This window comes from Cupriavidus plantarum (genome assembly GCF_905397285.1).
Lineage (GTDB): Bacteria > Pseudomonadota > Gammaproteobacteria > Burkholderiales > Burkholderiaceae > Cupriavidus > Cupriavidus plantarum.
Genome location: NZ_CAJPUX010000001.1, coordinates 1,717,628 through 1,773,292, shown reverse-complemented (window position 1 = coordinate 1,773,292; position 55,665 = coordinate 1,717,628). Strand labels below are relative to the sequence as shown.

The following is a 55,665-nucleotide window of genomic DNA, read 5'->3' as shown; positions in this document are numbered from 1 at the left end:
GGCGCGCTTCGAACGCGGCACGGGCCTCCGGGGAAATGTCGGGAGCGGTCACAGGGCAATCTCCATGCCGTCGTAGGCGACCTCGATGCCATGCGCGGCAAGCTCGCGCCGCTCGGGCGAGTCTTCCACGAGGATCGGGTTCGTGTTGTTGATATGAATGAGGATCTTGCGCGCCGCGCGCGAGGCGTCGAGCGCCGCGATCATGCCGTCGGGGCCCGATTGCGCAAGGTGCCCCATGTCGCGCGCGCGCTTCGTCGAGAGCCCAAGCCGGGGCATCTCGTCATCGGTCCAGAATGTGCCATCGACAAGCACCACGTCCGCTCGATCGAGTTCCTCGCGGACCTCCGGCGAGATCGCACCGAGGCCCGGCGCATAGAACGCGCGACGGCCGGTGGCGCGATCGACGATGCGCAGGCCGATATTGTCGCCGGGCTGCGGCGTTGACCGGTTCGGGGAATAGGGCGGTGGCTTGCTGTCGAGCGGCACCGCGTGCAGATCGATGCCCGGGAGTGGCGGCACCTGAAAGGGCGGCGAGGTAGCGCTGCCTTCCAGCGCGAGCTCATGCGTGTCCACGCCGCAATAGTGCGACAGGATGCCGCGCAGCGGAAAGCCGCGGTCAAGGTCGCGCAATACAGACGGTGTGGCATAGAGCGGCAGCGGCTGGCGATGCTCGCGCAACATCAGCAGCCCCGTCACATGATCGATCTGCGCGTCCATCAGCAGCACGGCCGCGATGCCCGTGTCGCGCGCCGCGCGCGCGGGTTGCAGCGCCGGTGTCGCCCGAATCTGCGCGAGCACGTCGGGCGAGGCATTGACCAGCAGCCAGTCCCGGCCATTCTGCGTCAGCGCGATCGACGATTGCGTACGCGGTTTCGCCTCGATCGTGCCGCGCCGCACGCCGTCGCAGTTGGCGCAATTGCAGTTCCATTGCGGGAAGCCGCCGCCGGCGGCCGACCCGAGTACGCGAATGGTCGTCATGAGTCCCCAACAAAAAGCCCGCCGAAAAGGCGGGCTCATGCCAGACCGATGGCGATGGCCCAAGGGCGCATCGGCATCAGCGGTTGGCGATATACATCGTGATTTCGAAGCCGAAACGCAGATCGGTATAAGCAGGGGTGGTCCAGGTCATCCTTCAACTCCTTCTGTAAAAGAGATAGCAGGAACGTTAAGCATAGAACACGCCGCGGGCAGTTGCATTGTTGCGTTGCAACAATGCGTGGCCTGTCATTCCCGATGAAAGATGCTGTGGAAGTCGGGTGACCCGGTCTCTCGCACGCTGAGGTCCAGCGAGCCCTCGATATGGCGGAGGTGATCGGCCATGAGCGCCTCCGCGCGGGCCGTGTCGCGCGCTTCGATGGCATCGACCAGGTCGCGGTGCTCGTGCTCCGGGCAGGCGGGCGCGCCCGGCCGATCGTAAAGCGTGATGATCAGGCAGGTCAGGGACACCATTTCCCGCACGAGTTTTTCCAGAATTGCATTGCCGGCCAGTTCGGCCAGCACGATATGAAACCCGCCGGACAGGCGGATAACCGCCGCGCGATCGCCGCGCGCGCGGGCCGCGTCTTCCTCGGCGATATGGCGCCGCATCGCGCGAATCTGCGCGGGTTTGGCCTCCGCGGCCAGCAGCGCGGCCAGTTCTCGCTCCACCATGCGCCGCGCCTGGAACACCTGCCGCGCTTCCTCGATGGTCGGGCTGGAGATGAATGCGCCGCGGTTCGGGATCAGCGTGACGAGCTTCTCATGGGCGAGCCGGGCGAAGACTTGCCGGATGCGCGCGCGGCTGGCGCCCGTGACCTCGCATAAGCGTTCCTCGACGAGCTTGGTGCCGGCGAGCAGCCGGTGCTCCATGATCGCGGTGTGGAGGTCGCGATAGATCGACTCGTTGATCGACTGCTCAGCATCCGCGGCGCTGTCCGCGGGGGGGCGTTCTGTGGTTGCCCTTTCTGTGGTTGCCATGAGGAGGAGGGGGGCGATAGGCCCGGTGCGGGCACCGGAATGGGGACAATTTACCCGCGTATCGTACACAACTATGTTCCTCCGTGACTACGCCCGAGGCATCCGCTGCCTCATTTCAGTGCGTAATCGGACAGCAGTCCCGAATACGCCTTGGGCAGCGGCCGCGCGAAATCCCCGCGCTTGCTCGTCGCCAGCCGCAGCGACACCAGCGCCTCCGCCATCTTGACAGCGCTCGCGACGCCGTCGATCACGGGCACGCCGAGCGCATCACCGATCTCCTCGCACAGATCCGTCATGCCCGCGCAACCGAGCACGATGCAGTCGCTGCGATCCTCCGCCAGCGCGCGACGGCACTCGTCGGTGATGATGCGGCGCGCGTCCGAACCCGGTTTCTCGAGGTCGAGCACGGGCAGGTCGCTCGCGCGCACGTTGCGGCAGAAGCGTTCCATGCCATAGCGCTCCGCGAGGTGCCACGCCATGTTGCAGGTACGCGCGAGCGTGGTCACTACGCTGAAGCCGGTGCCGAGCATGCTGGCCGCGTGCATCGCGGCCTCGGCGATGCCGATCACCGGACCGCGCGCCAGTTCGCGCGCCGCGTAGAGGCCAGGGTCCCCGAAGCACGCGATGACGTAGCCATCGACATGGTCCTGCTCCCCCAGCCGGATCTCCTCGAGCAGGCCCGGCACACTGAGCGCCTCGTCATAATGGCTTTCGATCGAGGCGGGGCCCATACGCGGGCTTACGGCCACGATGCGGGTGTCGGCGCCCGCCACCGCGCGGGCGCACTCGCCGATCTTGTCGGTCATGCTCTGCGTGGTGTTGGGGTTGATGATCTTGAGCTTCATGGTGTGTTCACGGAGGAGAGAATCAGGCGAGGTGGGCACGCATCATGCGCGGCGCGAGCGCGCGGTACAGCACCAGTGCAATACCCATGCCGACGAACCAGCTGTAGTTGGCGAGACCCTGCCAGGCCGGCACGATCACGCAGAGAATCGGGATGATCGCGGCGGGAATCATCGTGGCCACGGCGGCCGGGTTGTAGCCCTTGCTGTACCAGTACGTGCCCGTGGGGCGCAGCGTGTACAGGTCGTCCACCTTTACATGCTGCCGGCGGACGAGGTAGTAGTCGGCGATGAGGATGCCGAACAGCGGCCCGATAAAGGCACCGAGCACGTCCAGCGTGTAGTGGATCATCGTCGGGTGGTTGTACAGGTTCCACGGCGTGATGAAGATCGAGGCCACCGCGGCGATCATGCCGCCCGTGCGCCAGCTGATGTGTTTGGGGGAGACGTTCGAGAAGTCGAAGGCCGGCGACACGAAGTTGGCGACGATATTGATGCCGATGGTGGCCGTCATGAACGTGAACGCGCCGAGCAGCATCGCGAACGTGCTGTCGATATGGCTCACGGTTTCCACCGGGTCGGTAATCAGCTTGCCGAAGACGGGCAGCGTGGCCGAGGTCGTGATCACGGTCAGCAGCGAGAACCCGAGGAAGTTGATCGGCAGGCCCCAGAAGTTGCCGCGGCGCACGGAGCGGAAATCCTTTGCATAGCGCGAGAAGTCGCCGAAGTTCAGCATCGGGCCGGAGAAGTACGAGACCACGAGCGCGATCGCGGAAAGCATCACGGGCACCGCATCCCAGCCCTGATACTTGAGGAAGCTCAGCGTGAAGTTGACGTTTTCCCATCCCGCCTTGGACACCAGCCAGATGGCGAGCGCGATCATCACGACGTACAGGGCGGGGCCGGCCCAGTCGATGAACTTGCGGATGGTCTCCATGCCCGTCCAGAACACCAGCGCCTGCAGCACCCACAGCGTCATGAACGCGCACCAGCCCAGCGTCGAGAGGCCCGCGAAGCCGTGCTGCTTCACATCGGCATACGGCGCCAGCGACGGCATGAAATGCAGCGCGAGAATAAGGAACGCGCTGGAGGCGAGATAGGTCTGGATGCCGTACCACGCCACGGCGATCAGGCCGCGGATGATGGCGGGGATATTGGCGCCGAGCACGCCGAACGACGCGCGGCAGATGACGGGGTAGGGCACACCCGTGACCTGGCTCGGCTTGGCCACGAGGTTGCAGAAGAACTGCACGATCAGGATGCCGACCAGCAGCGACACGAGCACCTGCCAGCTCGACAGGCCCAGCGCGAAAAGACTGCCCGCGGTGATGTAGCCACCGACGCTATGCACGTCCGACATCCAGAACGCGAAGATGTTGTAGGTGCCCCAGGTCTGCTTGCGCAGCGGCGCCAGATCCTCGTTGGTGAGCCGCTCGTCGTAACCCGGCTTGATCAGCGCATGGCTCTCGGGATGCTGCCCGGCGAGGGGCTCGACGCTCGTTGGCGCGGTCGCTTGCATGGTGTTGTCTCCAAAATTGTCTACAAAATTGTTCTTATGTGTGAACGAAGTTGTAGGTCACGGGATTTGGATTGTCAACAACAAGGCAGCCGCATCAGGGCAATCCCTGAGCGGCAATGAGGGGGCGGGGGAATGTCAGACCGTCTCGGCGACAGCGGCGGGTGCGTATGAGGGGGATGCCGACACCTGGAACTGTGCGCTCCACGGCAGGAACTTCGAGTACAGCAGACGCATGCGATCGGACTCGACAGGCACCTTGATCTCGCCCCGGATCTCCATGAAGGCGATGGTGGTCTGCAGCATTTTGGTCTGCGCGTAGCGGTCTCGGACGGGCAGGTACGATTGCAGATCGCGCCAGCGCATGCCGGTGCATTCGACGTTGGGCATGCCCAGCGCGCAGTAGATCACGCCGCGCGAGTAGAGATGCCACATGTGCCAGTAGTCGCTTGCCGCCGCCATCTTGTCAGATCCCGGTCGTCTAAGGTGCGAGACGATCTTACCGTTGCAGCGCGGCATTCGTCACCGCGCTATGTGCGCTACCCCTCATGGCGCGCAAAATAAAAAAGGCACCCGAAGGTGCCTTGTTTTCGCATTGCGCCGGGGCGCATCGGCCTTACTGAATCTTCGCCTTGTCCTTCAGCGATTTCATCATGGCCTGGAACTGCTCGCGCTGCCATGCCTGGTCGCCCATCAGCATTTGCTGCAGCTGCGGCTTCACTTCCTCGAACGACGGAATCTTCTGGTCCCGCACATCGACCAGTTCGATGATGTGCCAGCCGAATTGCGTCTTCACCGGCGTGTCGGTCATCTGGCCCTTCTTCAGACCCGTCATGGCCGCCGAGAACTCGGGCACGTAGCTACCGCTGTTGGCCCAGTCCAGATCGCCGCCATTGGCCGCGGAGCCGGTGTCCTTCGACGAGGCCTTGGCCATGTCCTCGAACTTGGCGCCGCCCTTGATCTTGGCGATGATCGCCTTGGCGTCGGCTTCCTTCTCCACGAGGATGTGGCGGGCATGGTATTCCTTGCCGTTGCCGAACTGCGCCTTGATCTTGTCGTACTGCTTGCGCAGTTCGTCGTCATTGGCGCCGTGGGTCTTGACGTAGTCCTCGAACACCGCGCCGGCCAGCACGTTCAGACGCGCCTGTTCCAGCTGTTCCTGCACATCGTCGCGCTGAGTGATGCCACGCTTGTTGGCTTCCTGCAGCAGCAGTTCGCGGTCGATCAGCATCGTGCGGGCGCGGTCCCGCAGCTCGGGGCTCGCGGGCTGGCCGGTACCGGCGATCAGCTTGTCCAGCTTGGCCGAAGGGATGGGCTTGCCATTCACGACGGCGGCATTCTGGGCAAAAGCGGGCAGGCAGCCAGCCGCGAGCACAGCGGCCAGGCTGAACGAAAGGACGGTGATCTTCATGGAAATCTAGCGGGATTGATATTCTTCGTCGGTGTATGCACTGACCGCCAGAGCGTGAATCTGGGCGGGGAACAAGCTGCGCAGCGCATCATACACCATGCGGTGACGGGTCACGCGCGTCTTGCCGGCGAATTGATCGCTGACAATCGTCACGTCGTAGTGACCGCCGCCGGAGGCCGCGCCGGCATGGCCGGCATGGGCCGCGCTGTCGTCCCGGACGGTCAGGTGTGTGGGCGCGAGCGCCTCGCGCAGCAGCGCGTCGATGTGGGCGGGATCGGCGGCCATCAGTCGATCCTCTTTTCCGCCGCGCCGTCACCGGCCGGGGCGTCGTGCATATGGCGCGACAGCCAGATGCTCTGTCCGACGATGAACACGACCATCAGCCCCATGCTGCCGAACAGCTTGAAGTTCACCCACGTGTCGGTATCGAACGAATAGGCCACGTACAGGTTGAGCACGCCCATCGCCGCGAAGAAACCGGCCCAGGCGAGGTTCAGGCGGCCCCACACCGGGTCCGGCAGCGTGACCTGCTTTTCCATCATGGCGCGCACGAGGTTCTTGCGCCAGCCGACGACCGACGCCACGAGCGTGACCGCAAACAGCCAGTACAGCACGGTCGGCTTCCACTTGATGAACGTCTCGTTGTGCAGCAGGATCGTGGCGCCGCCGAACACGACGATGATCAGCAGGCTGATCCACTGCATCGGCTCCACCTTGCCGTGCCGGAAGCGCACCCACGCGATCTGCGCGACCGTCGCGGCAATCGCCACGCCGGTCGCCGGATAGATGCCGAACAGCTTGAAGGCAACGAAGAAGAGGATGACCGGAAACAGGTCGAAGAGAAATTTCATGCTTCAGGAGGCCGGTCGGCCGGATCGCGATCGTCGAATTTTAGCGCAGCCGAGTTGATGCAATAGCGCAGGCCGGTCGGGGCGGGGCCATCCTCGAATACGTGACCCAGATGGCTGCCGCATTCCTTGCACCGCACCTCCACCCGCGTCATGCCGTGGCTGTGGTCGGTATGTTCCTCGATGACCTCGCCGTTGATGGGTTTGAAATAGCTCGGCCAGCCGCAGCCCGCGTCGAATTTCGTGCCCGACTCGAACAGCGGGGTGCCGCAGCCGACGCAGTGATAGATGCCCTGGTCCCAGTGGTCCCAGTAGCGGCCCGTGAACGGGCGCTCGGTGGCCGATTCGCGCGCCACGCGGTATTCGATGTCGGAGAGTTGCTCGCGCCACTCGGCGTCGGTTTTCTTGGTGGTCATTCTGGTTTCCCTTTCAGGTCGTGCACGAAAGCCGGTGCACGATCGTTGGTCGTGCCCAAGGTTTTTACCTTACATGTTGCCGCCTTGCATGTTGCCGCCTTGCATCATGACGAGCAGCTGACTTCCAGCCCGGACGCCCAGTCGGGCGGGAGCGCGGCATAGTGCTCCGCCTCCGGCTGTTCGTCGAACGGATGGGACAGCACGGCGAGCAGACGGTTCACTTCGCTGAAGTCCTTGTCACGCGCGGCGCGGATGGCGGTTTCCGCCAGATGGTTGCGCAGCACGTACTTCGGGTTCACCGCGTTCATGGCCACAGCCCGCGCCACATCGTCCGACTGCTCCTTCTGCAGCCGCGCGCGGTACTCGGCGCCCCAGGCATCCCAGGCCGCGCGATCGAGGAACAGGTCCCGCACCGGCGCGTCCGCGGCGGCATCCTTCGCCGATATGCGGGCGAGGTTGCGCCAGAACAAGGTGTAGTCCACGCGCTGGGCATGGAGCAGGCGGAACAGCCCGGTCAGCAGCGCCTCGTCGCCATCGTCCGCCGACCGCAAGCCGAGCTTGGCGCGATAGTGCCTGAAAAACGCCGAGGCGTAGCGGTCGCGGTACGGGTCGAGCGCCTCGCGCGCGAACTCGGCCGCCGCATCGTTGGCCGCGCTCCGTTCGTCCTCGCTGTCGCCGGCCGCCTCGCGCCACAACGGCAGCAGCGCCTGCGCCAGGCAATGCAGGTTCCAGAAGCCGATCTGCGGCTGCTGGCTGTACGCATAGCGGCCCTGCTGATCGGAGTGGTTGCAGATATGGTTCGCGTTGAACGCATCGAGGAAGCCGAACGGACCGTAGTCGATGGTCAGGCCGAGAATCGACATGTTGTCGGTATTCATCACGCCGTGACAGAAGCCGACGGCCTGCCAATGCGCCATCAGGTCGGCCGTGCGCAGCGAGACCTCGCGCAGCAGCGCGTGATACGGATTGCCGCCGGCATCGCGGCATTCGGGATAGAAGCGATCGATCACGAAGTCCGCGAGGCGGCGCAGCGCGTCGTGATCCTCGCGCGCGGCAAAGTGTTCGAAATGCCCGAAGCGGATGAAGCTCGGCGCGATGCGCGTGACCACCGCCGCGGTCTCCATCGTTTCCCGCCGCACGGGCGCGTCGGAACCGACGATCGACAGCGCGCGCGTGGTGGGCACGCCGAGGGCGGCCATCGCTTCCGAGCACAGATATTCGCGGATCGACGAGCGCAGCACCGCGCGGCCATCGGCCATGCGCGAGTAGGGCGTCAGGCCGCCGCCCTTGAGCTGGATCTCCCACGGGCCGTTCGGCGTCAGCGCTTCCGCGAGGCGGATCGCGCGGCCATCGCCGAGCTGGCCCGCCCAGACGCCGAACTGATGCCCCGAATACACGGTGGCGAGCGGGTCCGCCCAGTCGGGCACCGCGCAGCCGCCGAACGTGTCTATGAAGGGCTGTTCATGCGCCGCCGCGCCGATGGCATCGCCCTCCCAACCGAGCAGGGCCGCGGCCGCCGGCGCCACGCTCACGAGGTAGGGCGAAGGCAGCGGGGTCGGCGGCAGCCGCGTGAAGAACCGCTCGCCGAGCGCCGCGAAGCCCGGCGCCGTGGTGAACGGCACCGCGAACGGGATGCGTGGCAATGCGGCGGCGCGGGGATCGCTGGGGGTATCTCTGTCTGAGGGCATGAGGAGGGGGCGTCCGTTGGCGATGCGGTCTCGTGCTAGGGAAAACGACATGTTGAGACGGCATATGACAACCAGTATTGTACGTGCACCGGTTTTGCGAGACTCGGCCCAAAATTAGCACGATTGTTCGTTTTCGAGGCCGAGCCAGAAAAATGCTGGAGACCATGGAGACGACCATATGGCATTGATGGGTCAAATGATGGGCGCACCGTTGCTCATTTCTTCGATCATCAAGCACGCCGCGCGCTACTACGGCGCCACTGAAATCGTTTCAAGACGGACCGAGGGCGATCTCCACCGCTATACCTATCGCGACTGCGAACTCCGCGCGCGCAAGCTGGCGCAGGCGCTGAGCGCGCTCGGCGTTCAGCAGGGCGAGCGCGTCGGCACGCTGGCGTGGAACGGCTACCGTCACCTCGAGCTGTATTACGGCGTGTCCGGCATGGGCGCCGTCTGCCACATGATCAATCCGCGCCTGTTCGCGGAGCAGATCGCCTACATCATCAATCACGCCGAGGACCAGTACGTGTGCTTCGATGCCACGTTCCTGCCGCTCGTCGAGGGCGTGGCCGCGCATTGCCCGAAGGTCAAGGGATGGATCCTGCTGGCGGATCGCGCGAACATGCCCGCGGACCCGAAGGTGCCGCTGCTGTGCTACGAGGATCTGCTCGATGCGCGGGATGGCGGCTACACCTGGCCCGAACTCGACGAGAACCAGGCCTCGAGCCTCTGCTACACGTCCGGCACCACGGGTAACCCGAAGGGCGCGCTGTATTCGCATCGATCGACGGTGCTGCACGCCTACGCGGCGGCGTTGCCCGATGCGCTCGGCTGCTCGGCCCGCGACGTGATCCTGCCCGTCGTGCCGATGTTCCACGTCAACGCGTGGGGCCTGCCGTACGCCGTGCCGCTGGTCGGCGCCAAGCTCGTGCTGCCGGGCCCGAAGCTCGACGGCGCCTCGCTGTACGACCTGTTCGAGCGCGAGGGCGTCACGTTTTCCGCGGGCGTGCCCACGGTGTGGCTTGGCCTGTTGCAGCATGTGCAGGCGAACGACCTGAAGTTCTCCACGTTCCGTCGCACCGTGATCGGCGGCTCGGCCGCGCCACCCGCGATGATCCGCGCGCTGGAGGCGCTTGGCGTCGAAGTGATCCACGCCTGGGGCATGACCGAGATGTCGCCGCTGGGCACCGTGTGCAAGCTGCTCGCGCGCCATGCGGACCTGTCCGACGACGCGCAGCACAAGATACTGGAGACGCAGGGGCGCGTGATCTACGGTGTCGACATGAAGATCGTCGACGGCGACGGCAGGGAACTGCCGTGGGACGGCAAGGCGTTCGGCGACCTGCTCGTGCGCGGGCCATGGGTCATCGACCGCTACTTCCGCGCGGAGGCACCCGCGCATGAGGACGGCTGGTTCCCGACGGGCGACGTGGCGACGATCGACCCCGATGGCTATATGCAGATCACCGATCGCAGCAAGGATGTGATCAAGTCCGGCGGCGAATGGATTTCCTCTATCGACATCGAGAATGTAGCCGCCGCGCATCCCGCGGTGCATATGGCCGCGTGCATTTCGGTGCGGCATCCCAAATGGGACGAGCGGCCGCTGCTCGTGGTGGTGAAGCGCGCGGGCATGGATGTCTCGCGCGAATCGCTGCTGCAGTTTTTCGAGGGCAAGGTGGCCAAATGGTGGATTCCCGACGATGTGGCGTTCGTCACTGAAATCCCGCTGACCGCGACGGGCAAGATGCAAAAGCTCAGGCTGCGCGAGCAATTCGCGGACTACAAGCTGCCGACCGCCTGACGCCATTGGCGTGGGACGGGCGGACGGCGCCCATAAAAAAGAGCGTGAAGGAGACAGGCATGACCAAGATGCGTCCGTTGGCGGCAGCCACGGCGGTAGTGGCGGCATTCGGTTCCTCGCTGGCTTTCCCGGCATTCGCCGATACCGTCAAGATCGCGTTCATCGATCCGCTCTCGGGCCTGATGGCCCCCGTGGGTCAGAACCAGCTCAAGAGCTGGCAATACGTGGCGGAAGTGGCCAACCAGAAGGGGTGGGCGGGTCCGCACAAGTTCGAAGTCGTCGGCTTCGACAACAAGCTGTCGCCGCAGGAAAGCCTGACCATCCTCAAGCAGGTGGCCGACCAGAACATCCGCTATATCGTGCAGGGCAACGGCTCGTCGGTGGGCCTCGCGCTCGAAGACGCGGTGGCCAAGCACAACGAGCGCAATCCCGGCAAGGAGATCGTCTACCTGAACTACGCCGCCGTGGATCCGGACATGACCAACAGCAAATGCAGCTACTGGCATTTCCGGCTCGATGCGAACTCCGACATGAAGATGGAGGCGCTGACCACGTATCTGGCCAAGGATCCCGCGGTCAAGAAGGTGTACCTGATCAACCAGAACTATTCGTTCGGCCATCAGGTGACGCGCGCCGCCAAGGAGTACCTCAAGCGCAAGCGTCCCGATATCCAGATCGTCGGCGAAGACCTGCACCCGCTTGCGCAGGTCAAGGATTTCGCGCCGTACGCGGCGAAGATCAAGGCGTCCGGTGCCGATACCGTGATCACGGGCAACTGGGGCAGCGACCTCGCGCTGCTGGTCAAGGCCGCCAAGGACGCGAACCTCACGACCAATTTTTATACGTACTACGCGACGACCACGGGCGTACCCACCGCGATGGGCGCCGCGGGGGCCGAGCGCGTGCGCTACGTCGGCTACTACAACGCGAACAACGAGGGCTTCCGCGGCGCGGACGTGATCGACGGGTTCAAGAAGAAGTACAACGACGACTTCTACGTGGTGGCGTCCTACACCGGCATCGCGATGCTGGCCAAGGCGTTCAAGGACTCGGGCTCGACCGATCCGGTCAAGGTGGCCAAGACGCTCGGCGGGCTCAAGGTGGACAGCATGAACGGCACAGTCGAGATGCGCGCGAGCGACCATCAGGCCCAGCAGCCGCTCGTGGTGGCCACGTGGACCAAGGTCAACGGCAAGGACGTCAGGTACGACCAGGAGAACACGGGCTACGGCTGGAAGACGAATGCGGTGCTCGACCAGTACGTGGCCGCGCAGCCGACCTCGTGCCAGATGAAGCGGCCCGGCTGATACTGGCTATTACTGCCTGATACTCCGGAACACGCGCCGTGGAATTCTTCATCATCTCGCTGCTGAACGGCATCAGCTACGGGCTGCTGCTGTTCATGCTGTCGTCGGGGCTCACGCTGATCTTCAGCATGATGGGCGTGCTCAATTTCGCGCACGCCAGCTTCTACATGCTGGGCGCGTATCTGGCCTATTCGATCTCCCAGACCATCGGCTTCTGGCCCGCGCTGATCGTGGCGCCGCTGGTCGTCGCGGGCGCGGGGGCGCTCGTCGAGCGGTTCGGCCTGCGCACCGTGCACAAGTATGGGCATGTGGCCGAGCTGCTGTTCACGTTCGGGCTTGCGTATCTGATCGAGGAAGGCGTGAAGCTCGTCTGGGGGCTGGCCGCGGTGCCGTACCGCGTGCCGGCGGAACTCGATGGGCCGTTGTTCACGGTGTTCACCTCGTCCTTCCCGAAATATCGCGCGTTCATGATGCTCGTGTCGCTCGCGATGCTGCTGGGCATCTACCTCGTGCTGACCCGCACGCGGATCGGTCTGGTCATCCAGGCCGCGCTCACGCATCCGGAGATGGTCGAGGCCCTCGGGCATAACGTGCCGCGCGTGTTCATGCTGGTCTTCGGCGGTGGCGCGGCGCTTGCCGGTCTGGCCGGCGTGATCGGCGGCAACGCGTTCGTCACCGAGCCGTCGATGGCGGCGGCGGTGGGGTCCATCGTCTTCGTCGTCGCCGTGGTGGGCGGCATGGGGTCGCTGGTGGGCGCGTTCATCGCCTCGATACTGATCGGCGTGCTGCAGACGTTCGCCGTGACGATCGACGCGTCCGTGGCGAGCGTGGTGGCGGGAATCGGGCTGACCGTCACCGATGCCACGCCGCTGAGTTCGCTGTGGAAGCTCACGGTCGCGCAGGTGGCGCCGGTGCTGCCGTATTTGCTGCTGGTGGTCATGCTTATCGTGCGTCCGCGCGGGCTCATGGGCACGCGGGAGGGTTGAAGGATGGCATCCATGACGGGCACCACACTCCATTACCGTCCGCTGAACCTGGCGCGCTGGCTCATCTGGGGGCTCACCGCGCTGGTGATGCTCGTGCTGCCGCTGCTGTTCCCGGGCGGCTTCGCGGTGACGCTGCTGTCGCAGATGGGCGTGATGATCATCTTCGCGCTCTCGTACAACATGCTGCTCGGGCAGACCGGCATGCTGTCGTTCGGGCATGCGGTGTATTCGGGCCTTGGCGCATTTATCGCGGTGCATGTGCTCAATATGATCGGCGCGGGCAAGGTATGGTTTCCCGTATCGATGCTGCCGCTTGTAGGGGGATTGGCCGGCGCGTTCTTCGGCGTGCTGTTCGGCTATGTGACCACGCGGCGGTCGGGCACGACGTTCGCCATGATCACGCTGGGCATCGGCGAGATGGTGTTCGCCAGTTCGCTGATGTTTCCGGAATTTTTCGGCGGCGAGGGCGGCATCTCGACCAACCGCGTGGTGGGCGATCCGTTTCTCGGCATCACGTTCGGGCCCGGGCGGCAGGTGTATTACCTGATCGCGGCATGGTGCCTGATCTCGATGGTCGCGATGTACGCGTGGACGCAGACGCCGCTCGGGCGCATTGCGAATGCGGTGCGGGACAACCCCGAGCGGGTGGAATTCATCGGCTACAACACGCAGCGCGTGCGGTATCTCGTGCTGATCCTCTCCGCGTTCTTCGCGGGGATTGCCGGGGCGTTATCGGCGATCAACTTCGAGATCGTCTCGGCCGAGAACGTCAGCGCGGTGCGATCGGGCGGCGTCCTGCTGGCGACGTTCATCGGCGGCGCGGGCGTGTTCTTCGGACCCGTGATCGGGGCGATCGTCTTTATCCTGTTTGCCGTGGCGTTGTCGGACCTGACCAAGGCATGGCTGCTGTATCTCGGGCTCTTCTTTGTGCTGATGGTGATGTTCGTGCCGGGCGGCATCGCGAGCCTGCTGCTGCGGCAACTTCCGCTGATCGCGGCCGGACGGTTCCGGCAGATGCTGCCGTCGTATGGGCAGGGCGCCGTCGCGGGCGGGGTGCTGCTGGCGGCGGCGATCCTCACGGTCGAGATGATCTACAAGGTGCAGGTGGACAGTGCCAGCGGCACGGCGATGTCGTTGTTCGGCATTCCGTTCGATGCCGGGACGCCGGTGCCATGGATCGTGGCGGCGGCGTTGTGGGCGATCGGCGCCTTGGCGTGGCGGCACGCGGCCGCGCGGGTGCGGGCGACGCTCGAACGCATCCAGTTCGAAACCGGAGGTGTCGCATGACGGCAGGCGTACCGGCGTTGGCGCTGACGGACGTGCGCAAGCGGTTCGGACAGACAGAGATCATTCGCGGCGTGACGTTATCGGTGCCGCGCGGCGAACGGCACGCGATGATCGGACCGAACGGTGCCGGCAAATCGACGACATTCAATCTGATGTCGGGACGTTTCGCGCCGAGTTCGGGTTCGGTGAAGCTCAATGGTCAGGAGATCGGCGGCAAGCGGCCGTTCGAGATCAACCGCATGGGGCTGTCGCGGAGCTTCCAGATCACCAATATCTTCCATCGGCTGTCGGTGTTCGAGAACCTGCGGTGCGCGGTGCTGTGGGCGCTTGGGTATCGCTATTCATTCTGGCACCGGTTGTCGGCGCTGCACGATGCGCGGCTGCGGGCGGAGGAGGTGCTGGAACTCATCGGCATGACGCATCGGCGGCATACGCAGGCGGGGTTGCTGACCTATGCCGAACAACGCGCGCTCGAGATCGGCATCACGATCGCGGGTGGCGCGGAGGTGATCCTGCTGGACGAACCGACGGCGGGGATGAGCCGGTCGGAGTCCGATCACGCGGTGGAACTGATCCGCAAGGTCACCGTCGGCAAGACGCTGATCATGGTCGAGCACGACATGAGCGTGGTGTTCGGGCTGGCGGACAGGATCTCGGTGCTGGTCTATGGCGAAGTCATCGCCAGCGACACGCCCGAGGCGATTCGCGCGAATCCCAGGGTCCGGGAGGCGTATCTCGGCACCACGCTGGACGAACACGCGGAGGTGGCGTGATGGCGGGGCCGATGCTCGAGGTAGCCAGACTGCATGCGTACTACGGCAAGAGCCATATCCTGCATGGCGTGGACCTGCACATCGGCGAAGGCGAGATCGTCGCGCTGCTGGGACGCAACGGCGTCGGCCGCTCGACGCTCGCCAAGGCGGTTCTCGGCATGGTGCGCGCGGAAGGGACGGTGAAACTGCGTGGCAAGGACATCCTCGGCCGCCGCACGTTCGAGATCGCTCACCTCGGCATTGGCTACGTCCCGGAGAACCGCGACATCTTTCCCACGCTGACGGTGCGTCAGAACCTGCAACTGGGCGAGAAACGCAACCCCCACCAGCCCAAACCGCGCTGGACCCTCAACGACATGTACGAGATGTTCCCGCGCCTGCGCGAACGGGAACACACAGCGGCGGGCGTGCTGTCGGGCGGCGAACAGCAGATGCTCACGCTATGCCGCACGCTGATGGGCGACCCCGACCTGATCCTGATCGACGAACCCACCGAAGGCCTCGCGCCCCTCATCGTCACCCAGGTCGCCGAATCCCTCCGCACCTTGCGCGATCGCGGCATCTCGGTCCTGCTGATCGAGCAAAAGCTGGCCATCGCGCTCGATATTTCTCAGCGCGTCTACGTGATGGGGCACGGACAGATCGTGTTCGAGGGTACGCCGGGGGAGCTTAAGCGCAACGCCGTCGTGCGCAAGGAGTGGCTGGAGGTTTGATACATTGGGTCCCGGTTGCGGAATCGTAACCTTGCGCGCGACCCTGACCCGATTACGCAAACATCCCAGCCAGGATCGTCGCGATCAATATGAGCGCGAGCCCCGACAAGAACAGCGGATGGCCGAGCATCTTCGGCACGCGGCCCTGCGGCGGGCCAGGTTTTTTTCTTACCGGCGGTTCCATGCGGCGTCTCCGATTTGTTAGCTTCAGTATCGACGCAACGATATCTCGAAGAAACTGTCCGGAAACCAAGCAATTGAACGCGGACAGCTTGTGCGATCTTTGGCGGTCGCAACGGATATGCCAGCGCATGGCATGGACGGTGCATGGTCCGGGTATGCGCGCAGCCCAGGGAGACGCATATCCATGAAGTCCACGACCTATCGCGACCATGTCATCACCGCCCACGCGGTGGCCGTCGGCGCCGGTTCTGCCATCAAATACCGATACACCGGCGAGTACCGTCGCCAAACCGAGGGCGCGCCCACGCCCATGCAGACATTCCGGTCGGACCATCGCGACATGTACGAAAGCATCGGCGGCGCACAGGCTGCCGGGCTCGATGCAGGCAAAGCGTTGGTGGACAAGCTGCTGGACCACGATAAGCCTTCCGAATAGTTTCTGGAGCGATAGGTGCGCGAATGGCTGGTGGTCGAACGTTGGCCTGCGCGTGTCTGTCTTCTGACCCGCGGTTTCGCGGGTTTTTTCATGTATGAAGACGCGTCGGGCGGCGCGTCAGCTTTGCATCGGATACTCACGCGGGTTGCAAACGCGATCAAAGGCGCCCAGGCCGGCGCGTGCTTTGTGGTGCGATAAGGCCCTCGCCATGGCGCGGTACGCCGGGCACAACCGTTGCGTCCGCGTCTCGAGCGTGTCCCGACAACGAACCCCGGAGTCTCCATGGAAACATTGACCAATCTATTGGACGCGAAGGGCTGCCCGCTCGACAGGCAGCGCTTCACGTGGAAAGAGCTGGCGCCTCAACCCATCAGCAAGCTCGACGACGACGCCTTTACGCGCGTGCGCATCATCCTGATGAACGGCATCGAGCTCGATGCACTGCGCCTCAAGCACATCATGTCGCGCTTCCACGGCGATCTGCGCGTTCCGCTGGCCCGCGTCCGTCGCGTCGAGCACCATCAGGCCACCATGATCAACTGGCTGATCGGCGCGGACCACTCGCCCATCGAGACGACGATCGCCTACGAGCAGGTGGCCATCGAAGTCACGGCCGCGGTGGCGCAGACCGAGCCCGATCCCTATCAGGCCCAGACCTACCGCTTCGGGCTGCTCGAAGACTTTGATCACCTCTACCGCTACAGCGCCCTGCTGGACAGGCTGGAGGGGAAGGACGCGAACAACATCACGCAGGGCTATACCGATATCGTGCCGGGCCGTTCGACATGGGTCGAGCACCGCCATCCCGATGACGACATCCGCGAGAACTACGACCGCCAGAGCGCGGCGCTCATCACGAAGATCCACGCGGCCATGATCACGGCCGCCGAGTACCAGACGCACGACTACTACATGAATATCGGCCCGCTGTTCGCCGATGTGCTCGCGCGCCAGCTCTACGCGGAGATCGCCTCGATCGAGGAACAGCACGTGACGCAGTATGGCTGCCTGATGGATCCGGCCGAATCGCCACTGGAAAAATGGGTCATCCATGAAGCGATGGAAGCCTACAACTACTACAGCTGCGTGCAGCAGGAAACCAACCCCCGCATCAGGGCCATCTGGGAACGGTTTCTCGACTACGAGCTCGGCCACCTCAACCTCGCTTGCGAGCTACTCAAGCAGCACGAGCGGCGCGACCCAGCCGAGCTACTGGCCGGCGAGCTGCCAAAGCCCGTGGACTTCTCGAGCCAGCGCGAGTTCGTACGCAAGACGCTTGAGGCGGAGCTCCATTTGCGCTCCAGCGGCACGCAGTACGTCGGCCCCGAGGCAGAGACGGCAGCATCGCTGGAGTACCGCAATACGCTGAACAGTGAAGGCTCGCCCACGCATGCCGTGTCGGCGGGCTATGTCTGGACGCCGGGCACCGAGCTCGCACGGCCGCCGCAGCGAAGCTTCTGATCGCGCTACGTCACCATACTTCGACAGGAAACAGGACATGGAATCCGAAACGAAACTCGGCATGAACCGTACGGGAGCGCAGATGGCGCCGTTGTCGGCCCCCGACATGCTGGCCTACGCGCGGGAGCGTGGGACCGACAGTCCGTCCCCCGACGCACCGTCGCCGACGAACCTCACGGACGTGCAGATCCGCACCACCGCCGCGCTGGAATCGCAGCGCGTCGGCTCCATCCCGCCGCCGGGGACGATCAAGGGCCTGGTGTCGACGACGCTGGACAAGGTCAAGGGCACGCGGCCCGAGGTCCTCATCGACAAGCTCGGCGAACGCGCGGCCTTCGAACGGGGTGGCACGCGGCTGTACGACGCGATGCTGGTCAAGTGCTCGGCGGCAATCACGCCCGTATCTGGCATGCTGGAAGGGCTGCAACGCATTCGCGACGAGGAAGCGGCGCACTTCCTGCTGATCAGCGAAGCCATCGAGTCGCTCGGCGCGGACCCCACCGCCATGACGCCATGCGCGGACATCGTGGGCGTGCAGGCGATGGGCCTGATCCAGACGATTACCGATCCACGCACAACGGTGCCGCAATGCCTCAACGCGCTGTTGACGGCGGAACTCGTCGACAACGCGGGATGGGAACTGCTTATCACCCTGGCCCGCAAGTCCGGGCACGAACAACTCGCGACGCGTTTCGAGACCGCCCTCGCCGAGGAGCAGCAGCACATGACGATGGTGAAGACGTGGCTCCAGGACGCCGTGCTGCTGGAAGCCACCTGACGTCATGCGACCTCTCTTCCCTGTTGTATTCCTCCTGACGGCGTCCATTCTCCATGGTTGCGGGCGACAGGCTGACACGCCGTCCAATGTTCAGGCACCAGGTGAACCGACGTCTCCAAAGACGAGCCTGCTCGAGGGTGGTGCTGCCGCGCTTCAGACCAAGCGCCCAATCGACGCGATCAATACCTACCTGGATGGGTTTCACTTTTACAATGGCCAGCAGGATGTACAGATGGAAGCGCATCATTACTGCTCAACGGTGAACGAGGACGCCATCCAGTGCGTCATCTACGATGGCAATATGCGCGATGCCAAGTTAATGGGCGTCGAATACATCATCAGCGCAAAGCTGTTCGCGACCTTAGATGCTGCAGAGAAGGCGCTTTGGCACAGCCATGTTTCGGAAGTCAAATCCGGTCAACTCGTGGCACCGGGAATTCCGGAAGCCGCTGAAAAGGAGCTGATGAAAAAGCTGGTGGGGACGTACGGAAAGACCTGGCATACCTGGCACACTGATCTCCACAAGCAATTGCCCTTGGGCGTTCCCCAACTGATGATGGGATTCACCGGCAAGGCTCAAGCGCGACATGCGATGGTTGCAGAGCGCGACAATCGCATGAAGGTAGACAGCGAAGCGAAGCGAAAAGCGCGGTCAGATATTCCATCGCCGTCTCCGGACCCGCTCGCCGACGGATGGCAATACGGCAATGTATACCAACCTCACGACCCCCAACCTCACGACCCCCAACCTCACGACCCCCAGCCTCACGACCCGACTGCCGAAGGTCGAACCAAACTGCACAGTCCGTCCCGCCCTTAAGCGGCCATCATGCACGTTCTTCCAGGCTGGCGCAGGGATCATGTCCATCCGGGTTCATGGCGAGGATGGCTGGTTCTGCAAAATGGCTGACGAGAAGATCGGTCTGCATGAGTTCGTATGGGAGCCGAGTCAGCCGTTTGGGGGCTTCACGTCGTGGAACGATTTTTTCACGCGCCGTTTCCGTGACGGCGCGCGTCCCGTAGCGGATGCGTCTGACGCGCGGGTGATAGTGAGCGCGTGCGAGTCGACGCCCTACCATCTGGCTTCCGACGTCAAAGCTTGCGACACCTTGGCAAGGGCAAAAAGTCAGGCGCTGAAAGGCTAGTCGCGTTTCGCGCCGTCCCGCCGCGGCAGGTCGAACGGCATGTCCTCGTACGCGATCAGGCGGGTTTTCTTCACCAGACGGTATCCCAGCCATAGCGCCGCGAACATTGGCACGCCGATGTACGTCGCGACGAGCTCCTGCCAGCGGTTGGGGAGGTCGGTGAAGGCCTGGTAGTTCTGGCCGGCGACGATGACGATGCAGAGGATGCCGGCGAACACCGGGCCGAAGGGATACAAGGGCGAGCGGTAGGCGAGGTCGGTGACCTGGTAGCCCTGCGCGATCAGGCCCCGGCGGAAGCGGTAGTGGCTGATGGCGATGCCGAACCACGCGAAGAAGCCCGTCATCGCCGACGTGTTGAGCAGCCACAGGTAGACGGTCTTGTCGCCGAACAGCGAGCTGAAGAAGCACAGCGCGCCGATGCCCGTCGTCACGTACAGCGCGTTCAGCGGCACGCCCGCGCGGGTCAGTTTGCCCAGCGCGCGGGGCGCGCGGCCGCTGACGGCGAGGCCGTAGAGGATGCGCGTGGAGACGTACATGCTCGACGTGCCCGCGGACAGCAGGGCGGTGAGGACCACGGCGTTCATCAGGCCCGCGGCGAACGCCAGTCCCGCGTGGCGGAAGACCAGCGCGAACGGGCTGACGCCGATGTCGGTCACGTCGTTGCGCAGCAGGTTCGGGTCGGTGTAGGGAATCAGCACGCCGATGATCAGGATCGCGATCACGTAGAACAACAGGATGCGCCAGAACGTCTGGCGGATGGCGCGCGGGATGGTGCGGGCCGGGTCGGCCGCTTCGCCCGCGGCCACGCCGACCGTTTCGGTGCCCTGGAAGGAGAACCCCGCGATCATCGCCACCGCGAACAGCGCCGGCACACCGCCGACGAACGGCGCATCGCCCAGCGTGAAGTTCTGCCACCCTGACTGCGGTCCGCCGCGCAGGATGCCGACAATCATCAGCACGCCGACGATCAGAAAGATCACGACGGTCACGACCTTGATCAGCGCGAACCAGTACTCGGCCTCGCCGAAGCCGCGCACCGAGAACGCGTTGAGCACGAACATCAGGAACAGGAAGCCCGCGCTCCAGACCACGCCCGGTATGTCGGGGAACCAATACTGCATCACGAGCTGCGCGGCGGTGAGTTCCACCGCGATGGTCACGGCAAGGCTGAACCAGTAATTCCAGCCGAGCGCGAAGCCGAAGCCTTCCTCGACATATAGCGCGCTATAGGTGACGAACGAACCGGCGACGGGCATATGGACGGCGAGTTCGCCGAGGCTCGTCATCAGGCAATAGACCATGAGGCCGATCACGCAGTAGGCAAGCAGCGCGCCGCCCGGGCCCGACTGGGCGATCGACGCGCCCGATGCGACGAACAGGCCCGTGCCGACCGCGCCGCCGATGGCGATCATCGTGAGGTGGCGCGCCCCGAGCTTGCGCTGCAGGTCGTCGTGTTCGACGGTGGGGTGTTGGTGCCGGTGGTCGCTTGGTTTGGCGTCCGGTTTTGCGGAAGGATGGACTTCGTAGGGGGATGTCATCAGGGTCGCTGGTGATCGCACGCGTTCGGCGTGGCGAATGCCTTGTGGGCGGCGCCGTGGGGGCGAACGGAACTACCGAAAAACGAAAAGCCGCGAGTCTAACGCGTCCCCTCCGCAAAGATTAGACGGTGGCGTCAAATTTCCTTGATATCGCGGCCGCGAGTGACGGACGCGGCATGGCGACGCCGCGAAAGACACCGCTCCGTCAGGGTTGACCCGTAGTTGCACACCGCCCGCGCGGGCTCACCATGGACGCCGCCCGCGCATCGTTCATGGCGGGTCATGCAGCGCCCGCATGCCGATGCCGCGAACGCCCCGAATGGCGGCAACTGGGTCTCAGCGGGAAATTGAACGACCGTGCTATTTTGTGTATGCTTGTCCCGCTTGCACGATAGAACAACACAGCAGAACAACGCAGACCTCCGAGACAACCCATTCCAAAGGAACCAGCATGACAGCGCAGTATCAGGTTCAGGACGGCGTGGCCGTCATCACGCTCGACAATCCGCCCGTCAACGGCCTGGGCCACGGCACGCGCCTCGGCATCGTGGAAGGCCTGACGCGCGCGCTGGACGATGGCGCCGTGAAGGCCGTGGTGATCACGGGCGCCGGCAAGGCGTTCTCCGGCGGCGCCGATATCCGCGAATTCAATACGCCGAAGGCCACGCAGGAACCGACGCTGGGTTCGGTGATCCGCGCGCTGGAAGCGTCGACCAAGCCCGTGGTCGCCGCGATTCATACTGTGGCGATGGGCGGCGGTCTGGAACTCGCGCTGGGCTGCAATTATCGCGTGGCCGCGAAGGGCGCGCAGATCGCGCTGCCCGAAGTCAAGCTGGGGCTGCTGCCCGGCGCCGGCGGCACGCAGCGCCTGCCGCGCCTGATCGGCCTCGAGCAGGCGCTCAACATGATCGTGTCGGGCAATCCGGTGCTCTCGGAAAAGTTTGAAGGCTCGAAACTGTTCGACGAGATCGTCGAAGGCGACGTGCTGCCCGCCGCCGTGCAATTCGCCCGGAACGTGGCGGCCGCGCCCGGCCCGTACCCGAAGGTCCGCGACCTCAAGGTCAGGCACGAGAATCCCGAGGGCTTCCTGAAGTTCGCGCGGAATACCGTGGAAGCGGTGGCCAAAAACTTCCCGGCACCGGCCCGCTGCGTCGACGCGGTTGCCGCCTCGCTGAAACCGTTCGAAGCGGGCCTCAAGGCCGAGCGCGAAGGGTTCATGTACCTGGTCGGCACGCCGGAGTCGCGCGCGCTGCGTCATGCCTTCTTCGGCGAACGCGCGGCGAGCAAGATCCCCGACGTGCCGTCCGACACGCCCGTGCGCAAGGTCGAGAAGGTCGCCGTGATCGGCGCCGGCACGATGGGCGGCGGCATCACGATGAACTTCCTGAACGCGGGCATCCCCGTGACGATGCTCGAGACGAAGCAGGAAGCGCTCGATCGCGGCGTCGCCACGATCCGCAAGAACTACGAGAACAGCGCGAAGAAGGGCAAGCTCACCGCCGAGAAGGTGGAGGCGCGCATGGCGCTGCTGACGACCACGCTGTCCTATGACGACATCAAGGATGCGGACCTCGTCATCGAGGCCGTGTTCGAGGAACTCGGCGTCAAGGAAACCGTGTTCAAGACGCTGGACGAAGTGATGAAGCCCGGCGCGATCCTGGCCTCGAACACCTCGACGCTCGACGTGGACAAGATCGCCGCCTTCACCAGGCGTCCGCAGGACGTGGTCGGCATGCACTTCTTCAGCCCGGCCAACGTGATGAAGCTGCTGGAGGTCGTGCGTGGCAGGGAGACGGCCAAGGACGTGCTCGCCACGGTCATGCAGGTCGCCAAGAAGATCAAGAAGACCGCGGTCGTGTCCGGCGTGTGCGATGGCTTTATCGGCAACCGCATGATCGAGCAGTACAGCCGCCAGGCCGGATATCTGCTCGATGAAGGCGCGTTGCCGGAGCAGGTGGACAAGGCGATCGAGAAGTTCGGCTTCGCGATGGGCCCGTTCCGCATGGGCGATCTCGCGGGCAACGATATCGGCTGGGCCATCCGCAAGCGCCGCGCGGTGGAGCGCCCCGACTTCAAGTATTCGAAGACCGCCGACAAGCTCTGCGAACTGGGCCGCTTCGGCCAGAAGACCGGCGCGGGCTGGTACGACTACAAGGCGGGCGACCGCAAGCCGTATCCGAACCAGCAGGTGAACGACATGATCGTCGCGAACTCGAAGGAGGCAGGCGTCGAGCGCCGCAAGATCTCCGACGAGGAGATCGTCGAGCGCCTCGTATTCGCGCTGGTCAACGAAGGCGCCAAGATCCTCGAAGAGGGGATTGCGTCGAAGGCCTCCGATATCGACATGGTGTACCTGACGGGCTACGGCTTCCCGCTGTTCCGTGGCGGCCCGATGCTGTACGCCGATCAGGTCGGTCTGTTCAACGTCGTGCAGGCGATGCGCCGTTACGCGCGCGGCTATCACGGCGAGGCATGGGAACCGGCGGGCCTGCTGGCGAAGCTGGCCGCCGAGGGCAAGGGCTTCAACGGCTGACACACACCACCATCGGGAACGAAAGGGCCGGACCAACCATGAACGGGAACGCGCAAGACTGCCTGCTGGCGATCGACGTCCAGTATGACTTCATGCCCGGGGGCGCGCTGGCCGTGCCCCACGGCGACGAGGTCGTGCCGGTCATCAACCGGCTCGCGCGCGCGTTCGATCATGTGGTGCTGACGCAGGACTGGCATCCGGCGGGTCACGCGTCGTTCGCGTCCAGCCATGCGGGCATGCAGCCGTTCGGCATGACGCGGCTGGCGTACGGCGACCAGGTCATGTGGCCGGACCATTGCGTGCAGGGCACGCATGGCGCCGCGCTGCATGCCGACCTGCGAGTGCCGCACGCGCGGATGGTGCTGCGCAAGGGCCATCACGCGGACGTCGACAGCTATTCGGCGTTCATGGAAGCGGACCGCACCACGCGAACGGGGCTGGCCGGTTATCTGCGCGAGCATGGCGTCCATCGCGTGTTCTGCGTGGGGCTGGCGACCGATTTCTGCGTGGCATGGAGCGCGCTCGATGCGCGTGAAGCGGGCTTCGAGGTCGTGGTGATCGAGGACGCGTGCCGCGCGATCGATCTCGACGGCTCGCTCGCCGACGCCTGGCGCGACATGACGGCCGCTGGCGTCAGACGCATGACCTCCATGGACCTGCTCGGCGAGCATCGCCGCTGACCCGGACCGCACCCGACGTTCCCATACATCGAGATACCAAAAATTCCGAGGAGCAAGACATGAACGAGGCAGTCATCGTATCCACGGCCCGCACCGGGCTGGCCAAGAGCTGGAAGGGCGCGTTCAACATGACCCATGGCGCCACGCTGGGCGGCCATGCGGTGCAGCACGCGATCGCGCGGGCGAAGATCGAGCCGGCCGAGGTGGAAGACGTGCTGATGGGTTGCGCGAATCCCGAAGGCGCGACCGGCGCCAATATCGCGCGCCAGATCGCGCTGCGCGCGGGTTGCCCCGTGACGGTGCCCGGCGCGACCGTGAACCGCTTCTGCTCGTCGGGCCTGCAGACCATCGCCATGGCCGCGCAGCGCGTGATCGCCGACGAAGGGGACATCTTCGTGGCGGGCGGCGTGGAATCGATCTCCTGCGTGCAGCAGGAAATGAACCGCCACATGATCCAGGAAAGCTGGCTGAGCAAGAACAAGCCCGAGATCTACTGGAGCATGCTGCAGACCGCCGAGAACGTGGCAAAGCGCTACAACATCTCGAAGGAGCGCCAGGACGAGTATGGCGTGCAGAGCCAGCTGCGCGCGGCCGCCGCGCAGGAAGCGGGCAAGTTCAACGACGAGATCGTACCGATGACGGTGCTGGCCGGCATCGCCGACAAGGCCACGGGCCAACTGTTCACGAAGGAAGTCACGATCTCCGCCGACGAAGGCATCCGCGCCGACACCACGCTCGAAGGCGTGTCGAAGATCCGCACGGCCACGCCCGGCGGCGTGATCACCGCAGGTAACGCGTCGCAGTTCTCGGATGGCGCCTCGGCGGCCGTCGTGATGAACGGCAAGGTGGCGGCCGCGCGCGGCCTGCAGCCGCTGGGCGTGTTCCGCGGCTTCGCGGTGGCCGGGTGCGAGCCGGACGAAATGGGCATCGGCCCGGTGTTCGCCGTGCCCAAGCTGCTGAAGAAGACCGGGATGAAGGTCGAGGACATCGGCCTGTGGGAACTGAACGAGGCGTTCGCGGTGCAGGTGCTGTACTGCGCGGACAAGCTCGGCATTCCGATGGATCGCCTCAACGTGAATGGCGGCGCGATCGCGGTGGGCCATCCGTACGGCGTGTCCGGCGCGCGTCTGGTTGGCCATGCGCTGATCGAAGGCAAGCGCCGTGGCGTGAAGTATGTCGTCGTCACGATGTGCATCGGCGGCGGGCAGGGTGCGGCAGGGCTGTTCGAGGTGCTCTGAGACGCGCCGGACGCCGCCATGTCATTGATCCTGTCACGTCGCGATCTCAACTTCCTCCTCTACGAATGGCTCGACGTCGCGGCGCTCGCCCGGGTGCCGCGCTACGCCGACCATTCGCGCGAGACCTTCGATGCCGCGCTCGACACGTGCGAGCGCATCGCCACGGAACTGTTCGCGCCCCACAACAAGGCGAGCGATCAGAACGAGCCCGCCCTTGTGCCGGGGCCGGATGGCGAAACCGTGCGGATGATTCCCGAAGTCGGCGCCGCGCTGCGCGCGTTCTGCGAGGCGGGGCTGATGGCGGCGGGACAGGATTACGACTACGGCGGCATGCAATTGCCGGTCGTGGTCGAGAAGGCGGCCTTCGCGTATTTCAAGGCCGCCAATGTCGGCACCAGTTCGTATCCGTTCCTGACGATCGGCAATGCGAACCTGCTGCTCGCGCATGGCACGCCCGCGCAGATCGACACGTTCGTGCGGCCGGAGCTCGAGGGGCGCTACTTCGGCACGATGTGCCTCTCCGAACCGCAGGCGGGCTCATCGCTGTCGGATATCGTCACGCGCGCCGAGCCCGATGGCGACTCGCCGCTCGGCGCGCGCTATCGCCTGCGCGGCAACAAGATGTGGATCTCGGCCGGCGAGCACGAACTGTCCGAGAACATCGTGCACCTCGTGCTGGCCAAGATTCCGGGGCCCGATGGCAAGCTGATTCCGGGCGTAAAGGGGATTTCGCTGTTCATCGTCCCCAAGTATCTGGTGAACGAGGACGGCACGCGCGGCGAGCATAACGACGTCGCGCTGGCGGGGCTCAATCACAAGATGGGCTATCGCGGCACGACCAATTGCCTGCTGAACTTCGGCGAGGGCACGACGTACCGGCCGGAAGGCAGGGGCGGCGCGATCGGTTACCTCGTGGGCGAACCCCACAAGGGCCTCGCCTGCATGTTTCACATGATGAACGAAGCGCGCATCGGCGTCGGGCTCGGGGCCGTCGCGCTTGGCTATACGGGGTATCTGCACGCGCTGGACTATGCGCGGGTCCGTCCGCAAGGCCGGCCCGTCGGCGCGGGTGGCAAGGACCCTTCGACGCCGCAGGTGAGGCTGGTCGAACATGCCGATGTGCGGCGCATGCTGCTGGCGCAGAAGAGCTACGTCGAGGGCGGCCTCGCGCTGAACCTTTACTGCGCGAAGCTCGTCGACGAGGAGCGCGCGGCGAAAGCAGAAGGGGAAGACGCCACATCCCTGTCGCTGCTGCTCGACATTCTGACGCCCATCGCCAAGAGCTGGCCGTCGCAATGGTGCCTGGAAGCCAACAGTCTGGCGATTCAGGTGCATGGCGGCTATGGCTATACGCGCGAGTACAACGTCGAGCAGTTCTATCGCGACAACCGGCTGAATCCGATCCACGAGGGCACGCATGGCATTCAGGGCCTCGACCTGCTGGGCCGCAAGGTCGTGATGCGGGATGGGGCGGCGTTCCGCTTGCTGGGCGAACGCGTGCGGGCCACGGTGCAGCGGGCCGTCGGAAGCGGCGATGCCACGCTCGCCGAACAGGCACGCGCGCTTGGCGCGGCGGCGCAGCGGCTGGCGTCGGTGACCACGACGCTGTGGTCGGCGGGTAGTCCCGAGGTGACGCTCGCCAACGCGAGCATCTACCTCGAAGCGTTTGGCCACGTGGTGGTCGCGTGGATCTGGCTCGAGCAGGCGCTCGTCGCGCACGCGGCGTTGTCCTCCGGTGTGGCCGACGCGGACTTCTATCGCGGCAAGCTCGCGGCCGCCGCGTACTTCTACCGCTTTGAGCTGCCGAAGACGGCGCCGCAACTGGACCTGCTCGCATCGCTCGATCGCACCACGCTGGACATGCAGGACGCCTGGTTCTGAGCGGCGACAATCCAAGCGGTTACGACAAGAACACGATATAACGGAGACACGATGCACACGATGGCCCAGTTGTTCGACCTCACCGGCCGCACCGCCCTGATTACCGGCGGGTCCCGCGGCCTCGGCCTGCAGATCGCCGAAGCGCTCGGCGAGCAGGGCGCGCGGCTTGTGCTGTCCGCGCGCAAGGCGGGCGAGCTCGAGCAGGCGCAGGCGCATCTGCGCGCGCGCGGCATCGAGGCGGAGTGGATCGCCGCCGATGGCGCGCGCGAGGACGAGATCGAGCGTCTGGCCACCGGCGCACTGGACAAGCTCGGCCACGTCGATATTCTCGTCAACAATGCGGGCGCCACGTGGGGCGCGCCGGCCGAGGACTATCCGGTCGAGGCGTGGGACAAGGTGATGAACCTCAATATCCGCGGGCTGTTCCTGCTGACGCAGCGCATCGGCCGCGCGTCGATGATCCCCCGCCGCCGGGGCCGCATCGTCAACGTCGCGTCGATCGCGGGGCTGGCGGGCAACCCGCCGGGCACGATGGAAACCATCGCGTACAACACGTCGAAGGGCGCCGTGGTCAACTTCACGCGCACGCTCGCGGCCGAATGGGGCGAGCACAACATCACGGTCAACGCGCTCGCGCCCGGATTCTTTCCCTCGAAGATGACGCAGGGCTCGCTCGACCGCATCGGCGTGGAGGCGATGTGCGCGGGCGTGCCGCTACGCCGGCTCGGCGACGACGAGGACCTGAAGGGCGCGGCGCTGCTGTTCGCGAGCGACGCCGGCAAACATATCACCGGGCAGATCCTGGCCGTGGACGGTGGCGTCAGCGCGATATGAATCCATAATGGCGGGCGCGCACGTGCGCGCTCAATGACGCAGGACGCTTTGGATCATGACGGAACACAACGGCTTTCTCCACAGGATTCCCTTTCTTCTCGACCTCGGCGTGCGATGCCATCGCATGGAGGCGGGGCAGAGCGAGATCGAGCTCGATCTGCTCGAGCGCCATCAGAACAGCTGGGACATGGCGCACGGCGGCGTGCTGATGACCATGCTCGACGTCGCGATGGCCATCGCGGGCCGCTCCACCGACCCCGAGGGCCGCGGGGTCGTCACGATCGAGATGAAAACGAGTTTCATGGCGCCCGGGCGCGGCAACAAGCTCACGGCGCGCGGTACCTGCGTGCACCGCACGAGCACGATGGCCTTCTGCGAAGCGGAGATCGTCGATCCGCGGGGCAAGACCGTCGCGCGCGGATCGGGCACGTTCAAGTTCATCAAGCGCTCGCCGCCCCATCGTACATCGGGTACGCCGGGCACACCGGGCACGGCGGACACCGGCGCGGACGGCTGACCGGATTCCAGCGCGCGTCAGACCGGACCGCGCCATTCCACACCACAACCTGAAGAGGGCACCCACCATGTCGGATCAGAAAACCTATCAGCGCATCGTCCTGGCCTCTCGACCGACGGATGCCGTGACGCCGGACAACTTCCGCCTGGAGACCGTGCCCGTGCCCACGCTGGCGGACGGGCAGGTGCTCGTGCGTAACCATTTCCTGTCGCTCGACCCGTACATGCGCGGCCGCATGAGCGAGAGCAAGTCCTACGCCAATCCGCAGCCGCTCGGTGAAGTCATGATTGGCGGCACCGTCGGGGAAGTCGTGGAGAGCCGCAATCCGAAGTGGAAGGCCGGCGACAAGGTCGTGGCGATGTTCGGCTGGCAGGAGATGGCCGTCAGCGACGGCAGCGGCATGCAGAAGGTCGATACCACGCATATCCCGCTGTCGGCCTATCTCGGTTCGGTGGGCATGCCAGGCGTGACCGCGTGGTATGGCCTCAATCGCATCATCGAGCCGAAGGCCGGTGAAACCGTGGTGGTCAGCGCCGCGTCGGGCGCGGTGGGCAGCGTGGTGGGCCAGCTCGCGAAGAAGGCGGGATGCCGCGTGGTGGGCGTGGCCGGCGGCAAGGACAAGTGCGACTACGTGGTGAACGAACTCGGCTTCGACGCCTGCGTGGACTACAAGGCCGCGGCCGATGCCAAGGCGCTCTACGCCGCGGTGAAGGCCGTGACGCCCGATGGCATCGACGGCTACTTCGAGAACGTGGGCGGCGACATCCTCGACGTGGTGCTCGCGCGCCTCAACGCGTTCGGGCGCATCGCGCTGTGCGGCCTGATCGCGGGCTATGACGGTCAGGATCTGCCACTGAAGAATCCGCGCGCAATCCTGATTTCGCGTGCCAGGATCCAGGGCTTCATCGTCTCCGAACACATGGACGTGTGGCCGCAAGCGCTGAAGGAGCTCGGCGGACTGGTGGCGCAAGGCCAGCTCAAGTTCCGCGAGAGCGTGTCGGAAGGACTCGCCAGCGCGCCCGAAGCATTCATGGGCCTGCTCAAGGGTCGCAACTTCGGCAAGCAGCTGGTCCGGCTGAACTGAAGGCGCGGGGCCGGGGAGCGCCGGCGCCACCGGGTAACGGTAAGAACTGGGAACGAGGTGCACACCATGAATCAGTTCGAAGGCAAGGTCGCGGTCATCACGGGCGGGGCGTCTGGATTTGGCAGGGAGTTCGCGCGCATCGGCGCATCGCTGGGCATGCGCCTGGTGCTGGCCGACGTGCAGCAGGACGTGCTCGATGCCACCGTGAGCGAGTTCGAAGCACGGGGCACGCCCGTCATCGGCGTGCGGACGGATGTCTCGCGCGCGGCGGACATGCAGGCGCTGGCGGATGCCACGATCGCCGCGTTCGGCGAGGTCCATCTGTTGTTCAACAACGCGGGTGTCGGCGCGGGCGGGCTGATCTGGGAAACCGGCGAGCGCGACTGGGACTGGGTGCTCGGCGTCAACCTGCATGGCGTGATCCACGGCGTGCGGATCTTCACGCCACTGATGCTCGCGGCCGCGGCAAAGGACCCCGCCTATCGGGGGCACATCGTCAATACGGCATCGATGGCGGGGCTCGTCAACGCGCCGACCATGGGCGTCTACAACGTGTCGAAGCATGCGGTGGTCTCGCTCAGCGAAACGCTGTACCAGGACCTGGGCCTCGTCACCGATCAGGTGCACTGCTCGGTACTGTGCCCCTTCTTCGTGCCGACTGGCATCAGCCAGTCTCATCGCAACCGCCCCCGGGACGCGGCCGGAGACGAGGGACTGACCGCGTCGCAGCGGCTCGCGCGGGCGCAGGCGGAGAAGGCCGTGTCGTCCGGCAAGGTCAGCGCGGAAGAGGTCGCGCAGCGAACTTTCGCCGCGATTCGCGAGGAAAGCTTCTATATTTACTCGCACCCCCAGGCGCTCGACAGCGTGCGGCAACGCATGGAGGCCATCGTCGGCGCGCGCAATCCCGCGGATCCGTTCGCCGGCAAGCCCGATGTGCGTGCTGCCCTGGTACGGGCCTTGCGCGGTTGAGTCGGCAGTCACCCACCAGAGAGGAGACTGCGATGGAGACACTCATGACCGCACCCGCCGTGATTCACCACCTGCAGTTCGCCAGTCTGCCGAACGGCATGCGGCTGCATTACGCGAGCGCGGGCGAGCCGGGCAAGCCGCTGATGCTGTTCGTGCACGGCTTTCCGGAGTTCTGGTACGCGTGGGAGCGTCAGCTGGCCGAGTTCGGGCAGACGCATTTCGCGGTGGCGCCGGACCTGCGCGGCTTCAATCTGTCCGGCAAGCCGGCCGAGGTGGAAGCCTATCGGCCGAAGCGAGTGGTGGAAGACCTCGTGCAGCTGATCCGCACGCTCGGGTATTCGCGCTGCGTGATCGTCGCGCATGACTGGGGTGGGGCCGTGTGCTGGAATCTTGCGATGCAGCATCCCGAGCTCGTCGAGCGGCTGGTCATCGTCAACGCGCCGCACCCCTATCTGTTCGCGCGGGCGCTGGCGGCGGATCCCGCGCAGCAGCAGGCCTCCGCTTACATGAACTGGCTGCGCAAGCCGGGTTCCGAGAAGGCCCTCGCCGCGAACGATTTCGCGCTGATCGAGAAGATGCTGAGCGGCGGAGAGGGGCCACGGCCCGCGTGGTTCACCGACGGCGTCCGCGAGCGGTATCACGCGGCATGGTCCGCGCCCGGCGAGACGGGCAGCCATTCGCTGACGGGGAGCGTCAACTACTACCGCGCGACGCCAATGCGGCCGCCTACCGACGACGAGCCCGCCGCCGATCTCTCGCGCTTCGACCCGGCCGAGGCGGTGGTCCGCGTGCCGACGCTGGTCATCTGGGGCGAGAACGACCGGGCGTTGCCCAAGACCCTCGTCGAGGGGCTGGGCGACTTCGTGCCGAACCTGCGCCTCGAGCGGATACCGGAGGGGACGCACTGGGTCATCCACGAGCAACCCGAGCGCGTGAACCTCCTGATCCGCAGCGCGCTGGCCTGATCAGGCCAGCCGGTCCCGATACAACCGGTAGTTCTCGTCGTCGAAGCAGACGAACGTGACCTGCTCGATGGTCGGCGCGCGTTTCAGCGCCTCGCGGACGGCGGCAATGGCGATGTCGGCCGCCCGCTCGCGCGGAAAGCCGTAGATGCCCGTGCTGATGTTGGGGAACGCGACCGTGCGCAGGTCGTGCTCGGCCGCGAGCCGGATGCTGTTGCGATAGGCATTGGCGAGCAGGGCGTCCTCGTCCTGGCCGCCACCTTTCCAGACCGGCCCCACTGCATGGATGACGTAGGGCGCGGGCAGGAGGCCACCGGTCGTGATAACGGCTTCGCCGGTCTTGCAGCCGCCCTGCGTATCGCGGATCGCCCGGCAGGCGTTGCCGATGGCCGGCCCGCCGGCGCCATGGATCGCGCCGTCCACGCCGCCGCCGCCCAGCAGCCCACTGTTGGCGGCATTGACGATCGCATCGACCTCCATGCGCGTAATGTCGCCATGCACCACCTGCAGATGTTCGCCTGTCATGTCGTCTCCCGCGCCGGTTGGCGTATGTGTGCATTCAGCATAGTCGGCCAGACACGGGGATTGCAGAGGAGAAGTGCGCGATGAGGGTAATTTCGTAAGCCGCGGCGGCGCAATCGATGGCAGAATGGCGAAATAGAACGGTCGTTCACATTCGCCACAGGGATGGCGTGTCCGGCGTGACGATCGCATGGTTCGTTTCAGGCGCCCGTTCAGGTGCCCGTTTCAGGTTGCAAGCTTCTCGTAGTGGCTTAGTCATCGTCATGTCCGTCAATCCATTGCCGCCCGGCATGTCCGCGCAACCGCTGGACCCGCAGGTCGCCCAGCTGCTCGACCTGGTCGCGCGCGCCAGGCGGCCGCCGCTGAACGCGCTCGATGTGGCCGACGCCAAGATCGCCTACGAGAAAAGCGCGTCGATTCTCGATATCTCGCCGCCGTCCGTGCATACGGTGGAAGACATGACCGTGACCGCGCGCGACGGCCATGCCATTCCCGTGCGGCTTTACGCGCCCCGCGAACCGAGCTGGACCGACCCGCAGCCCCTGCTCGTGTACTTCCATGGCGGCGGCTTCACCGTCGGCAGCATCAACACCCACGACGCGCTATGCCGCAGGCTGGCCATCGACGGGGAATGCCTCGTGCTGTCGGCCGACTACCGCCTGGCCCCCGAATGGAAATTCCCCACCGCCGCGCACGACGCGTTCGACGTCATGCAGTGGGCGTTCGACGAAGCCGCGCGGTTGGGCGCGGATGCATCGCGGATCGCGATCGGCGGAGACAGCGCGGGCGGCACCCTGGCCGCCGCCTGTGCGATCGAGGCGCGGGATCGGGGCTTGCGGCCCGTGCTGCAAATGCTGATCTATGCGGGCACGTGCGCGCGGCAGGACACGCCGTCCCATCGCGCGCTCGCGGAGGGCTATCTGCTCACCGCGGAGATGATTCACTGGTTCTTTTCGCAGTACCTCGGCAGGCCCGAAGACCGCGACGACTGGCGCTTCGCGCCGCTCGATGGCGGCGGCACGGGTGCCGATGTTCGCGGCGTGTGCCCGGCGTGGATTGCCGTGGCCGGCTACGACCCGTTGCATGACGAGGGCGTGGCCTACGCGGAGAAATTGCAGGCGGCTGGCGTCGCCACCGCGCTGGCCGACTATCCGGCCATGATTCACGACTTCTTCAAGATGGGCCGCTTCGTCAGCGCGGTGGCCGGCGCGCATGCCGACGCCGCGCACGCGCTGCGAGCGGCCTTTCGCGAGCGGGACCGGGAGGCATAAGGAGAAATACCCACCACCGCCCGCATCGGCGTCATACGCTTGACAGAAATTCGCAGCAAAAACGAATTCGCATACGACAAGGAGACAACCACCATGCAACGTCGCACCTTCCTTCGCCATTCCGCCGCCCGCCTGGGCATGCTGGCCGCCGCGGGCGCGGTCGGCCTTTCCGCGTTACCCGCGCAGGCGCAGGCCGACAAGTACCCCCAGCGTCCGATCCGTCTGGTCATCGGCTACACCGCGGGCGGTTCCACAGACGTGCCGTTCCGCGTGCTCGCGGACAATGCCTCGAAGATTCTCGGCCAGCCCGTGATCGTGGAGAACAAGCCGGGCGCCGGCGGCGTGCTGCCCGCGCAGATGATGCAGACCACGGCGCCGGATGGCTACACGCTCGCGCAGGTGCCGCTGCCCGTGTTCCGCCTGCCGTACACGACCAAGATCAACTGGGATCCGGTCAAGGACCTGCAGTACGTGATCAACCTGGCCGGCTACTCGTTCGGCCTGGTCGTGCCGGCCGACTCGCCCATCAAGACGATGCAGGAGTACATCGCCTACGCCAAGGCGAACCCCGGCAAGCTGACGTACGGCACGCCCGGCGCGCTGACCACGCTGCACATCACGATGGAAGAGCTCGCGCTCAACGCGGGCGTGCAGTTCTCGCATATCCCCTACAAGGGCAATTCCGAGTCGATGCAGGCGCTGCTCGGTGGCCATGTGATGTCCGTGGCGGATACGCCGGCGTGGGCGCCGTATGTCGAATCGGGCCGTCTGCGTCTGCTGTCGACGTGGGGCGACAAGCGTTCCACGCGTTTCCCGAATGCGCCGACGCTGAAGGAGCTGGGCCTCAACATCGTACAGACCTCGCCGTTCGGGCTCGTCGTGCCGAAGGGCACCGACCCGAAGATCGTGCAGAAGCTGCATGACGCCTTCAAGCAGGCGATGGAGATGCCGAACTACCGCGAGTCGCTGGCCAAGTTCGACATGGAGCCGTATTACATGAGCAGCACCGACTATGCGAAGTTCGCGGCCGACACCGTCAAGAAGGAGAAGGCTATCATCGACAAGCTCGGTCTGGCGAAGGCGCAGTAATCCCCATGGCGAAAGCGGACTTCCGGCATAGCATGCCGTTGCGCGTGCGGTGGGCTGAAGTCGATCCGCAGTCGATCGTCTTCAACGCGCACTACCTGACGTATTGCGATATCTGCGTCACGGAGTACTGGCGCGCGCTCGGCATTCGCTATCCGGAGGACGTGCTGGGCGCGCATGGCGTGGATATCTTCGTGGTCAAGTCAACGCTCGAGTATCACGCGTCGGCGCGCTTCGACGACCAGCTCGATATCCGCGGCCGCATGGCGCGGCTCGGCCGCTCCAGCATGCTCTTTCGCGTGGAGATGTACCGCGGGGACGAGCATCTGATCACGGGCGAGATCGTGTACGTGTGCGCGGACCCCGCGACGCAGACCTCGGCGCCGATTCCGGGGCCGGTGCGGGAGATCATCGAGGGGTACGAGGTGGTGGCGCCCGCGCGTTGAAGCGTGTCTTGCGTATCGCTTTGTATCAGACGAAAACCGCGACACAGCCCCATACAAAAATACGTGTTGCTGACATCGGAGGCATGAACGGGCTCCCTAGACTGCATGGCATCCCAACCAGTCAACGAGGAGAACGTTCATGTCTTACCGAGTCCATCATGTCGCCCATCATGTCGCTGTCCGATCGAAGCCGGGCAGCCGCGCCCTGAGCCTCTACGCATTGACGGCCGCGAGTGCCGTGGCCGCCGTCGCCTTTATCGGGTTTGCGCAGCCCGCGCATGCGGCCGAGGCATCCCGGCCGGCCACTGCCGCCGCTGCCGCCAGGGCCTCGCAGGCCGACGACAGCATTCGCCCATTCCGCGTCCACGTGCCGCAGGCCCAGCTGGACGACCTTCGCAAGCGCATTGCCGCCACGCGCTGGCCCGACAAGGAAACCGTGGCCGACGATTCGCAGGGTGTGCAGCTGGCCCGCGTGCAGGAACTCGTGCGTTACTGGGGCACCGGCTACGACTGGCGCAAGGCGGAGGCGCAGCTCAACGCCTTGCCGCAGTTCGTCACGAAGATCGATGGCGTGGATATCCATTTCATCCACGTGAAGTCGAAGAACCCGAACGCATTGCCGCTGATCCTGACGCATGGCTGGCCGGGCTCGATCTTCGAGTTCATCCATACGATCGGGCCGCTGACCGATCCCGCCGCTTACGGTGGCCGTGCCGAGGATGCGTTCGACGTCGTGATTCCTTCTATCCCGGGGTACGGGTTCTCGGGGCGGCCGACGGAGCTGGGCTGGGGGCCCGATCGCACGGCGCGTGCGTGGGATACGCTGATGAAGCGGCTCGGGTATGCGCAGTACGTGTCGCAGGGCGGCGACCACGGGTCGGTGATCTCCGACGCGCTGGCGCGGCAGGCGCCCGCGGGGCTGAAGGCGATCCATCTGAACATGCCGGCGACCGTGCCGGGCGCGTTGATGAAGTCGTTGTTGAGCGGCGATGCGCCGCCGTCCGAGCTGTCCGCTTCCGAACGGGATGCCTATGAATCGCTGCGCGTCTTCTTCGGCCGCAATGCGGCGTATGGCGCGATGATGGTCACGCGACCGCAGACCATCGGCTATTCGCTGACCGATTCGCCTTCGGCGCTGGCGGCGTTCACCTACGAGAAGATTGCGGCGTGGAGCGACAGCAACGGCGCGCCGGAGCGTGTGCTGACGCGCGATGCGATTCTCAACGACATCACGCTCTACTGGCTGACCAACACGGGCGCGTCGTCGTCGCGGTTTTATTGGGAGAACAATAACAACAACTTCAGCGCGGACGCGCAGAAGACCCGCGACATCAAGGTCCCGGTCGCGATCACGGTGTTCCCGCACGAGATCTACCGCGCGCCCGAGACCTGGAGCAAGCAGGCTTACCCGTCGCTGATGTACTACCACCAGGTGGGCAAGGGCGGCCACTTCGCGGCCTGGGAGCAGCCGCAGCTGTTCGCGGAGGAGTTGCGGGCGGCATTCAGGTCCGTGCGTTGACGCGTTACCGCTGCGCGACGAGCCTTGCTTGCAGGAGGTCGCGCTCGGCGGGAGCGGGCGGTTGCCGGTAGTGGAACTTGCCCGCCACCTGCGTCGCGATCGCGAGGCCGTCGCGGAACAGGATGCGGTTGCCGGTGAGCGCGGGGACCTTGTCGCCGGGGAGGATCGTACCGCAGAGATTGAGCGGATCGATCGCCGAGATGGCGATGAGCTCCCCGTCATGCGGGCGGCGGCGCATATCGCGGAGCAGGGGGATGGCTTCCGGCAGGGCGAACTGCTCGCCCGACAGGCCGGCGACGAATCTGCCCCCGCGCACTTCGCCCCGCGCTTCCAGCCGGTGATAGACCGGCAACAACTCACGCCACGAGGGCATCCACGCGGCTTCGCGCTCCAGCAGGGTCCAGAACATGACGCCGTAGCGGCGGAGTAGCGTCATGGCGATGTGTTCGAGGGTCTCGGGGTCGGGGCGACGGACGCCTCGCGCCGCGGCGCTACGGATGCCGCCATCAGGACTGGCGCTGCCCGCGCTCACCGCGCGGGCAGCCGACACGATCTCGCTCGCGCGCGTGGTCACCGTGACCGCGTCCGTCCGGCGGACCAGTGCCCAGCGGCCCGCCTCTTCCATCGTGGGGCCGGCCCCACGGCGCCGCCGCCGGTCCATGGTATTGCGCTTGCTTGCGGGAACGAGCATCGCTCGCAGGCCCGCGTAGCTGTCGGCATTGACCAGGCCCGTCGCCACGAGCTCGCCCAGCGCGTTCTCGAGCTCGGCCGGCAGCAGCCGCGCGTCGTGCGCGAGTTCGTCGTAGAACATGGCGCCGTGCTGCCGCAAGGCCTCCAGCACACGTGCGGCCCGTGGCGAGACCTCGACCTCGGCGGGATTGGCGGGCATCGCGTGCCAGACCGCAAGCTGTCGGCGGGGCAGCAGCACCAGCGGCGTCGCCCGCACGGGACCGCCGCTCGCGCTGGCAGGCGCGCCGAGCCGCGTCCATACGATGCGGCCCGCGCGGCAAAGGTCGTCGAGCCACAGGCCCGCGTACTCCTTCACGCGCGGCGCCAGCAGTTCCGACTCCCACGCGCCCGCGGGCGCTTCGAAGCCTTCGAGCTGGGCCAGCGCCTGGGGCAGGGCGTCGCTGCCTTGCAGCCGCGTGTCGTCCGACAGATGTTGCCACGCAAACAGAAACCGCATGAAGTCCTGTCGCTCCACGGGCTCGATTTCGCGGCGCAGCTTGCGGATGGTGTAGCGGTGAATCCGGGCCAGAAGATGGCGCTCGCACCATTGCTCGGCGGCGCCCTGCGCGCGGGCCGTGAGCATGCCCGGCGTGAACCGGCCGCGCATGACGTAGCCTTCGGCTTCGAGTTGCATGAGGGCCATGGTGACGGCGCGCTCGCTTAGCGCCAGCGGTGCGGCGATCTCGGTCACGGTCCGCGGCCCAAAGCCCGAGAGCCTCGCGCGCAGGAGTTCCACGAGCGCATCCTCCTGCGTCCACGGTCCGTCGTCCGGCACCGGCTGCGCATCGGTGGCGCCCGCGCGCGAGGCCGGTCCGGTGTCGGGTCCCGCCGGCACGGCAACATCGATCCCATATGCCGCCCGCACGCATGCCACGCGCTCGCGCGCCACCCACAGGCTGGTGTCGCCATTGACATCGTGCCGTATCGCCCGACCACCCGCCGCCAGCGCGGCAAGCCAGTCAGTCCAGCCCTCGTTGGCCTCGGCCTCCGCCTCCGTGATGCAGGCCAGCGACATCAGCGCCTCCTGTATCTCGTCCGCATTGCGCGCCCGCGGCCATGCCTCTTCGGCCACGGATTCGATCGCTGCAGCGTCCAGCGCGCCCATGTCGTCCGTGGAGGAAGCATCCGTCCAACGACGGTTCAACACCGCCTGCGTCCGTCGCTCCTCGATCGGTGCGTCGTCCAGGTACGCATACGGCCGCGCACCGAGCACCTCCATCGCCAACGGCGAAGGCGCGGGCAGATCGCGGGCAATGAGCCGTACCTCGCCAGCTTCCATTCGCCGCAGCAGCGCGATCCACCCGTTGCTATCCATCGCCTCGTGCAGGCAATCGTCGAGCGTCTGCTCCACCAGCGGATGGTCCGGCAGCTCCCGCTCACCGGCAATATTCTCGAGGCACGCCGCCTGGTCCGGAAACACGGCCGCAAGCAAATCGTCGCTCTTCATGCGCTGCAGCTGCGGCGCCACCTTGCGCCCGCCGAGAAACCGGGGCAATGCCAATGCCGTCGTCGCGTTCCAGCGCCACCGCACGTTGAACAGCGGCGCATCGAGCAACGCCTGCACCAGCACATGCTCGGCGTTGGAAGACTTGAGGTAATGCCACACCTCGTCGAGCGCGAAGCTGTGGCTTTCCGACAGGGACAGCACGATGGCATCCTCCGTCGCGGCCGCCTGCAACTCGAAGTTGAACGTGCGGCAGAAGCGCTTGCGCAAGGCCAGCCCCCATGCTCGATTGATGCGGCTGCCATACGGCGCATGTACGACGAGCTGCATCCCGCCGGATTCGTCGAAGAAGCGCTCCATCACCAGCGTATCGTGCGTGGGCAGCGCGGTGAGTGCCGCCCGCGCCCGGGCGAGGTACTCGACGATCTGCCGCGCGGCCTCCTCATTCAGTCCGACTTCCCCCACGAGCCATCGCACCGCATGGTCGATCGCCGCCGCGCCGTCGCCGGGGCTCTCACCAAGCCTCTCGCCCAACAAGCGATCGACCTCGGCCCGCAAGCGCGCCACGCCCAGCGACAACGCGTCGCTGCGCCCCGGCGCCTCTCCGATCCAGAACGGAATATTGGGCGCGGCCCCATGCGCATCCACCACGCGTACCTTGCCCGCCTCGATCCGCTGAATGCGATACGAGGTGTTCCCCAGCTGGAATACGTCCCCCGCCAGCGACTCCACCGCGAAGTCCTCATGCACGGTGCCAACGTTCTGCCCGCCGGGCTCGAGAATCACGGTGAAGTCCGCGTTGTCGGGAATCGTGCCGCCCGACGTCACGGCCGTCATCTTCGCGCCCCGCCGGGCGCGCACGGTACCGCTCACCGAGTCGCGATGGACGTAGGCACCCCGCACGCCCTGGCGCCCCGAGTACCCCTCGGCCAGCGTTCGCAGCACCGCATCGAAACGCGCGCGATCGAGCGAGGCATACGGCGTCGCACCGCGCAGCAGATCGAATAACGCGTCCTCATGCCACTCGCGCTGACCCACCTCGGCCACGATCTGCTGCGCCATGACATCGAGCGGCGCCACCGGAATACGCAGCACATCGAGCTCGTCGCGCCGCACGCAATCGAGCAGGGCCGCGCATTCGATGAGGTCGTCCCGCGAGGTTGGAAATAGCCGCCCCTTGGGCAGTCCGCCGACATGGTGGCCGGAACGGCCCACGCGCTGCAGGAACGACGCGATGCTGCGCGGCGATCCCATCTGGCAAACGAGGTCGACATCGCCGATATCGATGCCGAGTTCGAGAGACGCCGTGGCGATCAGCACGCGCAACGCCCCGCGCTTGAGCCGCTGCTCGGCATCGAGCCGATATTCCCGGGCGAGGCTGCCATGATGCGCGGCCACATGCTCGCCGCCGATGCGGTCGGCCAGATGCCGCGCCATGCGTTCGGCCATGCGCCGCGTGTTGACGAAGATCAGCGTCGTGCGGTGCATCGCGGACAGTTCCGCGAGCCGGTCGTAGACGCGCTCCCACACCTCGTTCGGCAGGACGGCCTCGAGCGGCACGGGCGGGAGTTCCAGCGCGAGATCGCGCTTGCGCACGTGCCCGACGTCGACGATCTCGCAGGTCTTGCCCGTGCCGCTCAGGAAATCCGCGACGGCGGAGAGTGGCTTCTGCGTGGCGGACAATCCCACGCGTACCGGGGGCTGCTCGCACAGTGCATCGAGCCGCGCGAGGCTCAGCGCGAGATGGCTGCCGCGCTTGTTGCCCGCCACGGCGTGGATTTCATCGACGATCACGGTGCGCACGCCGGCCAGCATCGCGCGGCCCGAGTCGGATGCGAGCAGTACGTAGAGCGATTCCGGGGTGGAGACGAGGATATGAGGGGGACGCCGGCGCATGGCGCTGCGTTCGGCCTGCGGCGTGTCGCCCGTGCGCACGGCGGTGCGAATGCCGTGGGGCGGCAGGCCCATCGCCTCGAGCTGGGCGCCGATACCCGCGAGCGGGGCGTGCAGGTTGACGCGGATGTCGTTGGAGAGCGCCTTCAGCGGGGAGACGTACAGCACCCGCGTTTCGTCGGGCAAGGGCGAGGCGACGCTCTCCCGCACGAGGGCGTCGATCGCGGCCAGAAAGGCGGTCAGCGTCTTGCCGGATCCCGTGGGCGCCGCGATCAGCGTCGGCTGCCCACGATGGATCAGCGGCCACGCGCGCTGCTGCGCTTCCGTGGCCCGCGGAAAGGTCGCGGCAAACCATGCCGCCACCGCGGGATGGAAATCCTGCAAGGCGTCCAAGTCGGCGGGGGAAGTACGGCGCATTGGCTGAAGTTGGGGATGATAGCGCCGATTGGAAGAGGGCCAGCCGTCCCTCAGCCGCCTCATTCCCCGACGCCTTCACATTCACCCGAGCCTCAACCCGAGCCGAGCCGAGCCGCGTAGCGGCGCCTATCCGCCGCTCACCACGGCATTCGCGTCGTAGACCTTCTCGCACCACGCCGCGCTCGCCCCGAGCAGCTTCGACAGCTTCCTGGCCGCCACCAGCTGCACGCGCGCGATCTCCGCGCGGTCGGCGGCCTCCAGCCGCGAGGCCGGCCCGGACAGCGTCAGCGCGGCCATGAACTTGTCGCCCGCGCCGAACAGCGGCGTGGCGAACGCGGCGGTATAGACGTCGCGCGCGCCCGAGGTAAACCACGGCAGCGGCTGCGCCCGCCGCGCGGCCTCGTCTCCCTTGCCCCAGAACTTGAGCACCGACCCGATCGCGGTGTCATCGAGCGGCAGGATGGTCCCGGGGAGCCGCGTTTCCCGCAGCCCCTCGCTGGGCTCCGCGCGATAAAGACACATGCGCTGTTCGTCGCCATGCAGCACGTAATACGAAGCGCTTTCCCGCGTGGCGAGCGCGAGCTCCTGCAAGACGGGTTCGATCAGCGACCCGAGCTGGAACGACTGCTCGTAGAGCTTGCCGAGGTAGAGCACCCGCGGCCCCAGCGCGTACCGCCCATCCGCCGTGCGCGCGACGTAGCTCATCCGTTCGAGCGAGTTCAGCAGCCGGAAGACCGTCGTCTTGTGCATGCCCGACGCGGCCGACAACTGGGCCAGCGACAGGATCTCCGCCCCCAGCCGGAAGCAGTCCAGCAGGCCGAGCGCTTTCTCGACCGCGGCGACGCCATGGTTACTCATCGTTGTTCAGCCGGGTTGGTAAGGATACGGCCATTGTACTGTGTACAACGCCGTTTTGATGCGTACAAGGGTTAACGACAAGTGGAGCGAGCATCGTAACGGACTATAGTGGGCACACGGTAAATGAAACGATGTTGTACAGAGTACAACGCGCAAAAAAGCATCACAGGAGACCAACAATGCGTGCGATCCGAACCCTCGTCCTGACCACGATGGCGTTGAGCGCCATGGCCACCATGCCGGCACAAGCCGCGTGGCCCGACGACCGGCCGATCGAGGTTTATGTGGGGTTCGCGGCAGGGGGCGGCACCGATCTGCTGGCCCGCGCGATGGCCCCATACCTGCAGAAGCATCTGGGCGGCAAGGCCCGGATCGTCGTCGTCAACAAGCCCGGCGCGTCCGGCGAGATCGCGTATGCCGCGTTGTCGCGCGCCGCGGCGGACGGTTACACGATCGGCATTGTGTCCACGCCCTCGCTACTGACCATCCCGATCCAGCGCAAGCCCAAGTACGAGCCCGCGTCGATCGTCCCACTTGCCCGCGTCATCGACGATCCCGCGATGTTCGTCGTGGCCGGGGACAGCAAGCTTGCTTCGATGGCGGATCTCGTCAGGCTGCTCAAGGCGAACCCGGAAGGCCTGTCGATGGGCAGCAACGGCATCGGCACCAATGGGCATATGGCGGCACTGGCGCTGCAGCAGGCGACTGGCGCGCGCGTCAATCACATCCCGTTCGCGGGGACGTCCCAGACGAAGACCAGCCTGCTCGGCCACCACATCGACGTGATGGCGATGAGCACCACCGAATTCACCGAAGCCGACCGCGCCTCGAAGGACGTCAAGGTGCTGGCGCAGCTTGGCGAGACGCGCCGCCCCGGCCTGATGGCCGACGTGCCGACGGCCCGCGAGCAGAAACTCGACATCACGATTTCTTCCGAACGCGGGTTTGCCGCGCCGCGCGGCCTGCCGCCCGACGTGGCCAAGCGCCTGCAGGACGCGATCGAGGCCACGGTGAAGGACCCCGAGTTCCTGTCGCGCGCCGTCAACGAAGCGCGCGGCATCTCTTATCTGTCCGGCGCCGCGTGGACCCAGCACATGGCCACGCAGCGCGGCAAGTTCGAATCCCTCTGGAAGCTCGCTTCCGCGAAGTGATCCCCCAATTATCTGGAGTCGTATATGAGCACCCAAGCCAAGGCATCGCCCGCCATTCGCCGCGAGTATCAACGCGTGTCGCCCGAACTCGTCGAGCGCGCCGCGAAGTTCCAGGCCGCTATCCTCGCCGACGTGGTGGGGCGCCGCGGCACGCTGAACGGCCGCGTGCAGGGCCTGTCCCGCGACATGAAGGTGTGCGGTCCCGCATTGACCGTCGAAGTGCGTCCCGGCGACAACCTGATGTTCCACGTTGCGCTGGCCATCGCGCAGCCCGGCGACGTGATCGTGGTCGATGGCAAGGGCGACCAGACCGCCGCGCTGTGCGGCGAGATCATGGCCACGCAGGCGCAGGCCTCCGGTGTCGCCGGCTTCGTGATCGATGCGGCCGTGCGCGATTCGCATGAACTCGCGCATGGGTCCTTCCCGGTGTTTTCGGCGGGCACGAACCCGTGCGGTCCGACCAAGGCGATTGGCGGTCTCGTCAACTGGCCCGCTTCGGTGGCCGGCGTGGCCGTGAACCCGGGCGACCTGATCGTGGGCGATGCCGATGGCGTCGTGGTGATTCCGCGTGAAGATGTCCCAGCCATTCTCGAACTCGCGCAGAAGAAGGTCGACGCCGAAGCGAAGCGCATCGCCGCGATCAAGGCTGGCGAACTGCGTCCGGGCTGGCTGGACAAAGAGCTGCGCGCCGCGGGCGTGCTGGCCGAAGGGGAGACGCTGTGAGCACGCAGAAGAAGCCCGCCTTGCTCGTCACGGGCAACGATCTCGCGCCGGAGGCGCTCGCGCTGCTGAAGGACTTCGACGTGTCCTTCGCGGGCAAGCAATGCAGCGAAGAGACCGTGCTCGCCATGGCGAAGGAGAAGGATCCGGTCGCGATCATCGTGCGCTACGGCAAGATCAATGCCGCGATCATGGATGCGGCGCCATCGCTCAAGGTGATCTCGAAACATGGCAGCGGCATCGACGTCATCGACCAGCAGGCCGCGGCCGAACGCGGCATCGCGGTGAAGGCGGCGGTGGGCGCCAACGCGGCGGCCGTGGCCGAGCACGCGTGGGCGCTGATCCTGGCTTGCGCGAAGGCGGTGCCGCACCTCGACGACCGCATGCGCGCGGGCCATTGGGACAAGTCGACGCACAAGTCGATCGAACTCGGTGGCCGCACGCTCGGCGTCGTGGGGCTCGGCGAGATCGGCCGGCGCGCGGCGGCCGTGGGCGTGGCGTTCGGCATGCGCGTGCTCGCGTTCGATCCGTATGCGAAGACGGCGCCCGATGGCGTGACGCTCGTCCCGGACCTCGCGCGGATCTATCGTGAAGCCGATGTGGTCTCGCTGCATTGCCCGCTGACCGACGACAACCGCGGCATGATCAACCGCGAGACGCTGGCGCAGTTCAAGGACGGCGCCATCCTCGTGAACACGGCGCGCGGCGGCCTGATCGACGAGCCCGCGCTCGCGGAGGCGCTGACCAACGGCAAGCTGCACGCGGCGGGGCTGGATAGTTTCGCGGTGGAGCCGATGCCGGTGCCGCACGCGTTCCAGGAAATCCCGAACCTGATCCTGTCGCCGCATATCGGCGGCGTCAGCGACGCGGCCTACGTGAACATGGGCGTGGGCGCGGCGCAGAACGTGCTGAAGGTGTTGGAGGCCGCCCGCGCGGCGGCATAGCAGGACCGATAACAGGCAGCGCGGCCGGGCGGCAATGTCCGTTCCGCCGCGTATCGCGCCGACGGTCGTACGGAGACAAAAAATGTTGCATCGCATGTTTGCATGGAAGGTGGCCGCCATGGCGGTCATGGCTGCCGCCGGCCTCTCGGTGGTTGCGCCCGCGGCCGCGGCCTACCCGGACAAGCCCGTCCGGATCGTGGTCCCGAACCCGCCCGGCGGGGCCGTCGACGTCGTGACGCGCAAGATCGCGCAGAAGCTCACGATGCAGATGGGGCAGAGCTTCGTGGTCGAGAACAAGCCCGGCGCATCGGGCACGATCGGCACGACGCAGGTCGTCAACGCCGCGGCCGATGGCTACACGCTGCTGGCCAACGACAATTCCTACACCACACTGCCCTATGTGTTCCGCAAGCTCAACTGGGATCACCAGAATGCGCTCGTGCCGATCGCCCCGTTCGCGTTCTCGCCCGTGGTCGTCGGCGTCAAGGCGGATTCCCGCTTCAAGGACCTCGCGTCGCTCATCGCTTATGCGAAGGCGCATCCCGGGGAAGTGACGTTCGGCTCCGGCGGTCCGGGCAGTTCGCCGCATTTCGCGGCGGAAGCGTTCCAGCAGGCCGCCGGCATCCGGCTGATGCACGTGCCCTACAAGGGCGCGGGCGAGGCGATGATCGGCCTGCTCGGCGGCAATGTCGATCTGCTCGTGGTCTCCACGCCCACGGCGCTCGCGCCCGTCAAGGGTAACCAGATGCGTCTGCTTGGCATCAGCGGCAGCAAGCGTGTCGACGTGTTCCCCAGCGTGCCGACGTTCGCGGAGGCCGGGGTGCCCGGCTTCAATCTGTTCAACTGGTCGGGCATGGCGGCGCCGAAGGGCACGCCGACGGACATCGTCGCGCGCCTGCAGGCGGAAATCCACAAGGCGTTGCAGTCGCCGGACATGACGCAGTTCCTCGCACAGATGGGCTCGCAGCCCGGCAATCTGGACAGCGCGGGGTTTGCGCAGCTGATCCAGCGCGAAACGGCGCAATGGGCGACCGTCGCGTCAAAGGCCAATATCGAGAAGCAATGATGCTGCTACTGCAACAACCTGCCGTGCGCGATGCGACGGTACTCACGCGCCTGCCCGACGCATTCCGCCGGCACGATACCGACAATGCGTGGGCGATCGCCAATCGCGGCGGCGTGTCGGTGGAGTCCTTCCTCGAAGGCCCCGTGTGGGCGGACGGCCATCTCTGGGTCACCGACGTTCCCTATGGCCGCGTGTTCCGTGTTTCGATGCGCGGCGACTGGGAATTGATCGCCACGTTCGATGGCGAGCCCAACGGCATGAAGCGCATGGCCGATGGCAGCTTTCTCATCACGGACTATCGCAATGGCCTGATGCGTCTCGACGCGACGACCGGCGTCGTCACGCCGTTCCTCGAGCGCCGGAACTCGGAGCGCTTCCGTGGCGTCAATGACCTCACGTTCGACTCGGCGGGCAACCTGTACTTCACCGATCAGGGGCAGTCGGGCATGCACGATCCGACGGGCCGCGTGTATCGTCTTTCGCCGGGCGGCAAGCTCGACGTGCTCATCGACAACGCGCCCAGCCCGAACGGCCTCGTGCTGTCGCCGGACGAGAAAGTGCTCTACGTCGCCATGACGCGCGGCAACTGCGTCTGGCGCGTGCCGCTCCAGCCCGACGGGTCGGTGAGCAAGGTCGGCCAGTTCTTTACCTCGTATGGCCCGAGCGGTCCCGACGGCCTTGCCATGCGCGCCGACGGTTTCCTGCTCGTCGCCAATCCGGGGCTCGGGTATGTGTGGGTGCTCAACCATCGCGCCGAACCGGTCGAGGTCATCCGCACGCCGGTGGGCGCTTCGCTGACGAACCTGTGCTTCGGCGGCGCCGAGGGCAAGACGCTGCTGATGACGGAGTCGACGACCGGCGCCATCCTTTCCGCGGAAATGTCCGTCGGCGGCGCGCCCGTGCATGCGGGGCGGGGCGCATGACCGGGCCGGTGCTGTCCTTTGCCGGCGCATGGGACTGTCATACGCACATCTATCACAGCCGCTATCCGGTCGCGCCGGGGGCGACGCTGCGTCCCGCCGATGCGACGACGGACGACTACCTGCGCGTCCAGCGCGTGCTCGGCACGTCGTGCGTGGTCGTTGTGACCCCATCGACGTACGGCACCGACAACAGCAGTACCGTCGACGCGATCGCCGCCTATGGGGATGGCGCGCGCGGCGTCGCGGTGGTGGGGGCCGATGTGCCGGATGCCGAGCTCGCGCGTCTGCATGCGGCGGGCGTGCGCGGCATTCGCTTCAATCTGACGCTGCCCGCGCCGGTATCGCTCGACGATCTGCCCGCGCTCGCAAAGCGCATTGCCGGCCATGGCTGGCACGTGCAACTCAATCTGCCGCCCGAGTGGCTGCCCGACGCGGCGGGCATGCTGTCCGCGCTGCCGGTGCCGATGGTGTTCGACCACTACGGCCATCTGCCGATCGGGCAGCGCGCGGGGGAGCACGCCTACCGCGTGATCGCTGACCTCGTGTCGGCGGGCAAGGCGTGGGTGAAGCTGTCGGGACCGTATATCGAATCGCTCGAAGGCGCACCGCACTACGGCGACATGCAGCCGCTCGCGGCGCGCTATCTGCAGCTCGCGCCGGAACGCATGGTGTGGGGATCGGACTGGCCGCATCCGACCGTGCGGGCGAGAGGCGGCGAAGCCGTCGACGATGCGTCGGTCCTGCAAACCTTTCTCGCATGGTGCTGCTCGGCCTGCTCGGCCGACACCGCGTATCGGGTCCTCGTGGGGAATCCGCAGGCGCTGTACGGCAATACCTGAACAACGACAACAGCCACTACGGCAACGACTACGACAACGACTACGACAACGACTACGACAACGACTACGATTGGAGACAAGATGTCTGTATCGCGATTTTTCATGGGCGCACGCTTTGGCGGCATGCGCCGCCTCGCCACGTCGCTCTGCCTGAGCGTGGCGGTACTCGGGACCGGCGTGGCGCACGCGCAGACCGACTGGCCGGCCGGCAAGGTCATCAACTACATCGTGCCGTATCCGGCGGGCGGCACCACGGACATCCTCGCGCGCCTTATCGCGCAGAAGGTCGGGCAGTCGCTGGGCACGACCATCGTGGTCGAGAACCGGCCCGGCGCCACGGGCGCCATCGGCTCGGCCTTCGTCGCGCGGGCCCCGGCCGATGGCTATACGCTGCTTGGCGCCTCCACGGCGTCCCACGCGATCAACCCCGCGCTGAATCCGAAGCTGCCTTACGACGCGGTCAAGGGGTTCGCGCCCGTGGTGCTGGTGGGCACGATTCCGAGCGTGATCGTCGTCGCGCCGAACAGCCCGTACAAGACGCTGAAGGACCTGCTGAACGCGGCCCGCGCCAGGCCCGGCACGATCAGCTACGCGTCGGGTGGCAACGGGACCATCCTGCAGATGTCGTCCGAGCTGCTGCAGCAGCAGGAGAACGTGCGCATGACGCATGTGCCCTACAAGGGCGATGTGCCAGCCATCCAGGACGTGATGGCGGGACATGTGGACTTTATGTTCGCGCCCACGGCGCCGATCCTGCCCCATGTGCAGGGCGGCAAGCTGCGCGCCCTGGCCGTCGTGGCGCCGGCGCGCGTGCCGACGCTGCCGAACGTGCAGACCATCGCGGAAGCGGGCGTCGCCAACTTCGAGGCCGAGCATTGGCAGGGCGTCTTCGCGCCCGCCGGCACGCCGCCCGCCATCGTGCAGCGGCTGAACGCGGAGATCAATCGCGCGTTGCAGGAGCCGGAGGTCAAGGCCCAGCTCGCCAGGCTCGGCATCAAGATCGCCGGCGGCGCGCCGGAGCGGCTGGCCGAGATCCAGAAGGCCGACATCGCCAAATGGAGCCGTGTGGGGAAGGCGGCGAACATCACGCTGGATTGAGTCTGCCGAGGCGTGACGATCGACCCTCGCCGGCCGGCGATCAGACGCGCTCGGTCAGATAAGGCTTGAGCCAGCCGAGTCCCGCCGACGTGCCCGCGCGCGGACGGTACTCGCAGCCGATCCAGCCCGCATAGCCGAGCCCGTCGATCACGTCGAAGAGGTACGGATAGTTGAGTTCGCCGAGATCCGGCTCGTGCCGCTCGGGCACACCCGCGATCTGGATGTGGCCGATGCCCGCGAAGTCGCGCTTGAGCTTGACCGCGAGGTCGCCCTCCATGATCTGGCAGTGGTAGCAGTCGAACTGCACGAGGAGGTTCGCCGCGCCGACCTGCTGGCGGATCGTGTGCGCGTCGTCCTGACGGCTCAGGAAGTAGCCCGGCATGTCGCGCGTGTTGATCGGTTCCATCAGCACGGTGATGCCATGCGCGGCCGCGGATGCCGCCGCATAGGCGAGGTTCTCGAGGTAGACCGCGCGGCAGCGCGCGGCGTCCGCGTCCGCCGGGACGATGCCCGCCATCACGTGCACGCGATCGTTGCCGATGACCGACGCATACTCGAGCGCCTTCACAAAGCCTTCCCGAAACTCCGCCTCGCGTCCGGGCAGCGCGGCCGTGCCGCGTTCGCCCGCGGCCCAGTCGCCCGGGGGCGCGTTGAACAAGGCCTGCACAAGGCCGTTGTCGTCGAGCCGCTTGCGAATCTCCGACGCGGCATGCTCGAACGGAAAGAGATACTCGACGGCCTGGAAGCCATCCGCGGCGGCGGCGGCAAAGCGGTCCAGGAAACCGTGCTCGTTGTACATCATCGAGAGGTTCGCGGCGAAGCGCGGCATGTCTGTCTCCTTGTATCAGCCATCGTATCGATCGGGCGATTCTACTATCATGACGCCTCGTTTCCGCCTCGTATCGATTCTCACCGCCGTCATGTCCATTACCGTCGTCATCTGCCCCTGGTCCGAAGCCCGCGAACGCGCGAGCGCGATCCGATTTACCGTGTTCGTGGAGGAACAGCGTGTCCCGCAAGAACTCGAACTCGACGAATGGGACGAACAATGCTGGCATGCGCTGGCGCTGCGGGCGGACGGCACCGCGGTGGCCACGGGCCGCCTGCTGCCGGACGGCCATATCGGACGCATGGCCGTGCTGGCTTCGGCGCGCGGCACGGGCATCGGCTTCAAGGTGCTCCAGGCGCTGATGGCCAAGGCCGCCGAGCTTGGGTACCGGGAGCTCGCGCTCAATGCGCAGACCCACGCGGCGCCGTTCTATGCGCGCGCGGGTTTCGTACAGGTAGGGGGAGAGTTCGACGATGCGGGCATTCCGCACGTCGAGATGCGAAAGACGTTGGCCTGAGAACGCTGGCCTGAGAACGCTGGCTTGATCGAGGGCGTGAATGAACGCCGTCTCAGCGCGAGGCTGGCACGTCCGTGTCGCGCGCCACACCGAGCTGGCCGCGATAGCTGACCTCGCCGACCTGACCTTCGGCGCCGAAGCTGCGCTCGCTGAAGTCAAAGCGGCCATCGTGCCGCACCCGCAATACCGTACTGGCGCGCGTGCCGTAGCTCGGCGAGCGGATGAACGCGGAAGACAGCACCTTCTCCCATTCGAACGACACGCCCGTCGACGGCAGCTCGGAGTCGAGCGCGCGATGATCGTCGGCCAGCATCTGGAGATAGGGCTCGACGCTCGCGCTGCCGTCACCGCGGTCGGCCGCCAGCACTTCGCATAATGCGCCCACGCGGCTCCGCACCTTGGGCCACGGCGTATCCAGCAGCGCATTCGAGAGGCCATACAGGCCCGGGTCCAGCCGCTGCGGCTGGCGCGACGGCGAACGGTTGCTGTACCACCAGAGTTCTTCCATGTCGCTGGCGAGCAGGTTGAAGCCGTTGTACATGCCGTTGGCCTGCGACAGCGCCTCCAGATAATCCTCGGGCGATTGCTCGCCGCGCAGGAATCGCGACACCAGCTCGCCGCGCGAGCGGGTATCCACGCGCTTCTCGGACGGCGCGCGGTAGTTGGTGAGCGCGGCGAATCGCGCGCCGCCATGCGGCAGGTCGCGCGACATGCGCGGACGCGCGGCGGGCGATAACCCACGGCGATGACTGCCGACATCGCCGCCGCTCGCGATGCCCATCCATGTGCCCGCGTCGCCGATCACCTCGGCCAGGTCGCGTCCGCCCAGCACATGGGGGGCATCCTGCCACCAGTGCGCGGGCGCGGCCGGGCGCGCGTAGAACTCGTCGCGGTTGCCGGCAACCACCAGGGCATAGTCCGGGTGAGATTGCCATGCGACCAGAATCAGGCACATATCGCTTCCTTTGCTTCCTATACGTCTTTGCTGCGGCGGTACTACAGGATGTCCAGATCGATGAAACGCTCGGCGCGGCGATCGCCGCGAATACACCCGTCGAGTCCGCTTTGACGCCACAGGCCGTCGAGCGTTGCATCGAATGCGGGCGGGACATCCGCATAACACTCCATCCACGTCTGCAGGCCATCCCGCGTCTCGGGCCTGCGCATCAGCGTACCACCAATCCCCGTCGCCTCGGCCACGGTCTCCATCCAGCGATGCCAGCGCGGCAGTGCCTCCGTGGCATAGTCGTCCGCCACGCGGAAATACACGAACAAATGATCGCTCATACCGTGCCTCCCATGCACATGACGCGTTGACTTACGCCTCGTTCGGCAGGGGCACTTCGTACGGCAGCGCACGCGTGACCACGGGCGTGCCCCCGGCCGCGCCCAGACGCATCTCGCCGGACGCCGCGTCGATTTTCAGTTCGGCCAGGCCATCCCAGCCCCCCTCGGGCGACACGGTTGCATTGACGATCATGCCGCACGGCTGTTCGGCCTCGTCGGGACGATAGATCTCGGTGGCCGGCGCGGGCGCCGCGCCTTCGCCATGCACGCGCCACATGCGGCGCTTGAGCGTGCCGCGATACTGGCTGCGCGCCACGACTTCCTGACCGGGGTAGCAACCCTTGCGGAAATTCACGCCGCCGATCAACTCGAAGTTGATCATCTGCGGCACGAATTGTTCCTGTGTCGCGGTGACGATACGCGGCAGGCCCGCCGCGATATCGAGCCAGTCCCATGTTTCCGCATCGGCCGTCGCGAGGGTGGCGGCCAGCGCGGCCTGCACGGCATCCGCGCGCGCGGCGGGCACGGCCACCTGCCAGCGGGGCTGCGCGTCGCCATCCGGCAGCCGGATCACGGTCGCGCCATCGGCGGCGGCCGCCGTGAGCGGCGCCTGCGGAGCGGGCAGGCCGGCGGCGGCCAGTGCCTCGGCAGCCTTCGGTCCGGCCACGCCCAGCAGGCGATAGGCCGCGGACACGTCGGCCAGCTTCGCCTTCGCGCGCAGCACGAACATGGTCAGGCGCTTCTGGATCGCGGGCTGGATATCGGCGGACAGCTGCAGCACGATGCCTTCCGCATCGCGCCAGGTCAGGAAACTTGCCTGCAGCCGCCCCTTGGGCGAGCAGTAACCGGCCAGCCGGGCGTCGGCGGGCGAAAGATCTTCCGTGGCATTGGTCAGCTGCGCGTGCAGGAACGTCGCGGCATCGTCGCCGCTGACGCGGATCAGGCCGAGTCCGGCGATGGGCGCCACGATGCCCGTGGCGCGCAGGGCGTCCACACTGGACGAGAGAGACGAAGAGGTGTGGGCTGTCATGCGTTGGCGGTAAGGCGAGGGATAAGGACGATAGGAATAAGAAATCCGGCGCTCCCCGCATATGGGGACGGTGTTGCCCGCGGCAAGGCGGGGCGATGTGGCGTGATGGACGCGTGAGGCCTCGGGGCTCCCGGTATTATATGGGGCTTGCGCCATGTCGGCCGGTCCGGCTCGTATCCGACCCGACGGTAGGGACATGGCGCGCCCGGATACCGAATGAAATTGATCGTCAAACTGAAACGCTTTCTTCTGCGCCTGCTCGGACTGCTGGTCGTCGTGGCGCTGGCCGCCGCGGGCGGCTTTGCGTGGTGGGCCCACCAGCCGTTGACGCTGGCGACCTCGCCGGTCGAGGTCGTCATCAAGCCGAATTCCAGCGTCGTCAGCGTCGGCCGGCAGGTCCAGCGCGGCGGCGTACCCATCGACGGGCGCCTGTTCGTCGCGCTGGCCCGGGTAACGGGACAGGCCACGAGCCTCAAGGCGGGCGGCTACCAGTTCGAGTCGGGGGTGACGCCGCTCGACGTGCTGGACAAGCTGGCGCGCGGCGAGGTCACGCACTATGTGGTCACCGTCATTGAGGGATGGGAATTCCGCAAGATGCGGGCGGCCGTCGATGCCAATCCGGCGCTGAAGCACGACACGGCCGGCATGTCCGACGCGGACCTGATGAAGGCCATCGGCGCGGAGGAGACCTCGCCCGAGGGGCTGTTCTTTCCGGACACCTACCTGTTCGCGCGCGGCAGCAGCGATGTCGAGCTCTACCGCCATGCTTACCGGGCCATGCAGAAGCGGCTGAACGACGCCTGGAATGCGAGGTCGCCGGACCTGCCGTACAAGACGCCGTACGAGGCGCTGGTCATGGCGTCGATCGTCGAGAAGGAAACGGGGCAGGCGGCCGAGCGGCCGATGATCGCCGCGGTGTTCGTCAACCGGCTGCGCAAGAACATGATGCTGCAGACGGACCCGACCGTGATCTATGGCGTGGGCGAGAAGTTCGACGGCAACCTGCGGAAGCGCGACCTGCAGACCGACACCCCGTACAATACGTACACGCGCGCCGGCCTGCCGCCGACGCCGATCGCGCTGCCGGGACTGGCCTCGCTGGCCGCGGCCACGGCGCCGGCCCCGTCGGATGCGCTGTATTTCGTGGCGCGCGGCGACGGCAGCAGCCATTTCTCCACTTCCTTACCCGAACACAATCGCGCGGTCGACAAGTACCAGCGCGGCAAATGACACGTCCATGCGCGACACGCATCCGCCACGCGGAAAATTCATTACCTTCGAGGGCATCGACGGCGCGGGCAAGAGTACCCATATCGACTGGGTCGCACAGCGCCTGCGCGCGCGGCCCGATGCCACGCCGGTGGTCACCACCCGCGAGCCGGGCGGCACGCCGCTTGGCGAGGACCTCCGCGCGCTGCTCCTGCATCGCAAGATGGACCTCGAAACCGAGGCCTTGCTGATGTTCGCGGCGCGCCGCGAGCATATTGCCGAGGTCATCGCGCCCGCGCTGGCGCGCGGGGATTGGGTCATCTCCGATCGCTTCACGGACGCCACGTTCGCCTATCAGGGCGGGGGGCGCGGCCTGCCGACGGCACGGCTCGAAGCGCTGGAGCAATGGGTGCAGGGCGACCTGCAGCCGGACCTGACGCTGCTGTTCGACGTGCCGCTGGAAACGGCGAGCGAGCGCCTGGCGGGCGCGCGGGCCCCGGACAAGTTCGAGGCCGAGTCGCGCGCCTTCTTCGAACGGACCCGCGCGGAGTACCTGCGCCGTGCCGCGCAGTCTCCCGGCCGGTTCCGCGTGATCGACGCCACGCGGACGATCGAGGCGATCCGTGACGAGCTTGAGAACATTGTTGCGGAATTTGTCGCAACGCGTTGATTTGGAACGCGTATATTGTCGCTGTGATGTTGGCCGATGCTGCTTCCCTCGCCGTGAGGACCCTGGGGGCCGTGGCATCGTGGCACGGCGCATGAGGAAACCTCGCTAACCCACTGAACCGCAATGCTTTATCCCTGGCAACGAGAAAACTGGCAACGGCTTGCCGCGTTACGCGACAGGCTGCCCCATGCGTTGCTGCTGCACGGGCAGCAGGGCATCGGCAAGCGTGACCTCGCGCTGCATTTCGCGCAGGGGCTGCTCTGCGAGACGCCGCGGGCCGATGGCCAGCCCTGCGGGACCTGCGGCGCGTGCCACTGGTTCGGCCAGGGCAACCATCCCGATTTCACGGTGGTCCGGCCGGAGGCGCTCGAAGGCGGCGCGGACGGCGACGCGGAGGCGGAGAGCGGCAGCAAGAAGAAGGCGCCCAGCAAGATCATCCGCATGGAGCAGGTCCGCGCGCTGATCGAGGCGGTGGGCGTCGGCACGCACCGCGCGGGCCTGCGCGTCGTCGTGGTCTATCCGCTCGATGCCCTGCAGACGGAGGGCGCGAACGCGCTGCTGAAGACGCTCGAGGAGCCGCCGCCGTCGACGGTGTTCCTGCTCGTGACGGACCGGCTCGACCGTGTGCTGCCGACGATCCTGTCGCGCTGCCGCCAGTTCGGCGTCACGCGGCCCACGCACGAACAGGCGCTGGCCTGGCTTGGCAGCCAGGGCGTGGCCGACGCGGAGGCGCAGCTCGCGCTGGCGGGCGGTTCCCCGCTGACGGCGCTGCATGCCGCCGAGGCCGAGGAGCAGCCGTTGCAACGGTGGCTCGTCGGGCAGCTCGCCGCCGGCGGCGCGTTCGACGCGCTGTCTGCGGCAGATCAACTCCAGAAGCTTCCGGTGCCCGCCGTGCTTGGCATCCTGCAGCGCTGGACGTACGATTTGCTGGCATCGCAGCTCGACGTGAGCGGCCGGCAGGGCGCGCGCTATTTTCCGAAGGAGCGTGCCGCGCTGGCGCGCTGCGCGCAGGCGACCGACGCGCACCGGTTACAGGGTTTTGCGGCCCGGCTCGTGAGCCATCGCCGCAACGAGAATCACCCGCTGGCCGCGCGCCTCGTGATGGAGTCCGTGTTTCTCGACTACCGGCAGTTGTTCCGGTAGGGTCTGGCAGATCGCAAATCAGTCGCAACATCAGTCGCAACATCGGTCGCAACATCAGTCGCAACATCAGTCGCAACATATAGGCCGCAACAAAGCGGCCAGCCATAACCTGGGGTCAAGATGAATACAGCAGTCACGGGGGCGCAGACGCGCCCGCTTTCGGCACCGTCATCGACATCGGCCGCGGCGGGGCAGGCCACGGCGCCCGGCGCCGCCTCGCGGCCCAATGTGCTGTCGCTGTCGATCAAGGATCAGGCGGGGCTTTACG

The 55,665-nt window shown here is 66.2% G+C and carries 56 protein-coding genes (1 of these 56 running past the window's edge); 36 read left to right on the top strand and 20 right to left on the bottom strand.

Translation table 11 applies throughout. The features are described 5' to 3' along the window. Positions 1-48: 48 nt before the first annotated feature. The 11 genes from pqqB to KHP16_RS08085 all read right to left on the bottom strand — a co-directional run bounded on the left by pqqB (position 49) and on the right by KHP16_RS08085 (position 8,677). A complete protein-coding gene (gene pqqB / locus KHP16_RS08135; protein WP_211959921.1) occupies positions 49-978 on the bottom strand; it encodes a pyrroloquinoline quinone biosynthesis protein PqqB in 930 nt (309 codons plus the stop codon). Positions 979-1,054: 76 nt separating this feature from the next. Next, the gene (gene pqqA / locus KHP16_RS08130) at positions 1,055-1,129 is read right to left on the bottom strand and encodes a pyrroloquinoline quinone precursor peptide PqqA (RefSeq protein WP_109582639.1); all 75 of its coding nucleotides are present in this window, start codon (positions 1,127-1,129) and stop codon (positions 1,055-1,057) included. A 95-nt stretch (positions 1,130-1,224) separates the two neighbouring features. Further along, entirely contained in the window at positions 1,225-1,956 is a 732-nt protein-coding gene (locus KHP16_RS08125; RefSeq protein WP_109580914.1) for a GntR family transcriptional regulator, read from the bottom strand. A gap of 110 nt (positions 1,957-2,066) precedes the next feature. Next, positions 2,067-2,801: an aspartate/glutamate racemase family protein gene (locus KHP16_RS08120; protein WP_115952401.1), complete on the bottom strand. Its 735-nt coding sequence runs from the start codon at positions 2,799-2,801 to the stop codon at positions 2,067-2,069. Between the two features lie 22 nt (positions 2,802-2,823). Then, positions 2,824-4,317, bottom strand: a complete 1,494-nt coding sequence (locus KHP16_RS08115) for an NCS1 family nucleobase:cation symporter-1 (RefSeq protein WP_211959920.1) — start codon at positions 4,315-4,317, stop codon at positions 2,824-2,826. Positions 4,318-4,452: 135 nt separating this feature from the next. Further along, complete coding sequence (locus KHP16_RS08110; RefSeq protein WP_211959919.1) at positions 4,453-4,776, bottom strand: hypothetical protein; 324 nt, start codon at positions 4,774-4,776, stop codon at positions 4,453-4,455. Between the two features lie 154 nt (positions 4,777-4,930). Further along, positions 4,931-5,725, bottom strand: a complete 795-nt coding sequence (locus KHP16_RS08105; protein WP_109580918.1) for a peptidylprolyl isomerase — start codon at positions 5,723-5,725, stop codon at positions 4,931-4,933. 6 nt (positions 5,726-5,731) lie between these two features. Further along, on the bottom strand, positions 5,732-6,010 hold the full coding sequence (locus KHP16_RS08100; RefSeq protein ID WP_115952399.1) for a BolA family protein: 279 nt from the start codon (positions 6,008-6,010) through the stop codon (positions 5,732-5,734). Next, positions 6,010-6,576: a septation protein A gene (locus KHP16_RS08095; RefSeq protein ID WP_109580920.1), complete on the bottom strand. Its 567-nt coding sequence runs from the start codon at positions 6,574-6,576 to the stop codon at positions 6,010-6,012. The genes KHP16_RS08100 and KHP16_RS08095 overlap by 1 nt, the downstream gene beginning before the upstream one ends. After that, the gene (gene msrB / locus KHP16_RS08090) at positions 6,573-6,989 is read right to left on the bottom strand and encodes a peptide-methionine (R)-S-oxide reductase MsrB (RefSeq protein ID WP_109580921.1); all 417 of its coding nucleotides are present in this window, start codon (positions 6,987-6,989) and stop codon (positions 6,573-6,575) included. Before msrB ends, KHP16_RS08095 begins: the two co-directional genes overlap by 4 nt. Positions 6,990-7,093: 104 nt before the next feature. Next, positions 7,094-8,677 carry a protein adenylyltransferase SelO gene (locus tag KHP16_RS08085; protein WP_211959918.1) on the bottom strand — a complete coding sequence of 528 codons (1,584 nt, stop codon included), beginning with the start codon at positions 8,675-8,677 and terminating at the stop codon, positions 7,094-7,096. A gap of 178 nt (positions 8,678-8,855) precedes the next feature. Here KHP16_RS08085 and KHP16_RS08080 point away from each other — a divergent pair, with 178 nt between their 5' ends. Genes KHP16_RS08080 through KHP16_RS08055 form a run of 6 tightly spaced genes read left to right on the top strand, consistent with a single transcriptional unit; the run spans position 8,856 to position 15,547 of the window. Beyond that, a complete protein-coding gene (locus KHP16_RS08080) occupies positions 8,856-10,481 on the top strand; it encodes a 3-(methylthio)propionyl-CoA ligase (protein ID WP_115952397.1) in 1,626 nt (541 codons plus the stop codon). Positions 10,482-10,540: 59 nt separating this feature from the next. Continuing rightward, positions 10,541-11,788: a branched-chain amino acid ABC transporter substrate-binding protein gene (locus KHP16_RS08075; protein WP_109580924.1), complete on the top strand. Its 1,248-nt coding sequence runs from the start codon at positions 10,541-10,543 to the stop codon at positions 11,786-11,788. 38 nt (positions 11,789-11,826) lie between these two features. Next, positions 11,827-12,774: a branched-chain amino acid ABC transporter permease gene (locus tag KHP16_RS08070; protein WP_115952396.1), complete on the top strand. Its 948-nt coding sequence runs from the start codon at positions 11,827-11,829 to the stop codon at positions 12,772-12,774. Positions 12,775-12,777: 3 nt separating this feature from the next. Then, the gene (locus tag KHP16_RS08065; RefSeq protein ID WP_109580926.1) at positions 12,778-14,061 is read left to right on the top strand and encodes a branched-chain amino acid ABC transporter permease; all 1,284 of its coding nucleotides are present in this window, start codon (positions 12,778-12,780) and stop codon (positions 14,059-14,061) included. After that, positions 14,058-14,834 (top strand): ABC transporter ATP-binding protein, encoded by a 777-nt coding sequence (locus KHP16_RS08060; RefSeq protein ID WP_211959917.1) that lies wholly within the window; start codon positions 14,058-14,060, stop codon positions 14,832-14,834. Before KHP16_RS08065 ends, KHP16_RS08060 begins: the two co-directional genes overlap by 4 nt. Further along, entirely contained in the window at positions 14,834-15,547 is a 714-nt protein-coding gene (locus tag KHP16_RS08055) for an ABC transporter ATP-binding protein (protein WP_211959916.1), read from the top strand. Before KHP16_RS08060 ends, KHP16_RS08055 begins: the two co-directional genes overlap by 1 nt. A gap of 52 nt (positions 15,548-15,599) precedes the next feature. On the opposite strand, the gene KHP16_RS28520 is transcribed toward KHP16_RS08055, so the two are convergent. Continuing rightward, positions 15,600-15,731: a hypothetical protein gene (locus tag KHP16_RS28520; protein ID WP_279636735.1), complete on the bottom strand. Its 132-nt coding sequence runs from the start codon at positions 15,729-15,731 to the stop codon at positions 15,600-15,602. A gap of 183 nt (positions 15,732-15,914) precedes the next feature. Between KHP16_RS28520 and KHP16_RS08050 the strand changes: the two genes are divergently transcribed. From KHP16_RS08050 to KHP16_RS08030, 5 genes are all read left to right on the top strand, one after another. Then, positions 15,915-16,166, top strand: a complete 252-nt coding sequence (locus KHP16_RS08050) for a hypothetical protein (protein ID WP_179593449.1) — start codon at positions 15,915-15,917, stop codon at positions 16,164-16,166. A gap of 282 nt (positions 16,167-16,448) precedes the next feature. Continuing rightward, the gene (locus KHP16_RS08045) at positions 16,449-17,627 is read left to right on the top strand and encodes a hypothetical protein (protein WP_211959915.1); all 1,179 of its coding nucleotides are present in this window, start codon (positions 16,449-16,451) and stop codon (positions 17,625-17,627) included. 37 nt (positions 17,628-17,664) lie between these two features. Further along, positions 17,665-18,405, top strand: coding sequence for a ferritin-like domain-containing protein (locus tag KHP16_RS08040; protein WP_115952391.1), 741 nt, complete (start codon positions 17,665-17,667; stop codon positions 18,403-18,405). A 4-nt stretch (positions 18,406-18,409) separates the two neighbouring features. Further along, entirely contained in the window at positions 18,410-19,225 is an 816-nt protein-coding gene (locus KHP16_RS08035) for an OBAP family protein (protein ID WP_211959914.1), read from the top strand. Between the two features lie 40 nt (positions 19,226-19,265). Next, the gene (locus KHP16_RS08030) at positions 19,266-19,550 is read left to right on the top strand and encodes a phosphatidylserine decarboxylase (protein WP_179593451.1); all 285 of its coding nucleotides are present in this window, start codon (positions 19,266-19,268) and stop codon (positions 19,548-19,550) included. Here the strand turns inward: KHP16_RS08030 and KHP16_RS08025 are convergent. Beyond that, positions 19,547-21,088, bottom strand: a complete 1,542-nt coding sequence (locus KHP16_RS08025) for an amino acid permease (protein ID WP_121490818.1) — start codon at positions 21,086-21,088, stop codon at positions 19,547-19,549. The two genes, KHP16_RS08030 and KHP16_RS08025, sit on opposite strands and share 4 nt — an antisense overlap. Positions 21,089-21,539: 451 nt before the next feature. On the opposite strand from KHP16_RS08025, the gene KHP16_RS08020 reads away from it, so the two are divergent. The 9 genes from KHP16_RS08020 (at position 21,540) to KHP16_RS07980 (ending at position 31,789) form a co-directional block, all read left to right on the top strand. Further along, entirely contained in the window at positions 21,540-23,621 is a 2,082-nt protein-coding gene (locus KHP16_RS08020; RefSeq protein ID WP_211959913.1) for a 3-hydroxyacyl-CoA dehydrogenase NAD-binding domain-containing protein, read from the top strand. Between the two features lie 38 nt (positions 23,622-23,659). After that, the gene (gene pncA, locus KHP16_RS08015; RefSeq protein WP_211959912.1) at positions 23,660-24,301 is read left to right on the top strand and encodes a bifunctional nicotinamidase/pyrazinamidase; all 642 of its coding nucleotides are present in this window, start codon (positions 23,660-23,662) and stop codon (positions 24,299-24,301) included. Positions 24,302-24,360: 59 nt separating this feature from the next. Next, on the top strand, positions 24,361-25,539 hold the full coding sequence (locus KHP16_RS08010) for an acetyl-CoA C-acyltransferase (protein WP_109580937.1): 1,179 nt from the start codon (positions 24,361-24,363) through the stop codon (positions 25,537-25,539). A gap of 18 nt (positions 25,540-25,557) precedes the next feature. Next, positions 25,558-27,420 (top strand): acyl-CoA dehydrogenase, encoded by a 1,863-nt coding sequence (locus KHP16_RS08005; protein ID WP_211959911.1) that lies wholly within the window; start codon positions 25,558-25,560, stop codon positions 27,418-27,420. A 51-nt stretch (positions 27,421-27,471) separates the two neighbouring features. Continuing rightward, complete coding sequence (locus KHP16_RS08000) at positions 27,472-28,254, top strand: SDR family oxidoreductase (protein ID WP_109580939.1); 783 nt, start codon at positions 27,472-27,474, stop codon at positions 28,252-28,254. A gap of 55 nt (positions 28,255-28,309) precedes the next feature. Next, the gene (locus KHP16_RS07995; RefSeq protein WP_179593455.1) at positions 28,310-28,771 is read left to right on the top strand and encodes a PaaI family thioesterase; all 462 of its coding nucleotides are present in this window, start codon (positions 28,310-28,312) and stop codon (positions 28,769-28,771) included. A 67-nt stretch (positions 28,772-28,838) separates the two neighbouring features. Beyond that, positions 28,839-29,855, top strand: coding sequence for an NADP-dependent oxidoreductase (locus tag KHP16_RS07990; RefSeq protein ID WP_211959910.1), 1,017 nt, complete (start codon positions 28,839-28,841; stop codon positions 29,853-29,855). Positions 29,856-29,921: 66 nt separating this feature from the next. Beyond that, on the top strand, positions 29,922-30,824 hold the full coding sequence (locus KHP16_RS07985) for an SDR family oxidoreductase (RefSeq protein ID WP_211959909.1): 903 nt from the start codon (positions 29,922-29,924) through the stop codon (positions 30,822-30,824). Positions 30,825-30,856: 32 nt separating this feature from the next. Next, positions 30,857-31,789, top strand: coding sequence for an alpha/beta fold hydrolase (locus KHP16_RS07980; RefSeq protein WP_211959908.1), 933 nt, complete (start codon positions 30,857-30,859; stop codon positions 31,787-31,789). Here the strand turns inward: KHP16_RS07980 and KHP16_RS07975 are convergent, their stop codons facing one another. Then, the gene (locus KHP16_RS07975; protein ID WP_109580944.1) at positions 31,790-32,311 is read right to left on the bottom strand and encodes an O-acetyl-ADP-ribose deacetylase; all 522 of its coding nucleotides are present in this window, start codon (positions 32,309-32,311) and stop codon (positions 31,790-31,792) included. It abuts the gene before it with no gap. A gap of 260 nt (positions 32,312-32,571) precedes the next feature. Here KHP16_RS07975 and KHP16_RS07970 point away from each other — a divergent pair, with 260 nt between their 5' ends. From KHP16_RS07970 to KHP16_RS07955, 4 genes are all read left to right on the top strand, one after another. Next, complete coding sequence (locus KHP16_RS07970) at positions 32,572-33,579, top strand: alpha/beta hydrolase (RefSeq protein WP_244835682.1); 1,008 nt, start codon at positions 32,572-32,574, stop codon at positions 33,577-33,579. Positions 33,580-33,672: 93 nt separating this feature from the next. Beyond that, complete coding sequence (locus tag KHP16_RS07965; RefSeq protein WP_109582641.1) at positions 33,673-34,668, top strand: tripartite tricarboxylate transporter substrate-binding protein; 996 nt, start codon at positions 33,673-33,675, stop codon at positions 34,666-34,668. 5 nt (positions 34,669-34,673) lie between these two features. After that, entirely contained in the window at positions 34,674-35,111 is a 438-nt protein-coding gene (locus tag KHP16_RS07960; RefSeq protein WP_109580945.1) for a YbgC/FadM family acyl-CoA thioesterase, read from the top strand. Positions 35,112-35,250: 139 nt separating this feature from the next. Beyond that, the gene (locus tag KHP16_RS07955) at positions 35,251-36,630 is read left to right on the top strand and encodes an epoxide hydrolase family protein (RefSeq protein WP_211959907.1); all 1,380 of its coding nucleotides are present in this window, start codon (positions 35,251-35,253) and stop codon (positions 36,628-36,630) included. 4 nt (positions 36,631-36,634) lie between these two features. Here the strand turns inward: KHP16_RS07955 and KHP16_RS07950 are convergent, their stop codons facing one another. Next, positions 36,635-41,113, bottom strand: a complete 4,479-nt coding sequence (locus KHP16_RS07950; RefSeq protein WP_211959906.1) for a DEAD/DEAH box helicase — start codon at positions 41,111-41,113, stop codon at positions 36,635-36,637. Positions 41,114-41,239: 126 nt separating this feature from the next. After that, positions 41,240-41,971, bottom strand: a complete 732-nt coding sequence (locus KHP16_RS07945) for an IclR family transcriptional regulator (RefSeq protein WP_115952380.1) — start codon at positions 41,969-41,971, stop codon at positions 41,240-41,242. A gap of 179 nt (positions 41,972-42,150) precedes the next feature. Between KHP16_RS07945 and KHP16_RS07940 the strand changes: the two genes are divergently transcribed. From KHP16_RS07940 to KHP16_RS07910, 7 genes are all read left to right on the top strand, one after another. Further along, positions 42,151-43,122: a tripartite tricarboxylate transporter substrate binding protein gene (locus tag KHP16_RS07940; protein WP_244835681.1), complete on the top strand. Its 972-nt coding sequence runs from the start codon at positions 42,151-42,153 to the stop codon at positions 43,120-43,122. 24 nt (positions 43,123-43,146) lie between these two features. Then, positions 43,147-43,845 (top strand): RraA family protein, encoded by a 699-nt coding sequence (locus KHP16_RS07935; RefSeq protein WP_109580949.1) that lies wholly within the window; start codon positions 43,147-43,149, stop codon positions 43,843-43,845. Further along, positions 43,842-44,786 (top strand): hydroxyacid dehydrogenase, encoded by a 945-nt coding sequence (locus KHP16_RS07930; protein WP_211959905.1) that lies wholly within the window; start codon positions 43,842-43,844, stop codon positions 44,784-44,786. Before KHP16_RS07935 ends, KHP16_RS07930 begins: the two co-directional genes overlap by 4 nt. Before the next feature lie 82 nt (positions 44,787-44,868). After that, positions 44,869-45,852, top strand: a complete 984-nt coding sequence (locus KHP16_RS07925) for a Bug family tripartite tricarboxylate transporter substrate binding protein (protein ID WP_375153778.1) — start codon at positions 44,869-44,871, stop codon at positions 45,850-45,852. Next, a complete protein-coding gene (locus KHP16_RS07920) occupies positions 45,852-46,775 on the top strand; it encodes an SMP-30/gluconolactonase/LRE family protein (RefSeq protein ID WP_115952886.1) in 924 nt (307 codons plus the stop codon). The genes KHP16_RS07925 and KHP16_RS07920 overlap by 1 nt, the downstream gene beginning before the upstream one ends. Next, a complete protein-coding gene (locus KHP16_RS07915) occupies positions 46,772-47,614 on the top strand; it encodes an amidohydrolase family protein (protein ID WP_211959904.1) in 843 nt (280 codons plus the stop codon). Before KHP16_RS07920 ends, KHP16_RS07915 begins: the two co-directional genes overlap by 4 nt. A gap of 81 nt (positions 47,615-47,695) precedes the next feature. Beyond that, a complete protein-coding gene (locus tag KHP16_RS07910) occupies positions 47,696-48,712 on the top strand; it encodes a Bug family tripartite tricarboxylate transporter substrate binding protein (protein ID WP_244835680.1) in 1,017 nt (338 codons plus the stop codon). Positions 48,713-48,752: 40 nt separating this feature from the next. Here the strand turns inward: KHP16_RS07910 and otnI are convergent, their stop codons facing one another. Next, positions 48,753-49,541, bottom strand: coding sequence for a 2-oxo-tetronate isomerase (gene otnI / locus KHP16_RS07905; protein WP_179593460.1), 789 nt, complete (start codon positions 49,539-49,541; stop codon positions 48,753-48,755). Positions 49,542-49,632: 91 nt separating this feature from the next. Between otnI and KHP16_RS07900 the strand changes: the two genes are divergently transcribed. Further along, entirely contained in the window at positions 49,633-50,058 is a 426-nt protein-coding gene (locus tag KHP16_RS07900; protein WP_211960017.1) for a GNAT family N-acetyltransferase, read from the top strand. A 52-nt stretch (positions 50,059-50,110) separates the two neighbouring features. Here KHP16_RS07900 and KHP16_RS07895 read toward each other — a convergent pair whose 3' ends face one another. The 3 genes from KHP16_RS07895 to ygfZ are packed head-to-tail and all read right to left on the bottom strand — an operon-like array spanning position 50,111 to position 52,375. After that, the gene (locus KHP16_RS07895) at positions 50,111-51,013 is read right to left on the bottom strand and encodes an NRDE family protein (RefSeq protein WP_115952374.1); all 903 of its coding nucleotides are present in this window, start codon (positions 51,011-51,013) and stop codon (positions 50,111-50,113) included. A 41-nt stretch (positions 51,014-51,054) separates the two neighbouring features. Then, the gene (locus KHP16_RS07890; protein ID WP_109580955.1) at positions 51,055-51,345 is read right to left on the bottom strand and encodes a DUF4936 family protein; all 291 of its coding nucleotides are present in this window, start codon (positions 51,343-51,345) and stop codon (positions 51,055-51,057) included. 31 nt (positions 51,346-51,376) lie between these two features. Then, a complete protein-coding gene (ygfZ, locus tag KHP16_RS07885) occupies positions 51,377-52,375 on the bottom strand; it encodes a CAF17-like 4Fe-4S cluster assembly/insertion protein YgfZ (RefSeq protein WP_211959903.1) in 999 nt (332 codons plus the stop codon). A 234-nt stretch (positions 52,376-52,609) separates the two neighbouring features. Between ygfZ and mltG the strand changes: the two genes are divergently transcribed. The 4 genes from mltG to KHP16_RS07865 form a co-directional block, all read left to right on the top strand. Continuing rightward, positions 52,610-53,605, top strand: coding sequence for an endolytic transglycosylase MltG (gene mltG, locus KHP16_RS07880; RefSeq protein WP_109582646.1), 996 nt, complete (start codon positions 52,610-52,612; stop codon positions 53,603-53,605). A gap of 7 nt (positions 53,606-53,612) precedes the next feature. After that, positions 53,613-54,254, top strand: a complete 642-nt coding sequence (gene tmk, locus KHP16_RS07875; RefSeq protein WP_109580957.1) for a dTMP kinase — start codon at positions 53,613-53,615, stop codon at positions 54,252-54,254. 123 nt (positions 54,255-54,377) lie between these two features. Then, the gene (locus tag KHP16_RS07870; RefSeq protein WP_211959902.1) at positions 54,378-55,397 is read left to right on the top strand and encodes a DNA polymerase III subunit delta'; all 1,020 of its coding nucleotides are present in this window, start codon (positions 54,378-54,380) and stop codon (positions 55,395-55,397) included. 120 nt (positions 55,398-55,517) lie between these two features. Then, positions 55,518-55,665, top strand: partial view of a PilZ domain-containing protein gene (locus KHP16_RS07865; protein ID WP_109580959.1) — the beginning only. The gene runs 281 nt beyond the window's last position; 148 of the gene's 429 nt are visible here — the first part of the coding sequence; its start codon is at positions 55,518-55,520; the stop codon falls past the right edge of the window.

Excerpts from the sequence above, each read along its gene's own strand:
- KHP16_RS07870 (WP_211959902.1), top strand. The coding sequence starts at position 54,378 with ATGCTTTATCCCTGGCAACGAGAAAACTGGCAACGGCTTGCCGCGTTA.
- KHP16_RS07950 (WP_211959906.1), bottom strand. The coding sequence starts at position 41,113 with ATGCGCCGTACTTCCCCCGCCGACTTGGACGCCTTGCAGGATTTCCAT.
- KHP16_RS07955 (WP_211959907.1), top strand. The coding sequence starts at position 35,251 with ATGTCTTACCGAGTCCATCATGTCGCCCATCATGTCGCTGTCCGATCG.
- KHP16_RS07900 (WP_211960017.1), top strand. The coding sequence starts at position 49,633 with ATGTCCATTACCGTCGTCATCTGCCCCTGGTCCGAAGCCCGCGAACGC.
- ygfZ (WP_211959903.1), bottom strand. The coding sequence starts at position 52,375 with ATGACAGCCCACACCTCTTCGTCTCTCTCGTCCAGTGTGGACGCCCTG.
- KHP16_RS07890 (WP_109580955.1), bottom strand. The coding sequence starts at position 51,345 with ATGAGCGATCATTTGTTCGTGTATTTCCGCGTGGCGGACGACTATGCC.
- pncA (WP_211959912.1), top strand. The coding sequence starts at position 23,660 with ATGAACGGGAACGCGCAAGACTGCCTGCTGGCGATCGACGTCCAGTAT.
- KHP16_RS07965 (WP_109582641.1), top strand. The coding sequence starts at position 33,673 with ATGCAACGTCGCACCTTCCTTCGCCATTCCGCCGCCCGCCTGGGCATG.
- KHP16_RS07995 (WP_179593455.1), top strand. The coding sequence starts at position 28,310 with ATGACGGAACACAACGGCTTTCTCCACAGGATTCCCTTTCTTCTCGAC.
- KHP16_RS07920 (WP_115952886.1), top strand. The coding sequence starts at position 45,852 with ATGCTGCTACTGCAACAACCTGCCGTGCGCGATGCGACGGTACTCACG.
- KHP16_RS08020 (WP_211959913.1), top strand. The coding sequence starts at position 21,540 with ATGACAGCGCAGTATCAGGTTCAGGACGGCGTGGCCGTCATCACGCTC.
- KHP16_RS08080 (WP_115952397.1), top strand. The coding sequence starts at position 8,856 with ATGGCATTGATGGGTCAAATGATGGGCGCACCGTTGCTCATTTCTTCG.
- KHP16_RS08095 (WP_109580920.1), bottom strand. The coding sequence starts at position 6,576 with ATGAAATTTCTCTTCGACCTGTTTCCGGTCATCCTCTTCTTCGTTGCC.
- KHP16_RS08005 (WP_211959911.1), top strand. The coding sequence starts at position 25,558 with ATGTCATTGATCCTGTCACGTCGCGATCTCAACTTCCTCCTCTACGAA.
- KHP16_RS08100 (WP_115952399.1), bottom strand. The coding sequence starts at position 6,010 with ATGGCCGCCGATCCCGCCCACATCGACGCGCTGCTGCGCGAGGCGCTC.
- KHP16_RS07940 (WP_244835681.1), top strand. The coding sequence starts at position 42,151 with ATGCGTGCGATCCGAACCCTCGTCCTGACCACGATGGCGTTGAGCGCC.
- KHP16_RS28520 (WP_279636735.1), bottom strand. The coding sequence starts at position 15,731 with ATGGAACCGCCGGTAAGAAAAAAACCTGGCCCGCCGCAGGGCCGCGTG.
- KHP16_RS08010 (WP_109580937.1), top strand. The coding sequence starts at position 24,361 with ATGAACGAGGCAGTCATCGTATCCACGGCCCGCACCGGGCTGGCCAAG.
- KHP16_RS08045 (WP_211959915.1), top strand. The coding sequence starts at position 16,449 with ATGGAAACATTGACCAATCTATTGGACGCGAAGGGCTGCCCGCTCGAC.
- otnI (WP_179593460.1), bottom strand. The coding sequence starts at position 49,541 with ATGCCGCGCTTCGCCGCGAACCTCTCGATGATGTACAACGAGCACGGT.
- KHP16_RS08030 (WP_179593451.1), top strand. The coding sequence starts at position 19,266 with ATGTCCATCCGGGTTCATGGCGAGGATGGCTGGTTCTGCAAAATGGCT.
- pqqB (WP_211959921.1), bottom strand. The coding sequence starts at position 978 with ATGACGACCATTCGCGTACTCGGGTCGGCCGCCGGCGGCGGCTTCCCG.
- KHP16_RS07985 (WP_211959909.1), top strand. The coding sequence starts at position 29,922 with ATGAATCAGTTCGAAGGCAAGGTCGCGGTCATCACGGGCGGGGCGTCT.
- KHP16_RS08085 (WP_211959918.1), bottom strand. The coding sequence starts at position 8,677 with ATGCCCTCAGACAGAGATACCCCCAGCGATCCCCGCGCCGCCGCATTG.
- KHP16_RS07970 (WP_244835682.1), top strand. The coding sequence starts at position 32,572 with ATGTCCGTCAATCCATTGCCGCCCGGCATGTCCGCGCAACCGCTGGAC.
- KHP16_RS07925 (WP_375153778.1), top strand. The coding sequence starts at position 44,869 with ATGTTGCATCGCATGTTTGCATGGAAGGTGGCCGCCATGGCGGTCATG.
- KHP16_RS07910 (WP_244835680.1), top strand. The coding sequence starts at position 47,696 with ATGTCTGTATCGCGATTTTTCATGGGCGCACGCTTTGGCGGCATGCGC.
- KHP16_RS07945 (WP_115952380.1), bottom strand. The coding sequence starts at position 41,971 with ATGAGTAACCATGGCGTCGCCGCGGTCGAGAAAGCGCTCGGCCTGCTG.
- KHP16_RS08060 (WP_211959917.1), top strand. The coding sequence starts at position 14,058 with ATGACGGCAGGCGTACCGGCGTTGGCGCTGACGGACGTGCGCAAGCGG.
- KHP16_RS08050 (WP_179593449.1), top strand. The coding sequence starts at position 15,915 with ATGAAGTCCACGACCTATCGCGACCATGTCATCACCGCCCACGCGGTG.
- KHP16_RS07935 (WP_109580949.1), top strand. The coding sequence starts at position 43,147 with ATGAGCACCCAAGCCAAGGCATCGCCCGCCATTCGCCGCGAGTATCAA.
- KHP16_RS08025 (WP_121490818.1), bottom strand. The coding sequence starts at position 21,088 with ATGACATCCCCCTACGAAGTCCATCCTTCCGCAAAACCGGACGCCAAA.
- KHP16_RS08115 (WP_211959920.1), bottom strand. The coding sequence starts at position 4,317 with ATGCAAGCGACCGCGCCAACGAGCGTCGAGCCCCTCGCCGGGCAGCAT.
- KHP16_RS08110 (WP_211959919.1), bottom strand. The coding sequence starts at position 4,776 with ATGGCGGCGGCAAGCGACTACTGGCACATGTGGCATCTCTACTCGCGC.
- KHP16_RS08075 (WP_109580924.1), top strand. The coding sequence starts at position 10,541 with ATGACCAAGATGCGTCCGTTGGCGGCAGCCACGGCGGTAGTGGCGGCA.
- KHP16_RS07990 (WP_211959910.1), top strand. The coding sequence starts at position 28,839 with ATGTCGGATCAGAAAACCTATCAGCGCATCGTCCTGGCCTCTCGACCG.
- KHP16_RS08105 (WP_109580918.1), bottom strand. The coding sequence starts at position 5,725 with ATGAAGATCACCGTCCTTTCGTTCAGCCTGGCCGCTGTGCTCGCGGCT.
- KHP16_RS07975 (WP_109580944.1), bottom strand. The coding sequence starts at position 32,311 with ATGACAGGCGAACATCTGCAGGTGGTGCATGGCGACATTACGCGCATG.
- KHP16_RS08000 (WP_109580939.1), top strand. The coding sequence starts at position 27,472 with ATGCACACGATGGCCCAGTTGTTCGACCTCACCGGCCGCACCGCCCTG.
- KHP16_RS08035 (WP_211959914.1), top strand. The coding sequence starts at position 18,410 with ATGCGACCTCTCTTCCCTGTTGTATTCCTCCTGACGGCGTCCATTCTC.
- KHP16_RS08120 (WP_115952401.1), bottom strand. The coding sequence starts at position 2,801 with ATGAAGCTCAAGATCATCAACCCCAACACCACGCAGAGCATGACCGAC.
- KHP16_RS08065 (WP_109580926.1), top strand. The coding sequence starts at position 12,778 with ATGGCATCCATGACGGGCACCACACTCCATTACCGTCCGCTGAACCTG.
- KHP16_RS08055 (WP_211959916.1), top strand. The coding sequence starts at position 14,834 with ATGGCGGGGCCGATGCTCGAGGTAGCCAGACTGCATGCGTACTACGGC.
- KHP16_RS08040 (WP_115952391.1), top strand. The coding sequence starts at position 17,665 with ATGGAATCCGAAACGAAACTCGGCATGAACCGTACGGGAGCGCAGATG.
- KHP16_RS08125 (WP_109580914.1), bottom strand. The coding sequence starts at position 1,956 with ATGGCAACCACAGAAAGGGCAACCACAGAACGCCCCCCCGCGGACAGC.
- KHP16_RS07915 (WP_211959904.1), top strand. The coding sequence starts at position 46,772 with ATGACCGGGCCGGTGCTGTCCTTTGCCGGCGCATGGGACTGTCATACG.
- KHP16_RS07960 (WP_109580945.1), top strand. The coding sequence starts at position 34,674 with ATGGCGAAAGCGGACTTCCGGCATAGCATGCCGTTGCGCGTGCGGTGG.
- KHP16_RS07895 (WP_115952374.1), bottom strand. The coding sequence starts at position 51,013 with ATGTGCCTGATTCTGGTCGCATGGCAATCTCACCCGGACTATGCCCTG.
- KHP16_RS07980 (WP_211959908.1), top strand. The coding sequence starts at position 30,857 with ATGGAGACACTCATGACCGCACCCGCCGTGATTCACCACCTGCAGTTC.
- tmk (WP_109580957.1), top strand. The coding sequence starts at position 53,613 with ATGCGCGACACGCATCCGCCACGCGGAAAATTCATTACCTTCGAGGGC.
- msrB (WP_109580921.1), bottom strand. The coding sequence starts at position 6,989 with ATGACCACCAAGAAAACCGACGCCGAGTGGCGCGAGCAACTCTCCGAC.